The 57671-nt window shown below is 63.0% G+C and carries 37 protein-coding genes, 1 tRNA gene and 1 pseudogene (1 of these 39 running past the window's edge); 13 read left to right on the top strand and 26 right to left on the bottom strand.

Annotated features, from left to right (window positions below; translation table 11 throughout):
• The 3 genes from nifJ to B4N44_RS02150 form a co-directional block, all read left to right on the top strand.
• On the top strand, positions 1-3320 hold a 3320-nt coding region (nifJ, locus tag B4N44_RS02140), incomplete at its 5' end, for a pyruvate:ferredoxin (flavodoxin) oxidoreductase (RefSeq protein ID WP_296696451.1).
• Positions 3321-3482: 162 nt separating this feature from the next.
• Positions 3483-4499, top strand: a complete 1017-nt coding sequence (locus B4N44_RS02145; RefSeq protein ID WP_296696454.1) for a dihydroorotate dehydrogenase-like protein — start codon at positions 3483-3485, stop codon at positions 4497-4499.
• 181 nt (positions 4500-4680) lie between these two features.
• Entirely contained in the window at positions 4681-5472 is a 792-nt protein-coding gene (locus B4N44_RS02150) for a Uma2 family endonuclease (RefSeq protein WP_296696457.1), read from the top strand.
• A gap of 131 nt (positions 5473-5603) precedes the next feature.
• On the opposite strand, the gene B4N44_RS02155 is transcribed toward B4N44_RS02150, so the two are convergent.
• The 20 genes from B4N44_RS02155 to soxB all read right to left on the bottom strand — a co-directional run bounded on the left by B4N44_RS02155 (position 5604) and on the right by soxB (position 43788).
• Complete coding sequence (locus B4N44_RS02155) at positions 5604-8246, bottom strand: DNA phosphorothioation-associated putative methyltransferase (RefSeq protein ID WP_296696459.1); 2643 nt, start codon at positions 8244-8246, stop codon at positions 5604-5606.
• Between the two features lie 7 nt (positions 8247-8253).
• A complete protein-coding gene (locus B4N44_RS02160) occupies positions 8254-8853 on the bottom strand; it encodes a Uma2 family endonuclease (protein WP_296696462.1) in 600 nt (199 codons plus the stop codon).
• Positions 8854-9146: 293 nt separating this feature from the next.
• A complete protein-coding gene (locus B4N44_RS02165; RefSeq protein ID WP_296696465.1) occupies positions 9147-13634 on the bottom strand; it encodes a hypothetical protein in 4488 nt (1495 codons plus the stop codon).
• Positions 13635-13683: 49 nt separating this feature from the next.
• Positions 13684-14550: a hypothetical protein gene (locus B4N44_RS02170; RefSeq protein WP_296696470.1), complete on the bottom strand. Its 867-nt coding sequence runs from the start codon at positions 14548-14550 to the stop codon at positions 13684-13686.
• 46 nt (positions 14551-14596) lie between these two features.
• A complete protein-coding gene (locus tag B4N44_RS02175; protein ID WP_296696473.1) occupies positions 14597-16774 on the bottom strand; it encodes a DEAD/DEAH box helicase in 2178 nt (725 codons plus the stop codon).
• A 12-nt stretch (positions 16775-16786) separates the two neighbouring features.
• On the bottom strand, positions 16787-17998 hold the full coding sequence (locus tag B4N44_RS02180) for a BREX system ATP-binding domain-containing protein (protein WP_296696476.1): 1212 nt from the start codon (positions 17996-17998) through the stop codon (positions 16787-16789).
• 332 nt (positions 17999-18330) lie between these two features.
• Positions 18331-19641: a BREX system ATP-binding domain-containing protein gene (locus B4N44_RS02185; RefSeq protein ID WP_296696477.1), complete on the bottom strand. Its 1311-nt coding sequence runs from the start codon at positions 19639-19641 to the stop codon at positions 18331-18333.
• Positions 19634-20839, bottom strand: a complete 1206-nt coding sequence (locus B4N44_RS02190) for a BREX system ATP-binding domain-containing protein (RefSeq protein ID WP_296696479.1) — start codon at positions 20837-20839, stop codon at positions 19634-19636. Before B4N44_RS02190 ends, B4N44_RS02185 begins: the two co-directional genes overlap by 8 nt.
• Entirely contained in the window at positions 20839-21648 is an 810-nt protein-coding gene (locus B4N44_RS02195; RefSeq protein WP_296696482.1) for a hypothetical protein, read from the bottom strand. Before B4N44_RS02195 ends, B4N44_RS02190 begins: the two co-directional genes overlap by 1 nt.
• Positions 21649-21844: 196 nt before the next feature.
• Complete coding sequence (locus B4N44_RS02200) at positions 21845-22696, bottom strand: DUF4351 domain-containing protein (RefSeq protein ID WP_296696484.1); 852 nt, start codon at positions 22694-22696, stop codon at positions 21845-21847.
• Between the two features lie 51 nt (positions 22697-22747).
• On the bottom strand, positions 22748-28534 hold the full coding sequence (locus B4N44_RS02205) for an ATP-binding protein (protein WP_296696486.1): 5787 nt from the start codon (positions 28532-28534) through the stop codon (positions 22748-22750).
• Positions 28531-30141, bottom strand: coding sequence for a hypothetical protein (locus B4N44_RS02210; RefSeq protein ID WP_296696489.1), 1611 nt, complete (start codon positions 30139-30141; stop codon positions 28531-28533). Before B4N44_RS02210 ends, B4N44_RS02205 begins: the two co-directional genes overlap by 4 nt.
• Positions 30138-32564 (bottom strand): hypothetical protein, encoded by a 2427-nt coding sequence (locus B4N44_RS02215; RefSeq protein ID WP_296696490.1) that lies wholly within the window; start codon positions 32562-32564, stop codon positions 30138-30140. Before B4N44_RS02215 ends, B4N44_RS02210 begins: the two co-directional genes overlap by 4 nt.
• Positions 32543-33334: a phosphoadenosine phosphosulfate reductase family protein gene (locus B4N44_RS02220; RefSeq protein WP_296696494.1), complete on the bottom strand. Its 792-nt coding sequence runs from the start codon at positions 33332-33334 to the stop codon at positions 32543-32545. The genes B4N44_RS02215 and B4N44_RS02220 overlap by 22 nt, the downstream gene beginning before the upstream one ends.
• Complete coding sequence (locus tag B4N44_RS02225) at positions 33327-36782, bottom strand: hypothetical protein (protein ID WP_296696497.1); 3456 nt, start codon at positions 36780-36782, stop codon at positions 33327-33329. The genes B4N44_RS02220 and B4N44_RS02225 overlap by 8 nt, the downstream gene beginning before the upstream one ends.
• 104 nt (positions 36783-36886) lie before the next feature.
• Positions 36887-37789: a DUF4007 family protein gene (locus B4N44_RS02230; protein ID WP_296696499.1), complete on the bottom strand. Its 903-nt coding sequence runs from the start codon at positions 37787-37789 to the stop codon at positions 36887-36889.
• A 380-nt stretch (positions 37790-38169) separates the two neighbouring features.
• Positions 38170-39321: a cysteine desulfurase family protein gene (locus B4N44_RS02235; protein WP_296696502.1), complete on the bottom strand. Its 1152-nt coding sequence runs from the start codon at positions 39319-39321 to the stop codon at positions 38170-38172.
• A gap of 246 nt (positions 39322-39567) precedes the next feature.
• Entirely contained in the window at positions 39568-41301 is a 1734-nt protein-coding gene (locus tag B4N44_RS02240) for a cation acetate symporter (RefSeq protein WP_296696504.1), read from the bottom strand.
• A complete protein-coding gene (locus B4N44_RS02245; RefSeq protein ID WP_296696509.1) occupies positions 41298-41606 on the bottom strand; it encodes a DUF485 domain-containing protein in 309 nt (102 codons plus the stop codon). The genes B4N44_RS02240 and B4N44_RS02245 overlap by 4 nt, the downstream gene beginning before the upstream one ends.
• 403 nt (positions 41607-42009) lie before the next feature.
• A complete protein-coding gene (gene soxB, locus B4N44_RS02250) occupies positions 42010-43788 on the bottom strand; it encodes a thiosulfohydrolase SoxB (protein WP_296696512.1) in 1779 nt (592 codons plus the stop codon).
• A 337-nt stretch (positions 43789-44125) separates the two neighbouring features.
• Here soxB and soxX point away from each other — a divergent pair, with 337 nt between their 5' ends.
• From soxX to B4N44_RS02275, 5 genes are all read left to right on the top strand, one after another.
• Positions 44126-44506, top strand: a complete 381-nt coding sequence (soxX, locus tag B4N44_RS02255; protein ID WP_296696514.1) for a sulfur oxidation c-type cytochrome SoxX — start codon at positions 44126-44128, stop codon at positions 44504-44506.
• Between the two features lie 26 nt (positions 44507-44532).
• Positions 44533-45372, top strand: a complete 840-nt coding sequence (soxA, locus tag B4N44_RS02260) for a sulfur oxidation c-type cytochrome SoxA (protein ID WP_296696517.1) — start codon at positions 44533-44535, stop codon at positions 45370-45372.
• An 85-nt stretch (positions 45373-45457) separates the two neighbouring features.
• Positions 45458-46009 carry a hypothetical protein gene (locus tag B4N44_RS02265; protein WP_296696520.1) on the top strand — a complete coding sequence of 184 codons (552 nt, stop codon included), beginning with the start codon at positions 45458-45460 and terminating at the stop codon, positions 46007-46009.
• Positions 46010-46075: 66 nt separating this feature from the next.
• A complete protein-coding gene (locus B4N44_RS02270) occupies positions 46076-46750 on the top strand; it encodes a rhodanese-like domain-containing protein (RefSeq protein ID WP_296696523.1) in 675 nt (224 codons plus the stop codon).
• Between the two features lie 123 nt (positions 46751-46873).
• A tRNA-Leu gene (locus tag B4N44_RS02275) sits at positions 46874-46952 on the top strand.
• Between the two features lie 442 nt (positions 46953-47394).
• Here the strand turns inward: B4N44_RS02275 and traF are convergent.
• The 4 genes and pseudogenes from traF to B4N44_RS02295 form a co-directional block, all read right to left on the bottom strand.
• Positions 47395-47964, bottom strand: a complete 570-nt coding sequence (traF, locus tag B4N44_RS02280) for a conjugal transfer protein TraF (protein WP_296696526.1) — start codon at positions 47962-47964, stop codon at positions 47395-47397.
• An 89-nt stretch (positions 47965-48053) separates the two neighbouring features.
• Positions 48054-48188 (bottom strand): annotated as a pseudogene (locus B4N44_RS02285) (conjugal transfer protein TraF); the annotation flags it as partial.
• 623 nt (positions 48189-48811) lie between these two features.
• The gene (locus B4N44_RS02290) at positions 48812-49312 is read right to left on the bottom strand and encodes a GNAT family N-acetyltransferase (protein ID WP_414718110.1); all 501 of its coding nucleotides are present in this window, start codon (positions 49310-49312) and stop codon (positions 48812-48814) included.
• A gap of 26 nt (positions 49313-49338) precedes the next feature.
• The gene (locus B4N44_RS02295; protein WP_296696532.1) at positions 49339-49620 is read right to left on the bottom strand and encodes a DUF1778 domain-containing protein; all 282 of its coding nucleotides are present in this window, start codon (positions 49618-49620) and stop codon (positions 49339-49341) included.
• 205 nt (positions 49621-49825) lie between these two features.
• Here B4N44_RS02295 and B4N44_RS02300 point away from each other — a divergent pair, with 205 nt between their 5' ends.
• Entirely contained in the window at positions 49826-49945 is a 120-nt protein-coding gene (locus B4N44_RS02300; RefSeq protein ID WP_296696533.1) for a type IV conjugative transfer system protein TraL, read from the top strand.
• 139 nt (positions 49946-50084) lie between these two features.
• On the opposite strand, the gene B4N44_RS02305 is transcribed toward B4N44_RS02300, so the two are convergent.
• A complete protein-coding gene (locus B4N44_RS02305) occupies positions 50085-52571 on the bottom strand; it encodes a CHASE domain-containing protein (RefSeq protein ID WP_296696535.1) in 2487 nt (828 codons plus the stop codon).
• Positions 52572-52878: 307 nt separating this feature from the next.
• Between B4N44_RS02305 and B4N44_RS02310 the strand changes: the two genes are divergently transcribed.
• Genes B4N44_RS02310 through B4N44_RS02320 form a run of 3 tightly spaced genes read left to right on the top strand, consistent with a single transcriptional unit; the run spans position 52879 to position 55010 of the window.
• Positions 52879-53805 carry a diguanylate cyclase domain-containing protein gene (locus B4N44_RS02310; RefSeq protein WP_296696538.1) on the top strand — a complete coding sequence of 309 codons (927 nt, stop codon included), beginning with the start codon at positions 52879-52881 and terminating at the stop codon, positions 53803-53805.
• Positions 53806-53817: 12 nt separating this feature from the next.
• A complete protein-coding gene (locus tag B4N44_RS02315; protein WP_296696540.1) occupies positions 53818-53997 on the top strand; it encodes a hypothetical protein in 180 nt (59 codons plus the stop codon).
• A complete protein-coding gene (locus tag B4N44_RS02320; RefSeq protein ID WP_296696541.1) occupies positions 53994-55010 on the top strand; it encodes a hypothetical protein in 1017 nt (338 codons plus the stop codon). The genes B4N44_RS02315 and B4N44_RS02320 overlap by 4 nt, the downstream gene beginning before the upstream one ends.
• A gap of 124 nt (positions 55011-55134) precedes the next feature.
• Here B4N44_RS02320 and B4N44_RS02325 read toward each other — a convergent pair whose 3' ends face one another.
• A complete protein-coding gene (locus B4N44_RS02325) occupies positions 55135-57393 on the bottom strand; it encodes an ATP-dependent helicase (protein ID WP_296696544.1) in 2259 nt (752 codons plus the stop codon).
• Positions 57394-57564: 171 nt separating this feature from the next.
• On the opposite strand from B4N44_RS02325, the gene B4N44_RS02330 reads away from it, so the two are divergent.
• Positions 57565-57671, top strand: partial view of a VTT domain-containing protein gene (locus tag B4N44_RS02330; protein ID WP_349681056.1) — the start only. Its footprint extends 1006 nt past the window's final position; 107 of the gene's 1113 nt are visible here — the first part of the coding sequence; the start codon lies at positions 57565-57567; the stop codon falls past the right edge of the window.

A 57671-nucleotide genomic window follows, 5' to 3' on the forward strand; every position in this document is an offset into this window, starting at 1 on the left:
ACATGTACAAGATCGCCGGCGAGCTCAGCCCGACCGTCTTTCATGTCTCGGCGCGCTCGCTCGCGGCGCAGGGTCTGTCGATCTTCGGCGATCATTCCGATGTCATGGCCTGCCGCGCTACCGGTTACGCCATATTCTGCTCGGCCTCGGTGCAGGAGGCCATGGATTTTGCGCTCATCGCCCAAGCCGCGACCCTGGAAAGCCGCATCCCCTTCCTGCACTTCTTCGATGGGTTCAGAACCTCGCACGAGGTCACCAAGATCGAGCAGGTCTCGCACGAGACGATCCGTACCCTGATCGACGAGGAGCTGGTGTCTGCCTGCCGTGCGCGTGCACTCAACCCGGACCGTCCCGTGATCCGCGGCACCTCCCAGAATCCGGACGTCTATTTCCAGGGCCGCGAAACCGTCAACCCCTATTACGACTCTGTTCCAGGCATCGTGCAACGCACGATGGATCGCTTCGCTGCGCTCACGGGCCGTCAATACGGGCTCTTCGAGTATGTCGGCGCACCCGATGCGGAGCGCGTCATCCTGCTGATGGGCTCCGGGATCGGGGCGGCACAGGAGACGGTCGAGCATCTGGTGGACGAAGGCGAGAAGGTCGGCCTGATCAAGATCCGGCTCTATCGCCCCTTCGATGCAGGCGCCCTCCTCTCGGCTATTCCGGTCACCGCCACGCGACTGGCCGTGCTCGATCGCTGCAAGGAGCCGGGTGCCGACGGCGAGCCGCTCTATAAGGACGTCATCACCGCGCTTGCCCAAGCCTTTGCGGACGGCCGTGTCGCCACCATGCCGCGCGTGGTCGGCGGTCGCTATGGACTCTCGTCCAAAGAGTTCACCCCGTCCATGGTCAAGGGCGTCTTCGATGAATTGGCTGCGCCCAAGCCCAAGAACCCCTTCACGGTCGGCATCATCGACGACGTCGGCCACACCAGCCTGGCCTGGGATCCGGACTTCAAACCGGCGGCCATGGCAGGCGTCACGGCCTGCGTCTTCTTCGGCCTAGGCTCGGACGGCACCGTCTCGGCCAACAAGAACTCGATCAAGATCATCAGCGAAGAGACGCCCAACTTCGGCCAGGGCTACTTCGAGTACGACTCCAAGAAGGCCGGCGCGGTCACCATCAGTCACCTACGCTTCGGCCCGAAACCGATCAACAGCACCTATCTGATCGGCGAGAACGAGGCGAGCTTCGTCGCCTGTCATCAGCCGACCTTCCTGACGCGTTACGACATGCTCGACCACGCGCGTCCGGGTGCTGTATTCCTCTTGAACTCGAACACGCACCCCGATCGGATCTGGGACGAGCTGCCGCGCAAGATGCAGCAGGCGATCATCGACAAGGGGCTCGCCTTCTACGTCATCGACGCCTACGGAATCGCCGGCGCCACCGGCATGGGCCGGCGCATCAACACCATCATGCAGACCTGCTTCTTCGCCATCTCGGGCATCCTGCCCAAAGACGAGGCGATCGCCCACATCAAGCACGCCGTCAAGAAGACCTATGGTAAAAAGGGTCAGAGTCTGTTGGAGCGCAACTACCAGGCAATCGACGCTGCACTGGCCGGGCTCCATCAGGTCAGTGTCCCGACGCAGGCGACTAGTGCCTTCGAGCGACCGGCCGTGGTGCCGATCTCGGCACCCGACTTCGTGCGCAATGTGACCGCGACCCTGATCGCCGGAAAAGGCAACAGTCTACCGGTCAGCCTGATGCCGGCGGACGGCACCTGGCCGACCGGCACGACCCGCTACGAGAAGCGCAACATCGCTCTCGAGCTGCCGAAATGGGAGGACGATCTCTGCACCCATTGCGGCAAGTGCCCGCTGGTCTGTCCCCATGCGGCCATCCGCGCCAAGGTCTACCCGGCTGCGCTGACGGATGCAGCACCTGCGAGCTTTCAGCACGTTCAGATCAAGGGCAAGGACTTCCCGGCGGATCATCACATCACCTACCAGGTCGCCCCGGACGACTGCACCGGCTGCGGACTCTGCGTGGATGTCTGCCCGATCCGCGACCGCAAGGACCCCAACCGCAAGGCGCTCAACATGGTGCCGGCCGAGCAGACGCACGCCATCGAGCAGGCCAACTGGGACTTCTTCCTGACCCTACCGGAATACGATCGCACCAAGCTCGACGGCAGCAAGATCAAGCACGCCATGATGCTCGAGCCGCTCTTCGAGTTCTCCGGCGCCTGCGTGGGCTGCGGCGAGACGCCTTACATCAAGCTCGCCACCCAGTTGTTCGGCGACCGCATGCTGATCGGCAACGCTACGGGCTGCTCCTCGATCTACGGCGGCAACCTGCCGACGACGCCCTACACCACCAACCCCGAGGGCCGCGGACCGGCCTGGAATAACTCGCTGTTCGAGGACAACGCCGAGTTCGGTCTGGGCCTGCGGCTCGCCGTCGACAAACAGGCCGCCCATGCCCGCGAGATCATCACGCGGCTCGCACCCAAGATCGGCGAGGATCTGGCCGAGGGTCTGCTCACCGCCGACCAGTCCGACGAGGCCGGCATCTTCGAGCAACGCGAGCGCGTGCTCGCCTTGAAAGAGAAGCTCAAGGGCCTCTCTGACCTGGAGGCGCGCACCCTGGAAGGCATCTGCGACCAGATCGTCAAACGCAGCGTCTGGATCATCGGCGGCGACGGCTGGGCCTACGACATCGGCTACGGCGGCGTGGATCATGTGCTCGCCAGCGGGCGCAATGTGAACCTCTTGATCCTGGACACCGAGGTCTACTCCAACACCGGCGGCCAGACCTCCAAGTCGACCCCGATGGGCGCGGTCGCCAAGTTCTCCGCAGCCGGCAAGTCGACCTTCAAGAAGGATCTCGCCATGATGGCGATGGCCTACGAGAACGTCTATGTGGCCCAAGTCGCCTTCGGCGCCAAAGACGTGCAGACGGTCCGTGCCTTTATCGAGGCCGAGTCCTACGACGGCCCTTCGGTGATTATCTGCTACTCGCCCTGCATCGCCCACGGCGTGGACCTGTCCAAAAATCTGCGTCAGCAGGATCTGGCGGTCAACTCGGGTCATTGGGGCCTGTTCAGGTTCGACCCGCGCCGGCTCGCCGAGGGGGAAAACCCGCTGCACATCGACAGCAAGCCGCCGAGCATTCCGTATCGCGACTTCGTCTCGTCGGAAACCCGCTTCAGCGTTCTGACCCGCACCCATCCGGAGGCCGCCGAACGCTATCTGCAGCTCGCCCAGAAGCACGTCCAGACCCGCTTCGCACTCTATGAGCAGTTGGCGCACTTGGCCACGCAGAAGGCCCCCGCGGCGGCGCCGAAGGCGACCTCGCCCAAGGAGAGCTGACGCGCGAACGCAGCAGCGTCGGGGCGACGGACCCGATCCGACACGGGTGGCGCGTGTGCAGCAGCACCGCGCAGCCATCCGCCGGATCGGCCCACAGCAGGGGCCCCGACGCGCGCCCATTCGGCACCTTATTCGTCGTACACTTTTTCCGGAGCACTCGCTATGGATCTCACGACCAACTATCTCGGGCTCACGATCAAGAACCCGCTGGTCCCCTCGGCCTCGCCCCTATCCAAGAGCGTCGCCATCGCGCGTGAGCTCGAAGACCACGGTGCGGCGGCCATCATCATGTGGTCGCTCTTCGAAGAGGCCGTAACCGCGGAGACCGAGAGCATGGTGCGCTTTCTGCACCACCAGGAGATCGGCTTCGGCGAGGCCGAGAGCGGCTTTCTGCCCGTTCACCACGATTTCGAGGGGGCACTCGAGCGTTATCTGGACAATATCCGCAAGCTCAAGGAGTCACTGGATATTCCGGTCATCGCCAGTCTCAACGGCGTCACGCCCGGCGGCTGGATCAAGCACGCCACCGAGCTGCAACAGGCCGGTGCCGATGCCCTGGAGCTCAACGTCTACTATGTCGCCGGCGACGTGACCCAGACCGGGCTTCAGGTCGAGGAGCGCTACCTGGAGCTTCTGCGCGATCTGCGCGGGCATGTGCAGATCCCGATCAACATGAAGCTCTCCCCGACCTTCAGCTCCATCGGCAACTTCGTCGGCCAGGTCGCCGCCGCCGGCGCCAACGGTGTGGCCCTCTTCAATCGTTTCTACCAGCCCGACATCAACATCGACAGCCTGCGTCTGCAATCGAGCCTGCATCCCTCGACCTCCGCCGAGGCCCTGCTCGCCATGCGCTGGATCGCGATCCTCTACGGCCGTTTCGAAGGCCTCTCGCTCGGCGCGACCGGCGGTATTCACACCTCCGCAGACGCCATCAAGCTCCTGCTCGCAGGCGCCGACGTGGTGCACCTGTGCAGCGCGCTCCTCGGCAAGGGGCCGGCCTACACCGCGCAGATCCTGGCGGGCATCCATGACTGGATGGAGGAGCAGGGATTCGAGTCCGTGGAGGATTTCCGCGGCCGCGTCAGCGCCATCTCCGTCCCGAACCCAGCGGAGCTCGAGCGCGCCAACTACGTCAACATCTTGGACAGCTACAGCTTTTCGCCGGGCGTGATGGTTTAGCACCTTAATTTAAGAGACGCGTGACACCCGCTCAGCGGTGTCACGCATGCCTCGAGGCGCTCTGCGCCACGTACGACGATGGCCGGAGTCAGGAAAAGGCCAGACAAGGAACAAGGGGCGGCTGCGATTGGTCTATCCTTGAGCCTGAAGATCAAGAGATTCACCCTGCCCGGAGACGCAGATGCCGCACCGACCACGCACCGATCGACAGGGTCCGTTTCGCGTCGACCAACTCCGCGAGGGCGATCGCTACGAGCTCTCCAGCGGCCATCCGATCTATTGCGCACCCTCCGGCCGCGAGCATGCCGGAACGAATCTGATCGGCGCAGCGGCGCTGGAGACCGACCCGGATGTCGAGTGGGCCGGTGTCGATGCCGGTTTCACGCCGGATTCAGGGACGTTGCGCGCACCCGACGTCGCGATCGGTCGCGGAGGCGCGGAACGGGGTTGGATCCCCGGCGCGCCGCCATTGGCGGTCGAGTATGCCGCTCGCGGACAGGACGAGCAGGAGTTGCAGGACAAGATCGCCGAGCTGCTGCAGAGCGGCACCCAGCAGGTCTGGGTGGTGCGTCTGATCGGACCGCGACGGGTCGAGGTCTATCGCCCCGGCGAATCGATGCGACTGGTCGGTCCAGGCGAGATCCTGAGTGCGCCGGGTCTGCTGCGAAACCCGGTCCCGATCGAGGCGCTCTACGACCGCGATGCTGCACACCGCGCGACACTGCGCAATCTGCTGCAGCGCGAGGGTTACGAGAGTCTGGACGCCGTGCGCCAAGCAGGTGTGGTTGACGGCATCAATCAAGGGATCAGCCAAGGCATCGCCGAGTCGATCCTCGCCTTGCTCTCCGAGCGAGGGCTCGTCGTCGATCTCCCGATACGTGAGCGCATCCTGGCCGAGCACGATCCGGCGCAATTGAGACGTTGGCTCATCGCCGCGACTCAGGTCCAAGAGGCAACGAGGTTGTTCGATTAGCCCAGGTTCGGGAGCCAGTGTCGACACCCGGCTTTCCGGGATAGTCGACTTGCAGTCGACCCCGCTGGCCGCCAGGCGGGCGAAAGAAGATGGCGGAAGGCGGAAAGTCATCGATCCCTTGAAGAGGTCGACTATCCCGGGAGTGCGTCGAGAAACCGCTCGACCGCCACGCACTTGGGCACCAGACGACCGCTCGGACCCGGCAGCATCAAGACCACCTGACGGCTCTGCTCGGGTCCATAGCTCACATGGATCGGGTTCTCGTTGCCGTAGAAGTACAACCGATCGAAGGGCGTTTCGGCGACGACCCAACGCGCCACCTCCAACATATCCTCGTCCTCGACCAGAAAATCCACGGCGGCACCCAGACGCGAACAGATGGGATGACCCAGCCGATTGCGCTCGTGCGCGGCGTGCTGATCGCGCTTCGGATCGATGCGCCCGGGGATCGCCTTCGCAAGCGGTGCGGAGCAGAAGCCGTAGGTCAGGCGGATCATCCCGAAATAATCGATGACCGGATCCAGGACCCGCGTGGCCAGATCGCACAACGCCGTGTAGCTCTCGGGTTGCTCCGGGCGATTGGGCAGTCCTGTTGCGGCCTGCGTCTCGCCGCATTCGACCAATTGACGGTAGGTGAGAAAACACCCGCACGGCGCGTCCAGGTCCGGGATCCTCCGAGAACGCACCAGGGCGCCGTCCTCGATCGTCCAGCGCTGTTGCTCGAGCAGCGCATCGAAGGCTGCCGGCACCGGCCCATAGCCCGACACCGGCAGCAACCCCAGCGCATCCAGCGCCTCGTCGAACGCAAGCTGCTCCGGATAACCGTCGCACTCCTCGTTGATATAGCGTGATTTGCGATAGAGATACGGCGGCTCGAACGCCTCGCCATAGGCGAAATAATCGATGTCCTGCTCGCGCAGCTTGATCTTCACCCGTTCGATCATCCGCGGCAGCACCCTCCCATCGAAATCGTCGTACCGCATTAGACTCACCTTGCCCGAGCCGATGTGGATCTTCACTAGGTCCGCCTCGCGGATATCGCCGTAGAGCATCGACGCCGCGCCGACATAGACCCGCAAGAGCGCCGGGAGCTGCTCGACCAAACGACTGTGCAGTTGCAGCGAGGCGCCCGGATCGAGCCAGCCCAAGCCATGCTCGGCGGCCGATCGACAGGCGTCGGCGATCGCCTCGGTGTCGGCAATCCGAAAGAGCTGCGTGCGACCGGCCTCCAGCGCGGCCGGATAGTCGCCGAAGAAGGCCTTGATGTCGCGCTGCAACCCGGCGTCCAGATGCTTGTAGGCGCGCCGCCGACTGAACTGCTGAAGCGCGAAATAGACCTCCAAGTCGGCGATGCGCGCCTGCTCGGCCTCCGCCAACGCGGCCTGTGCACCATCCGGTCCCTTCTGATCGGCGAGGAAACGCAGCGCCTTGCCGAGACTCCCGAAGCCCTCGACCAAGGTCGGTAGGTCATCGACCTCGCTCTTCTCCGGCGTGCGTCCCAGACGCAGCCAGGTCTCCCAAAGGCGCTCCAGCGGCTCGCGATAGGCGTCATAGCGCTCCGCTGCACGATCGCGCCGCGCCGGTCGCTCGCGCGGCGTCGACGCGGGACGCATGCTCGGCACCCGGAGCGGATTGCGTCGACGGCTGTAACGCTCGACCAGAAAGCGCTGCTCCGCGTCCTTGTCGCGGAACAGATAAAGCACACCCGGCGCAACCGGGATCGGCTCCTCCTCCAGCGCCTGCTCGAGATACGCCTTGATCTCGGACTGGGTGTAATAGCGCTGGAAGGTCCCGCGCTGCGTCATCACACCGTCGCGAAACCGCTCCCCGCGCGGGTCGTTTTGGTTGGCGAGCATGACCGATACGACCAACAGACGCTCGGCGAGCGACCAGGCCCGCGTCAAGGCCACCAGCCGCTCGTCGACATCCTCGATCACGTTGATCACGAAACCGAGATTGACGATATCGGCCGATTCGAGCGGCTCGTCCGGCGCAAAATAAGGATCCCACCCGGAGGCGGTGAGCCCGTTTTCGCACAGGCCGCGCACGTCGTCGCCGCGCCCGCAGCCATAGTCGAACAGCCGATAGCGGCCATCCAGAAAGCCATGCCGCGCGAGCGTCTGCACCGGCGCGGAGAAACCGTAGCGGACCATCGCGGTACGGTGCCGCGCCGCCTCCCAATCCAGCGCGCCGCCGAGTCCGACGACGTCCGCAGACAAGGCCCCGCCCTCCCCCGCCTCGGTCGCGGCCAAGCCCCCCTCGGCCGCCTCGCCCTCGACACCCTCGAGATTGCCGATCGGGACCAGCGTGTGCCCCTCGATCCGATACCCGGCATCCGTGACCAACGCCTCCCACTGACGCCGATAACCGATGCGTTTAGGGTCGTCGAACAACCCGATCGCTTCGGCCTGCTCGGTCAAGGCGATATAGTCGACACGGCCTGGATGATCGCTCGGCAGCAATAGCTCTTTGCGATGCAGGATGGGCGGGTTCAGCGAGTCCTCGTAGGTGCGATAGCCCGTCTCGCCGGTGGTGCGATCCACACGCCAGCTCTCCTTCAACGCCGGGAAGGGGTTCTCGAAAAAATCCGGATAGTTCAGGAAGGCCACCTCCGAGCCGTCCTCGGCAACGCGCACGACATTGAATGCGGGCTCGACCGACGCCCGCAGTATCTCCAGGGCCGCGGCCACGCCGCTCGTCAACGCGGGCTCGGCGCGGTCCAGCAGCGTTCGATGCAGGTAACGCCGGCCAGCGACCGTCTTCCCGGAACCCATCGGTTCGTCAGTCCCCCGTGCTCAGCGTCGGATCCGTCTCGGGAGCCGGCCAGTGGATCTCCAGACCATCGATCACGCCGACAGGGGTCTGTCCTTCCAGACCCTGCACATCCGGCTTCCCGTAAACGCCGTCCGCACCGAGCCGATAGATGGTCAGCACCCGATCGACCGGGTGCAGCAGCCAGTATTCGCGCACGCCATGACGCTCGTAGAGTGCCCGCTTACGGACCTGATCATGAACCGCGCTCGACGGCGAGAGGATCTCGACGATCCAATCCGGCGCCCCGCGGCACCCCTTCACGTCGAGCTTGTGCGGATCGCAGATCACGGCGAGATCGGGCTGCACCACCGTGTCGACCCGAGCGTCGGACTCGTCGCGCTTGGGCAGACGCACGTCGAAGGGGGCGACATAGACCCGACAACCGCTGCCCGCGAGCTTGGGGTGGATCTGCGCAGCCAACTCGACGACAAACTCCTGATGCAGTCGCGTCGGCGCTGGCGCCATGGCGAAGGCCTCGCCGTCGATCAGCTCCCAGCGTTCGTCCTCGGGCCAGAGACAATAGTCTGCGTAGGTGAAAGAACCGGCCTTGAGTGCGGCTTGAGGCATGGCAGTTTCTCCGTTGAAACAGCATCGGTACAAGGCGACCTTGATCATAACGCCGGCCGGCAGGTTCGACGACTTCGACATGCACGAGAAGCCAGTCCTCTTCTCCCTCCAGACTGGTGACACGGATCAGTGAATCGGCCCAGCGACGACCGAGCTTGGCATCGCGCACCACTTTTTGCAGTTCCTTGTCGAGCAGGCTGTAGCCGTGCGTCCAGTCGATGCCGGCATGGGTGTCGGGGAAGAAGAATCCAGACTCGCGAGGGGTTTTCCCAGAGCATCGATCGTTCCAGCCGTCACCCGGAGGCCACTCTCCCGGCAATCCATTCAAACAGCGCTTGCAGACGTTCGGCCGACAGCCGCTCGATTCGCGCCATGATTTCATCCATGCTCATTTGATCGTAATGCGCGTTCAGCGCCTCGGCGAGCGGTGCAAGTACGGCATGCTCGTCCGGCAACAGCGTCTCGGGCGGGTTCTGCAGATCCTTCAAAAAGGCTTCCGTCCGATGCTTGTCGAGTGTCCCGATCTCCTCGATCTCTGGAAGGCCTCGGCGCCAGGTCTCGATGCGGGTCTGCCGCGCCTGCCCGTCGAGCGTCGCGATTCGCAGCGCCAGCATCTCAAGGAGTTGCTCGACCATTTCACGGTCTTCGATCGACAGATAGGCCGGCGCTACGTTGAGCTCCGACTCGATTCGAGCGCAGCCATCGCGGGCGAGTGTCGGGATCTTGTTCGCCAGCGCACGACGCGGACTGAGCCAGTCGGCGGAGCGTCGCCGCGCGGCATCGATGCGTTCGGCGCCGAGCGCCTGATACACCGAGGCCAGATCCCAGGCGGGATCGATCTCGCGCGCGGCAAGCTCCTCCGCCAGGGCCGCCGACTGGTGCTCGATCTGCTGAGCGAGGATCTCGGCTAGCCGCTCGGGGGACATGTCGCCGGTCTCCCATGTCCCGAGATCGGCTGCGATGCGTTGGAGCTGAAACGCCAGCTCGCTCACCTCGGATTCATCGCGCGTACCGATGAAGATCTCGCGCAGACGATTCACCCGCGCGAGCCCCTCCTGCAGCGCGCTCTCGCTCTTCGGTACGGCCGCAAAGAGCGCACCGAGTAGAGCCCGCTGGCGATCGAGCGCCTCACGCAGACGCTGCTGACGATCCTGGATCGCCTTCACGCGCGCGCGAATCTCCTCCTCGGTCAAGGCTGAGCGCGCGCTGTCGAGCGCATCGATCAAGGCGTCGCCCTTCGCGATCCCGTCGTGCAGTTCGCGCACGGGAGTCGACTCGGTGGGCGCGGGCTGACGCGGATAATCATCGCTCTCGTCCAAGGTCAGCTTGAAGTGCTGGCGTTTCTCGACCTGCATGATCGAGCGTTGCGCCTGCTCTTCGAGCGCGGCCGCCTCGGAGGTGAAGCCGAGCCGGGTCAGACTCTTGATCGCCCTCTCGATACGATGACGGAAGGTCGCCACTTCGGCCGCGTTGTGACAGCCTTGGCGCGGAATCCAATCGGCGAGCCGCTCGGACACCAGCTCGCGCACGATCGCCAACTGTTTTTCGCAGTCGACCATGAAGGACTCGGGCCAACAGTCAGACCCCTCGACCTCTTCGCGTCGCCGCAGCAGCAACAGCGCGTGGTGCAGCAGCTCACCGACATTGTTCTGACGTTCGGCGCGCTCGATGTTCTTCTCCCACTCGTCGAGCTCGACGCGGAAGTGATGCAGCTTCGTCTGTGCATTTGTGGATTTATCGCGCAGATACCGATAGGTGCCTTCCAACACCTCGGGCATCGGGTCGACGCGCTGCATCTGCTCGGCCTCGTGCGCAAGCGCGACCAGCGTCCGGTAGCTCGGCTCGGTTTCCCAGCGGTTCAGCAAGGCGCGCCAGCGTCCTTCGCCGTCCTCGGAGAGAAAGCGCAGAGAGGTCTTGCGAAGAACCGCAGGATCGAAGGCATGCTTACCACGCTGAGTCGGGAAGGCATCGCTCAGCCAGTCGGCCGACGCGATCATCTGTCCACTCTGCTCAAGGCGGCGCGGCGGGTGAATGCCGCCGATCAGCAGCCCCAGCATCAGGCCCGCCGAGGCGGTATTCAGTCCGTATGGCGGGGCAATCAGCGCTTGATAAGAGGTCCCGAGGGTACGGGTAGGGTCGTTCAGATGCGCCGCTTGTAGCTCGTCGAAGACCGCCTTAACCGCTGGGTTCACCGGATCCGTAAGCTTCCCCGTCGGCGCAAGTGCTCGCCAACTTCGGGCCAGCAGCTCTCCGACCCGATTCTGCAGCTTCTTCTGCTGAGCCTGTACCCAGGTTCCGTCGACCTGACGTGCGATCAGGCTTCGCGTGAGCTGAGCGGCATCCGCCGGGCCACCGCCGGCGGTGGTTGCAAAGCCGTCGAAGGGAAAGGGAATCGTGCGCGGATAGATCTGCGCGAAGATGCGCTCGCCGACCGCCTTCAATCGCCCGTCCGGGACGGTTTCGAATCCGGCGACCCAGTAGCTCCGCTCCTTAATCGCCTCCTGCACAGACGCCTTCAGGGCTGCGCGGCCCCGCTGCGTTTCCTCCGGTAAGAAGCGGCGAAAACGCTCGCGCTCCTCGCCCGATGCCTGCTCATCAAACAGATAAAGGCGCTTGAGCGCGTCCGCGATGACCTGCTTCGGATCCGCGATCCCCACAACCCAGATCGGTGCCGCGGACTGTTTGATCCGTATCAACTCGGCTTGGAAGGTGTTCGAAACCGTTTCGTCCACGGCGGCCGGGTCATCATCCGCGTGGATGTAGAGATAGATCACCCGTCCGCGCGCATCTTTCGGCGAAGCCGCTGCCTGCCAGTCCTGGAAGGCCGTTTTGACGACATTCGGCAGGGTGTGCAGGTTGGCGAGTTGGGCCTCGAAAAACCATTCCGAGGTCGCGATGTTCTGATTCAGCCCAAAGTCCGTCGCGATATTGCCGATCTCGGCGTCCTTCGCAGCACGCCCGACAAATAGATCGCGCACTGCCTCCGTGCCGATGGCGGTGGTACGTTGACGCACCCATTGCTGAAACTGGCCCCGCGTCGAGGCATCGGCGATCAGCTCGTATTGACCCAGATCGCCGTTCCACTCCAATGCACCCAGCTCGTCACCCAGCCGGCGTACAGCCGTGTGCAGGGTATCGGCATCCAATGCCGTCGCCTCGGACAAAAGTGCATCCGCCTGCTCTCGCGTCTGTTTCCCGACGCGGGTCTTCTCCAGGATCGCCACACCGGCCAGCGTCAACTCCTCGGCTGCGCCTAAGTGGCCCTGGAACTTCTCCAGCAGGACTTGCAGGGTCTCGGCGACCGTCGAGCCGGTCTCGTGCTCGGCGGCGATCATCTCCGGGAGCATGCTGCGCAGCACCAACTCACCGGCGCTGACCTGACGCAGACGTCCCCCGACGAGCACGTCCTCCTCGCCGATGCGGTCGATCACATCCTTGATGAAGGTCAGCGCCGAGCGCTGTTGCACGATGTCGCGCTGGCGCGTGAGAAACCAGGTCGCCAGCGGATGCAGTGGCCAGCAGCCTTTCGCGATGACCTGCTCGAAGCGCTCCGGGTCGCTCCACACCGGATACCGGCCGAATCCGGGCAAGGCACGGGACATCCGCTGCCAGCTCGTGTGTTGTGCCGTCTCCGCCCCCGCCCGACGCCAGACCTCCGTTAGACCAGCCTCGTCCTTACCGATCATGTGCGCGACGATGGTTTCGAGATTCGTCGAGAGATACAGTTTCTCTGCAGCATCGAAGCGTGTGATGTAGCGTTGCAGCTGCCGCAGATCCGCACTGCCGAAACGCTTCAGATAGGCCTTCAACTCGTATTGGATCAGGCCGACAAAACGGACCCGATTGCTATTGTCCTGAACACCTTGGAAGATCTGCTGAAGTGCCGTGTCGCCCGCGAGCTGCGGCTTCTCGGCCGCGTACTCGAGATAGCGTCCGAATTCGTCGAAAAGGATCAGAACGCTCGAAAAGGCCCCGTCAGGTCCGCAATAGATCTCGCAGAGCGTATTGATCAACTCTTGGGCCGATTCCTGCCCGACCACAGGGATGGCGGCGCCGTTCGCGTCCGTATAAAGGGTGTCGACCTGCGTGTAGATGGCCTCGTCGTTGTTGCGCAGACGCGTCCGGATCTCATCGCGACTCAGACCGGGACAATGACGTGCGAAGGCCTCGGCACGGATGTCGAAATTACGCTCGACGAATTGCTCGGCAGTTTGAAAACGCGGCGACAGATCACGAATCGCGCCCGGATCTACGCCATAGCGATCGAGCTGGGCAAAGACCGCTTGAATCAGCGCGTTGCCCAAATGGAAACCGGCCATGCCGTCCAGACAGAGCACCAGAACCGGCTTGCGCAGCTGCGCGACCCGCTCGGTCACCCTCCGCCCGATCTCGGCGTCGGCTTGGGTCAGGTTCGCGACGATACGCCCGGCGGTTGCACCATCCGGCTCACCGAGCAAACAGGCTATCGCCGTCGCGAGGTGGGACTTGCCTGTGCCGTAGCCCGCAACGGCCAAGGCATAGGGATTGTGGTCTTCACCGCGCAGCCCGCCGACGATCGAATCCAGCAGATCGGCAACGACGCTCGCCGTATCTTTCAGCCGATAGCCGCGCTCGATGCCGTCCAGCTCGGCTTCGGCCGCACCGTGATAGCGCGGGCCGTGAAAGACAAAGGCACTCGCCGCCTGCTGCGCTTGCGGCCAGCGATCCTGCACCCAGCGCAGCTGCACCGCACCTTCGAAGAACCGCTCATCATTGAACCGAACCAGACTTCCGATCTTCACTCTCTTCTCCCTTATGAAATCCGTATCAGAGCGATAGACTACCGCTCAGCTAGACCAATTCAGTATAGAGGCGATCGATTACCTGCCCCGTCTTCACCAGCCTAAGCAACACCACGCTCCCAGTGTAGCGGTCAAGCTGCGCGAGGTGTTGGTCCGCAAGCCAGTCGAGCCACACCGCCGCCTGCGCACCATCCCAACCCAACAAAGACAGCAGGCGTGTTTCGCGCGCGAGCTCATCGAAGCTCATCTGCTCGACGTCGCTGAAGGCTTCGTCCCAGATCAACCACAGAAAGACCGCATAGGCCGGAAAGAAGGCGATCTCCGCCGGGGCGGACTCGCGCCTGAAGAGCAGCTCACCCGCGGCGTTCTCCGAGGTACTCAAGATTGCAGCGTCGGCGAAGCTCGTACCTTCGCTGTACATGCGCGTCGCCAGACCCGCCAGCGGCTTCAGATACTGCTTCGCGCCATGTCGTTCGGTGAGTAGATTCAAATAGGCGTTCAGATCGAAACGCTCGCCCAAGCGAAATCGTCCCTCCGCAAACATGACGAACCAGGGATCGGCAACGCCCGTCGCCGGAGCCGCGCGACCAAGCCGGCGGGACAGAAGCAGATGCGCGAGCCACATCGTCAGCGGCTCGCTTAGAAAGGCGTCCTCCCGCGAGACCATCTCGCCGAGCGGTGTACGCGCAAGCTTCCAGACGCCTGTCGATTTCTCGGCGCTCAACAGCCCCATGCCCCGCGTGAAATGGATCATCGGCTCGACCTTACCGGTTTGCTTCCCGTTCGGAATCCCGGTCTCGGCACTGATCTCCTCGACGCTGCCGGAGCCGCCACGCCCGGCGAATGCCAGTAGCTGGCCCAAAAGACGCCGATCCGGCAGGAAGGTTTGCGGGAAGTTGAGGGGAAGTGGCTTCATGCTGATAATCTCCTTTTGAAACAAAGCATCGCAATCAAGGGCGCGTTCAATATGTCCTTTTCAAGCGCCTGGACTCGAGCCATCTCGCGAACTGCTCGACACCGAACAAGTCGATGACGACCTCGCGCCGGACATCGTCGGGCAAGTTGGTATACCAAGGTCCGGGGTAAAGCAGGCGCGCAAGAGGATCGGCCATGCTTGCCACAAGGTCACGAATCGTTTCAACCCGGCGGACCGCATCGGCCAGCCGTTCGGGTTCGGGTGGGTTGCTGATGGCGAGCCCGTCAAAGCCCGCGACGGCACGCCGATCCGGAAACAACTTGAGCAGAACCCGCTCGTACGCACTGCCCCCGCAGTGCCACCAGAGCGTCTCTCCATCGACTTCGATCAGAGGCGCATCCTCCGGGGCATAGCCAAGCCCTGACAGGACATGGCGCGCAAAGGCGCGGCGGGTCGGTGCGCGTCGCGAGCCGTACCGAAAGGTTTCCGCCGGACCGCCGGATCGAGCCGACTTGAGCAGGATTTCGCTCGAGTCTCCGACAAGCGTCCAGCGCTGGCCGCCGAAGTCGATCGTTCCGGACATGCCGTCTAAACCCTGCACGTGCGCGATGACCTCGCCGGTCGATGCATCTACGACCGGCCGTCCGGTACGATCTGCATCGAGATTGCCGTGAAAATCGCCCATACCGGAACCGAAGCGGTTACTCCAATCGTCGCCGAGACTCAACGTGTCTCGTGTCGCCACCAAGTGCTCGCCTCGGCAGAGGTGATCGAGGATGCGCTCGGGCTTTCCGGAATCGCATGCCGTGTCGGGCCAGACCGATCGCGCCAGATCGATCAAGTCACTCCGAGAACGACGTCCTTTCGGATGCTGCGCGATGAAGCTGGCGCACTGCTGCACATAAACCGACCAGCGCCGAACCTCATGCCCTTCATCGAGCATGCCCGCTCGCGCATTGGCGAGCAAACTACCGAACGCGGCTTGCTCGATCCGGTCGCGCGCAATCGGAAGAATGCGGGTGATCCCGGACCGACGCCCGGCCCGTCCGATACGCTGCAGCAAAGCGCCCGTGTTCGGCGGTGGACCGACGAGCACCACCACGTCGACATTGCCGATATCGACTCCGACCTCAAGTGTAGTCGTGGCAACCAGCACGGCGTCGCGCGCGGCGCCGAACTGCGTTTCGGCGCGCTCGCGGGCCACGCGCTCCAAGCTGCCGTGATGCGCAAGAACCTGCATGGCGCGTCGCTTCGTCAGAGCAGCGCCCAACGCAACCGAGAGCTCGTCGCACAGCCGACGGGTGGGCACAAACACCAGGAGCTTGCGACAGATCTCGCCCGTGTCATCCGACCTGCGCAAGACCTGCCAGATCAGGTCGACCAAGGCTGCCGAGGCTGTCTTGCCGGGGATAATGGCGATGCGATCGCGAATCTGCGAAGCAGTGGATCCAGGCTCGAGCGTCCTCCAAACGTCGTCATCCGGCTCGAAGATCTGCATGGTTCTCGAGCCCGGTACGGAGAGCGCCCGCGCATCGGCACCGAGCAACCGGCGCGCGAGCCGATCGGGTGCGGAGACCGTGGCACTCCCGCCGCAAACCTGTAGTGCGCTCGTCGACGTCAACCCCTGTTGGACCGCAAATCGGCGTAGGCGCCCTAATCGCTCCAGCAGCCAGATCAGTTGATCCCCGCGCGCGGTGTCGTCGAAGAGATGCACCTCGTCGATGAAGACCGCTTCCACGCTTGCAAGCAGATGATCGACGGTTCGACCCTCATGCTTCACGCTGTCGCGAACCAACATCGAATCGAACGATTCAGGCGTGGTGATCAAGACAGCCGGCCTGCGCTGCTTGTCGCGATGGTCGCTGGTCTGACGCCCGCAGTCCCAGCCGAGATCCGCGAGCGGGGGCGAAAGGCGGCTGAAGAGGTCGTTGACCAGGGCGCGTGTCGGGGCAACGACAAGGAGGCGAATACGTGGTTTCGACGCTGTCGGCAGCAGACGCAGCCTCGCGACCAAAGGCGCGCACAAGGCTTCAGTCTTGCCCGATGCCGTCGCGGCGGCCACAAGCAGGCTGTGTCCGGCCATGATGGGCTCGATCGCCCGGCGCTGAATCTCGGTCAATGCGTGAAAGCGCCGCCCGAAGAAGGCACGGCCGACCGGACCCAATCGCTCCACCAGGATGCGATCGGACGGCACCGGGGCTGGCCTCTCGGAATCCTTCAACATGGCTGCAGCGCCTCAACGCCCCTGAACGCAGAGCAGGTCCAGGGATTCCAGAGCGCTCCGCAGGAAGTAGCGAGGTACCGGATTCGGTTGTCTCCGATAGGTCTCGATCAAACGGTCGGCCAGTTCCCGGGCCGATGTCCAAGTGCGTCCGGTCAGCGCATCGGGATACGCCTGACCATACAAGGTCAGCACCTTCGTGAGGAGCTCGCGCAGCCCCTCGTCGCTCGGACTGGGTGCGATGATGTGCTGATCGAGGGCCCCCACCGTCTCCGGGATATTGGTAGAGGCATCATGCTCGGGATCGACGTCCGGACCGGCAGGGGCCGAGGCGAAGGCCAACACCAAGGGCAAGCGTTGGCTGCGCAGGCGACTCAACGCCTCCAGCAGCTCACGGCGTCGCTCGCGCAGTCGGGCCTGCTGTTGTCCGCGCCGGGCCGTCGTTGCGTACTCGACATCCAACTCGTCCAGAATGACAACAAGACCTCGCACCCCGGTTACTGCGCAGAGCTGCGTCCAATTAAACAGCAGATCGGTGAAACGCGCCGCGCGCTCGGCAACCGAGCGCGCCCGCAATGCCGGCAGCCGGATGCCCCGGTGACCCAGAGACTCCAGACGGAACCCGGCAGTGCTTGCCGGCATGGCGAGCGCCAGATAATCCTCGATGACCTGCATGGTATCGAACTCATCGAAGGCCGTGCTCGGGAGCTGATCGAAGACAGAGGCAAGGGTCGTTGCACCCAGGTGGCCAAGACGCTCGAGATCGCCATTTCTGCGCGCAACGGCAAGATGGCTCGCCAACCCCCCGGCAAGATGGTCACCCGGAAAGCGGATCGCAGCTGTCACGGCTTCAAGCAACTGCATGGGATCGCTCAAGGTCACGCCGACGCCATCCATCACGACGTTGGAGACGGCGAAGCGGCGACGCACTGCGGTCGCCGTCAACAGGGTCAGTAGATGCGTTTTCCCCTGCCCCCAGGTGCCCTCGACCATCATGAAGACTGGATGGTGGGCCTGCGCCTGCTCCAGGCTCCTCTCGAACCGGCTTGCCTCCGCAGCGAGGCCTACGCTGAGATGATCGACATGCGATTCCAAGACCTGACCCAGACGCAGTGCCACGATGGCCCTGCGTGCGTCGATCGTCTCGGGCGTCAGCGCGGACCGCGTCGCTACCGCGGCGACCGGTGCGCAGCCGCGCGGAAGGGGACTTTCGGCCCGACGCGGCATGCCTTCGCCGTTCGACAATGGCGCAGAGGTGCGCGAGTCCTTTGGGTTTGGCTTCGCGGGGTGCGATCGTGTCGCACGCGCCGGCGGTAACTTGGCAGGCTGCGTGCGCTGTGCTCCCGCGGGGCCAGGAGCGGATGCCGGCGCGGACTTCGGCATCGTCGGCGCAACCGGAACAGGTAACGGCAGACCATCAGGCCTAATGCCTGTCAGTAGAGACAGGGGAATCAGATCCATCATGTAGCCGAAATCCACCATTGCGGTTGGACCTTCCGGATACAGACGCACAATCGAGCCACGCCCGAAATCCCGATGGAATACGGTATCCCCGACGTTCAAGGTTCGTCGTCCTGCTGCGCATCGGCCGATCTCAGGTCGTTGAAATGGCCTTGATAGCGCGAAGCGAGCTCGGTTTCCGAAACAAGGCGTTCGCCCTCGCGGCACTGAAAGTCCAGAAGCGAGACCCAGCTCTTCACATAAAGCCGCCTGGCGTCGACCTCGAGATTGCGCTCCGAGGCAACCTGTGCCAGCACGGCCGCGTTCTGACTCTGAAGCGTGCGGTCGAACTGCACCCCGAGCGCCTGCTCGCCCACGCCGATCAAGCGCACCCCGATGGCCGCTAGCAAATCCTCCTGACGATCCAATCGGTCGAGCGGCAGTTGCGCTGCAAAATCGTTGCCCTCGTCGAAACCGGCGCCGACGACCGCAAGCCTCTGCTGCAGGGCCGGATAGCGTCCAAGCTCATTGAGGATGTCCGGCACGGCCGAGAAGATTCCGAACATCGGCACGCCCCCGGGCACGCCGTTCGGGAGATCAACCAGCACGCGCATTGCGGAGAGGACGCGCAGCAGCGCCCTGCCTCGCGCGGTAAACAAGGTCTCGACCTCGTCGAAGAGCAAGACCACACCATGGGCGCCGGCCTCGCGTGCGAACCGAATCATCGACAGCAGCAAATTTCGGCCAAGCTCGCCTTTCGCTGCCCCGGTCGGGGTTCCAAGCCGAAGGGCCAGGCGCTCGTCTTTCGACAAGGTGTCAACATCGCCTTGCAACCAGCGCAGCGCAGCGTCGCCTGCCACGGCCATATCGGGATCCCATTCGGCCCTTAGCGCCTCGAACATCACGCGCCCGAATGCGTTTTCCGGATGTTGCCCCTCGCGAACCTGGCGCAGCCAAACCGCAAAGGCGGCATCCGGGTTGGATACCTGATGCTCTTTCATCTGCAAACGCTTGCGGCTGACGATGCGTTTCAGAAGCGAACGCATTCCGGTGAAGGCCTCATCGCCTGGAAGCTGCAACTGACGGGCGAACACCCGATAGAGATCCAGAGGACTATCCAGGCTGCTTCCCGGACCACAGGCGATGTAGGCGACCGCAAAGTTTTCATCGAGTGCCCGAGTCCCCAGCGACATCAAGAAATGGGTCTTGCCCCCGCCATAGGGCGCGAGGGCCAGCTTGAAATGAGCGTGTTGACGGCATAGACCCCGCAAATACAACGCAGACAGCCGATCAAGCCAGCCATCGATACCGACCGAATAGGCCGGAATCACCTGACGCGCACTGCCGAGCTCAGTCGGCGCTTTCCCTTCCGTCCCGAGGACGGCCCAGAGCTGAAGTGCTTCGCTTCTCTCAAGTAGACTCTCAGACACGGCACTTCACCTCTCTCGCGACCGCCGCAGCGGCAAATTTCACGAACTCACGCACCGACCCTTCGAAAATCGATTCGGCATAGGTCCGGGCCTCTCGGCCGAACTGCTCCTGCAGGCTCGGAATCCGTTCAACGGGCATTCCGGCTTGACGACCGATCTCGATGATCCCCGAGCCGAGCTGCAGGAAGAAATCCGTTTCCTGCGGAGATGGTTCGGTCAGCTCGTCCAGGCTGACCCAGACGGCTCGCGGATTGCCGAGCGGCGCACCGTCGGCATTCCGGAGATCGACGTGCACCCGCTCGATGCGTTGACTCAATGCCTCCAAGCGTTCGCGCGCCAACTCGATAAAATCCTCAACGACAGCGTAATGGATCGAGACGCCCCGGAAAGCGCCGACGGCCATGTGGTCGACGAAGTTTCTCAGGTTTGCGAGATGTCCCTGTTGAACAATCGAGAAGCGCGAACCGAAGGAATGTCCCCGCTCGGTCTCGTCGAACAACAACACCAATCCGGGATAGCCGAGCGCCCACGGCAGCGACAAGAGCGATCGTAGCCAGACCGCAGCGTTACGTCGTCCGAGCTTGCCGATCGGCTTCGGAAGATGTGGATGATCCCGATAGAGCGCCCCCAGTCGAACTGCGTAACCCGAATCGGCGCGCAGCAGCGAAGCCAGGGCCTCGCCGAGAGGCGAAAAGGCCCCCGCCGAGGTTTCGGTCCGCGCGAAGGCGTAGACGAGATTGCGATAGTCCGGGCTCAGACCGGGATGCGTGCGCACGGCATGCAACCGGTCTTCGACGTCATCACTCTGCATCAGACCTTGCCTGATCACGCCGCTTAGGCCCTTCGCGCGCACAGGATCACCGTTCGTCGCGGGCGCGATCATGGCGTCGGCGATCATCCGATAGGTGTCCTGCATGGACTTGAACGGCGACTGCCCCATGCGGCAATCCACATACGCGGTCACATAGCCGCTGCGACGCGCAACTTCGCCGATCGTCTGCAGAAAATGGGTTTTCCCTCGGCCATACTGGCCGTAAATAAACTGCAGCTCGCATCCGCCGCCGGCCAAAAACGGCAGTGTTTCGCGGCTCAGGTGATCGGTGTATCCATCCAAGCCCACGGCCAAATCGAAAGCCGACGGGGCGTCCGGTGGCGTCCCGACGCTCGCGAGATGGGCCAAAATCTCGATCGGCTCCATTAGCCTTCGCGCTTCTCGATCCAGAGAACGGCGATGCGATGATTCGTCCCGTCTTGCGCATCGAGATTCGGCAGCATCAGGGTCTTGCCTTGACTGATCGTCGCCATATTCGGGGTTTGCGTGCGCAGCAGCTCATCACCGCAGCGCCATCCGTCGCGACCGAAGCGAGCCAGCTCATACAGGAACTGAGTCAGCGGATAGTCCTTGAACGTCCGACCCTCCGGCTTATTCAAGAAGGCTTCGGAGCGAGCCTGTCGGGCGAGAACAACGAAAGGATAGAGGGCTCGGACGGCAACGCGCCCGTCTTCAGCATGCCCCATCGTCTTCGCCAATCGCAGCGCATCCTTCAACGTCTGGAAAAAGACCTCGCGCGGCATGACATCGCATTCAAGTCCGTTCGCCTGTTCTCGAATCAGCTCGAAGAGCGCTGCCCCATTCGCCTCGCTCAGAGTCTCGAACCGTTCGCTTCCCAGCGCCAATAGGACCAACCGCCCCTTGTAGGAGATCTTGAAGGGGCCGACATGATCGTAGTCAGAAAAGCGCTTGTGCGGAAACTCATGTTCCCGTGCGGCCTTCAATAGGTCCTCGCGCCGCGACGCCAATGCCTTCTCGAGACGAAGCCGGACGCCTTCCGCCTCTTCTTTCAGATCTTTCGCCAGGGACACGAGATCGAGATGAGCACATGCCTTGATTGCCTCCTCGAATGCATCGGCGAGATCTCCGACCGGCAGTGCCTGCTCGGACGACAGCGGCTTGAGCGCGCGCGATAAGGCGTCCACCGTCTTCTTCCGTGCTGCGAAACTGATCAATCAAAACCTCCGCGCAGAGCGTTCTGCTCTGGATCTTGTGAACAAGGCGGCCTTGATCGTTATCCCGACCAGCAGCGCGCACCCCATGCGTCGTCAGGGCTTCCAGCCCTGATCATGTCAGGCCAAGATGGCCTGACGACGCACTTCTCGCGCCGTGGTGACTGGAGTTACGAACAAGGCCGACTCAGGACAGAACTCAATGTTCTCCCGTCAACCCGAACACATCCTCCAAACATTGCGCGTCCAGAATCAGCAGCGCCCATTGTTCCAACTGATCAGGGCGCGCGCTGCGGATCAGCGCTTCGATCTCGGGCGGTACCTGGCCGAAACGTTGCTGGACTAAGACATGCAGCAGCTTGGCTTGGCCTTCGCCGATGCCCTGCTTGATGCCCTGTTCGGTGCCTTGCTCGATACCTTGCTCGATGCCTTTTTGCTGTGCCATCCGCTCGATGCTGCTCAAGTAATGCATGTGCTTTTCCTCGTCGAATTGCTGGACTTCGGACCACAACTGCTGCTCCAGTCCCTCGGGCAGCGTCAGGACCCAGTCGATCTCGAGCTCCGTTCGGCGTGTCCGATAGGCGGCTAAGCTGACCAAGGGAAACCGCAGACTCATGCGGCAACCCCAACGCGCATAGCCAAACTCGCCGTGGTTGCTTCGACTCGGTTCGCCCAGCACCGCCAGACTCACCACCGGCTTGGCATAACGATCGTAGAGCCGGTAATTGTAGACAAACATGCGTTGAGCGAAATCCGCTTGGTTGCGCCCCTGGACTTCGACATGCACGAGAAGCCAGTCCTCTTCTCCCTCCAGACTGGTGACACGGATCAGCGAATCGGCCCAGCAACGACCGAGCTTGGCATCGCGCACCACTTTTTGCAGTTCCTTGTCGAGCAGGCTGTAACCGTGCGTCCAGTCGATACCGGCATGGGCGTCGGGGAAGAAGAAGGCCAGAAAATCCGGAAAATAGCGTTCCAGGACCGTCTTCCACGGGGAGTCGTAATCAGCCACGACGGCATGCTTGTAGCTACTCAGGGCCGGATCGCTCATGACATGGCCGCTTGCGGAAGCTTCATCCGTGTAGGGTTCGTTTGCATCGCCTCAGGCACCTTTCGCAAACGCCCGCTCCTCCAGCGCCGTCACATTCACCAACAGGGGCTTCGTTTGAAGCCCACCGCTTGAGGTCAGCACCCCGCCCAGCGACCAACATTGACCTTTGGTCAGCTTGGCGAGGCGTTGGCTCCATTCGGCTTTGGAATCGCCGGTGGCTTGACTCAGTAGAACGGCGAAACGGTCGATCTCGGTGTCGGCGGGCTTGAAGAAGAGCTTATGGCCGGCCTGGAAGAGGCGATCGCGTTGCTCTTGGTTGAATTGGCTCGTGGTCTGCGTGGCGAGAATCAGGGAGAGGCCGAATTTTCGGCCCTCGCGCAGCATTTTGTCGATGGGTGAATCGCTGCGGTGATCGAGGTTCTGGATCTCGTCGAGCACCACAGGAATAGGTCGATACTGACTCCCGGTGCTGGTCGCGTAGTCGTAGAGATCCCAGAGTGTGAACTCGGTGACGAGTCGTTGGATATCGCGGGCCAGCCCTTTGAGTTGAAGCACATGGACCCAGGCGTCGGGCGAGGCGAGCATCTCGGCCCAGGCCGAGTCTGCACCCTCGCGGAACGGCTCGGATTTGATCAAGGGTTCCAGCTTATTGGCCAGACTCTCGCCGTATTGACCATCGCCGCGCAGTCCGTCCAAGAGCTTGGGCAACGAGAAGGTGCTGGAGCCGGTGATGCCGGCGTCGATGACGCGCACCAGCGCGGACTGTTGTTGATCGCCCATGGTCTCGAAGACCGAGGTGAAGATGCTCGAAACCCGCGTGGCGACGTCATAGGGCTTCTCGTCGACGGCCGGTAACGCAGGGTCGATGACCTGGCGTTGACGTCGAAAGGGGTTCAGCGGCAGCTTCTCGGTGAAGACGAAATGGTTAAGCGGCTTGGCGATCGCCGTAAAGCGCTCTTCGACCTGATTCGGCAGGAAACCGTCGGTGTAATCGACGATGAGCGAGCGCAATCCCTGGGCGGCCATCTCGGCGAGCAGGCACTGAATGCCGTATGTCTTGCCCGATCCGGAGGCGCCGAAGGCCAGCAGGTGACGGTTCTGAAGGCGCTTATCCCCGTAATGCCAATAGACCGGCTCACCGTTGCTCCGGGTGCCGATCAGGATCTTCTCCGGAACCGGGTCGGCCGCAGGCGGTGGGCTCTTGAGGATTGGATCGACCTTGACCGTAACCGTCGATGTCGCCTGATTCGACATCACGGCCGGCCCGGCCGGCGCCGGTGATCCCTCACCTGGCGGGGTGGCCACCATCCGCTCGGGATCCCAGCCCCCGTCGTTCGACGTGCCCTGGACGGGCACCGTTGCCTCGCGGCCGTATCGCACCGGGTCGACCGGCGGCACCTTCACTCTGGGTTTCAAGGGCTCCATGCGCCGGACCACATGCCCCTTCCCCGACTCCTTCGGGTTCCCGGGATTAGTCGTCAGCGCGGGTTCAGTCTCCCCTTCACCGGTCTTCCGCCCGAACAGCGGCCAGCGCATGATCCGCCGAACGACACCACTCGAGGCATCGGGAACCACTTCCGCAGCATCGGATCCATCGGGCGTGATGATCGGTGCGTCGTCGGCCTTCTCGCCCGACGCAGCAACCCCCGTGTCCTCGTCGCGCGAGACCGGCGGAATCACACTCCGCCGCACCACCCGAATCGGCGTCTCGGTCACGGACGTATCCGCGGCTTCTGCTGCGGGCGACGCTACCGAGACCCCTGCGCGCTCGAAGGACGTCCGATCCGCAGCCTCGACCTTCGCCGCATCAGACCGGACCCCGACCGGCTCCGTCTCTTCATCTGCGCGCCTGACCGTCGAGCGAATGGCAATCCTCTGCTCGCCCAAGGCCACCGAGCCCTGCGGTGCGTCCTCCGCGAACAGTGCAGTCAGGCCCTCGTGGCCGAGCGCCACATGCCAGAGCGCGAAATCGTTCGGTACGGTGAACGGCGCCGCAACCACGCCCGACTGCAGCGCCATCGGGGTCAGCACGGGCTGCGGACCGGCTTCGTTGGTCCAGAAGGTGAAAATGGCGCCCTGCCAGGACATCTCGTAATAGCCCTCGGCCAGGTTCTCCAAGGCTCGATCGAGCTTGCGCCATTCGATCTCCGAGAGTTGCACGACCGCCCGCGAGGTGACCGCGCGTTGCAGTTGCGCCCACCAGTAGCGCCGATCGAAGCTCACCCGCCTCAGATCATTGCGATTGGGCGCCAGCAGCGGCATCAGGTGCGCGAGCCCCTCCTGGACCTGGTCGCTCGCCTTGATCAGATGCGCGGGGTTCTGTTGCGCGAACTTGCACTCGATCACCACCGCATGCAGCAACGGCAGATCGTTCTCGCGCGGGATCAGGGACAACTGCAACAGATCCGGACGGTGGGTGACATCGCTCCCCGCAAACCAGTGCAGCAGCGAATCGACCGGCAGCAGTTGCGACATGGCCGCGTCCGGCACCGCCAGGGCGCGCCGGATCGCGGCGAAGCCGACCACCTCGCGCACACGCTCGCTGTCGCCCACCACCGCGCGCAGCGCCGAGAGACCGATCACCTCCTCGGCCTCGTTCACCACCTTCGCCGCCATGCCGTCCAGCGCGGCCGTGTTCTGATAGGGCATCAGGCCGGCCAACTGACCCCGCACCAGACCGGCGAGCTGCGCCAAGGTGTCCTGCTGTGTGGAGATCGAGAGATTCAGCTCGCCGTAGTCGCCCAGCCCGGAGGTAAAGCCGACGATCTTGCGCCGCTCGTCCCCCTCTCCGGTGCGCAGAAGGCGCTTGTCCACGAAGGGATCGATGCAGGCGACCCATTGCGCCTTGGCATGCAGCGCCTCCACGACATCCCGCCATGGTGAGTAGTCGATCTGCCCGAAGATCAGATGATCCTTGTGCGGATTCAGATCATGGCGCAGACGCGCCGAGAGATCCGCATGGCGTGTCTGGATCTGCAGGCGCCGATTGCTCAGCAGGCTCTGCCGACGCCAGGGGTCGCCGGCCTGGATAGGACGGGGATATTCGCAGATCGGAAACTGCCCGATATTGCTGGCGTTGAAATCGAACTGGAACGGCAACGCCGGCTCGGCCTTGCCGGTCAGGTCGCCTTCGAGAAAATGAAACAGGAAGGCGATGTCGTAGAGCCGACGCTCCTGCGTCAGCAGGTCGACCATCCGCCCCCGATCCGGCGCGAACCGATGACCGACCGACAACACCAGGGGCCGCCCGCTCTCGCGGTGCGCCTCGGCGAGCTGATGGCGCCAGGCCGAAAGCCGACTCTCCATCGCCATCGGCGAGGACGAGGTCGAATAGACCATCACCTCGCAGTGAAAGGCCGGCCAATCGCGCGGAGTGCTCTTCAGATAGGCGCGCAGGAAGCGATCCACCCCGGAGAGGATGGTGCCCAGCTCCTCGACATGCAGGGCCAGGATGCGCATCCCGTCCTCGGCGAACGGATAAAGCTGGCGATAATCCTCCAGCACCCGCACCACCACCTCGCTTTCCTCGGTTGGGCGGGTGATCTCGGAGACATCATCGTCGTCGTCGCTCTCCTCCTCGCGCAGCAGGGTCTGCACCGCCAGGCTCTTCTCGCCGTCGCGCTCCGGCCCGAGATGATGCAGCAGGCCGAACGATTTGATCTCCGCCGAAAGTCGTCCGGTCTGATCCACCACCAGACCGGCCAGCGGCCGATGAATCTCGGCCAGCTTCAGCAATTGGTTGAAGGCGGACTTGCCGTCGTGACCGAGCGCCAGCTCGGCCGCCGCTTCCGGAAAGCCGTCGCACAGAAAGCGTTGGCGTGCGAAGGTCAGCTCCAGCACCGACGGGCTGATCCCCCAGACGATGGCCGAGCGCAGAAAGCCATCATTCGGGACCATCTCCTCGTCGACCAGCAGGAAGGCTTTGTAGAAACGTCGCAGCAGCTCGCTGCTGCCGCTCAGCGACGGATCGAGCACCTGCTCGGCCAGCGCAAGGTACGACTGCATGACAGGCAAAAAATCATGCGAAATAGCCTGGTAGTAGCCCTGCTCCAGGTAGCGTTTCAGCCAGTCGCGATAGGCACCGGAGAGGGTCAGCACGGCCTGCCACAGCGACGGATCAACGCGATTTCGAGAAACCCCTTCGAGGAGATCGACCAGGCTCAGCTCGTTGAGCGCCTGGCTCACCAGACGATTCGCCTCGTCCTCGTCGGCGGCGTAGTAGAGCGCCGTCATCACCACCGAGGGGATGCAAAACGCCGGCAGGATGCGATGCGGATTCGGCGCTTCGTCCCAACGCTCCAGCACGGTCTTCGCGCAGAGGCGCCGCACCCGTTCCGGCTGGGTCGGCCCGATGGACCAGTGGAAGGGCCGCGCCATATCGCCCTCCCCCTCCTCGGTCTCCAAGATCACCTTAAAGTGCAGATGCGGCCGGCCACGGTTAGCCCCGTAGCTGATGCCGTCCAGGTCAAGCTCCATGCAGATCGGGATCACCCGCCCCCAATCCTCGCGCGCCGCCCCGAGCTGATCTCCATCGATCGGTAAGCGCCACTCGACCCGCTCCAGCACCTCGACGATGCCGCCGAGACAGCCCTGCAAAAGCTCCTTCGCCAAGATCTCGCTCCCGAGACCGGCGTCCTCGTCCGCCTGCAGATCATGCCGAAAGGCCACCAGCTCGATCCGCACCGAGGCGAGCGTCTCGGCCAATGCGCTGCTGCCCCGACGTTTCTGAAACTCCAGCAGGGTCAGCCAGACCGCCTGCAGGAAGGCATCGAGACTTTGGCCGTTGAGATTGACCGGTTTCTTGGGTGTACTGCCCGTCCCCTCCTTAGTCTTCGTCTTCAGCATCCGCAGCACGGGGCCGATGTCGGTTTGCAGCAACCGTTCCCGCGCCTTGGCATCCGCCTCGTGGATGAAGGCGCACAGAGTCTCGGAAAACGCCTTCGGGCTGTCGTAAAGCGATAGACCGTCCAGCGTCGTCGGCAGCTCAAGCCGATCCTCGTCGAGAGCCTCCTGGATCTTCTTCCAAGCCTTCTTCTGCTCCGCGGCTGTTTTGAACCGCTGATGCGAAATAAAGGTCGCAGCATCCTTCAGCAGCCCGGCGTTCTTGCGATCCGACTTCACGTCGAAAAACGGTGGGATTTCCCAGAAGGGTAATTTCGCATAGAAACGCTCGACGACATCGGAGAGCGCATAAAGGTCTTGGCCGTCGCCGATGACCTCGTTTTGAAGGAAGCCGGATAGGCGTTCTAGTTGCCGTGGCCGTGTCTGAAACAAGTCTTGCAAAATGGAATCGAAGCGGTCGATCTCCGTCTGACTCGCCGAAAGTCCGTAATGGCTATTGATGCGCTCGATCCAGGACGCGAAGCCGGCTTCCATGCGCTGCCATAAGCGACGCTCGTCAACGACGTGGAAGTTGGCCAACCCACCTTGATCCGATGCATGGTTGAGACCGAGCAACACGACGACTAAACCCGCTGTATCAGAGCTGCGAGTCCGATTCCGGTACCAGGTCAGACGATCTTCCAAATCGATCCAACCGTGCTCTTCAGTCGCGCCCGGTGCGCCATGTGCGGCCATCTCCTGATCCAGCACGCTTTGACTGTACTCCCGACGCCAATCATTCCAGAGGCCGGCTGCGACCTTGAAATGGCACTCGATCCGTGCGTGCTGAGACCACTGAACGCGATGTTTCTCAAGTGCGGCGAAGAGGTCGAATGTATTGACAGGAGCAAGACTTTGAATGATGAATCTTGCTTCTCTCGGCCCATCGGATTCGGATAGTACTCGATCCCACTCGACCCATAGATACTCCGCCAGACTGTCAACGAAGAGATTCATCCTCTGGCCTCGCGGATTCCGTCAGGATTATGGACAATTGAAACAGCGTCGGAAAGCTCAATGAGGAAGCCCCCTTGTTGCAGCGTTTCCTCGACCCACCCGGTACTGACGTCGACCCCATAACTTTTTTGATGACCGACAGCGCCGGACCATTTGAGAGCTTCTGCCAAAGGATGACCACCGAGCACGATGCCGTAGTGTGCAAATACACGCTCATAAAACTTGTCGAGCGGTAGATGTTCTCCGGGGCGCACAAGAGCTGCAACAAGAAACCGAACCAAACGTGGATTCAGTGAAAATCGCTGACCAGGACCTTTAATCGGTATCATCAGACCGATTTCTTTTGCGATCTTCCGAAATATTTGAAACCCGTGCTTATCAGCTTCGGTGATACTCCCGCCTTTCCCTCCAAGCTGCTTGTTCCTTAAAACCCTGTAGAGCAAAGCTTCAATTTTAGTGACAGACGCCTGAGACATCTGTCTAATCGGGGATCCGGAAGATCCCTCCGGATCGCTCGCAACCCAGGTATAGTTGCCACAAAATCCAAAAGTGTCACCCTCACCTTGATCAACCCGTCTCGCTTGAAAGCAAAGACTTCTCAGAACCTGAACGCAACACAGTGTCTGAAGCAGATCGAGCTTTTCGAGAGAACTCAGACTGAGGGCACAGATGTTGTCAATTTCAACGGCAAACAGAAGGGCCTCGGTGCGACTCACCAATGGTGCCCAACCAAGGGATGCAACCTTGCCATCTTCCTTAAGAGTCAGAGATGAAAGCCGTGCCTCGATCATCGAAACCAAGTCATTCAGGGGCCGGATTGCGTCCTCGAGAATCGCACGGAGACCGAGTTGAACACGCTTCTTCCGTTCGCTGATACTGAAGTCGCCAATATGTCGATACTCGACCCGTTGCATCAACTTCAACAACTCCGGGGCAGCCGGATCGGAGAACAGGTTTGCGAGCTGCAAAAACAACAACTCGCCACCTCTCGCCATAAAATTATGGCGATCCGTTGCAAAGTGTTTCTTTGCATCTTCCCAATCAGTTAATTCAGCATCCTTTTTCGCATCTGACTGAAGCCAATCAAGCTCGCGTCCGAGTAGTGCTTTCGATGCGGGCAAAAAGCTATAGGTTACCCAGGTCCGGTTCTTTGCGACGCCGACGAACCCGCCGAGCAAACTCTGAATCAATCGGATAGTTTCCTCCTTTTGATCCGAGCTGCCTTCAACTGCATCTCGAAGATTTTGAATAGCCGTAAAATAGGCTTCGCGATGTACCGGATGCCTTGTTTCAAGTTTGGATGTCGGAAAAAATGCAAATAACTTCAACGCGATGCGATCCATCGGCCAATAACCGTAGGAACCACCTTGCTCGGCTAGAATTTCGAAACAGTAGTCACCCGCACCATCCTTGAGCTTTGGCGAAGCAAATACCAACAAGAACTCCGCAAGATATTCTACAGGCGTTTGATCTTTGTAGAACCTCCTTCCGTATAGTCGAATTGCCGAGTTTGTCTTATCGGCACTTGAACCGTTGATGTTGGCGTTCTTGGGAAAAGGCCGAACATACTCATTGATCGCGTCTGTTGTCGGCGATGTCGTCATCATTGATCGACCTCCAATACCTGCCGGTTGTTGTCCAGAAGATATCGATGCGCATGAACCTGCCCATCGATTCCGGCGCGAAGCAATTGTATCCGAAACGAATCAGAGCTGTCGCCGAGCACCCTGAGTAGTTCGGCGCGGAACCACTCCAACTGCGCTAAATGAATCCGAGCGAGCTCACTCCCCAGATCACCGGAAACACGGTTCTCGATGAAATCGAGCAGAGGTAAAGTCAAGGGCAGCTTGACAACACCATTGCGAAACTGGAGAAGAGGAAGGCGGCGGGATACATCGTAGGCAAGGTCGAAGTCCTGAAACGAAAGCGTCGCCATCACAAACTGCGTTGGCTGGATGACGGCGCGATCAGGTCGGCGTAACGTCAGGTATAGGCGTTCTTGATCATGACGGAACTGCCCGGCGCTGAAGCCCGAGAAGATCTCCAGAAGTACCCTCAAGCAAGCGCGGCAAAGTCGGCTGCGTTCTCCGTAGCTGATGATCAGCTCTTGCTGAGACGACCACAGATCAAAATCGCGGAGTCGAGGTGACTGCAGGAATGTCGCCCAGAATGTCTCGGCTGCCGCCTTCCCGCTCGGGATCGGTTGACCGAAAATATAGAGCATGCGTCTTTGCGCAAATCGCCATTGAACCCCCGGGGATTCCTGACCCCGCAGCCGCCAGCGTCCACTCAGAGGCTTCAACCACTCGGGAAGGGTCGCCCAACCATTACCGTTCGATGAAAGCAATTCTCGTTCGAAATCAACAGCAATCGGGCCGCCGAAAACTTGGCGTCGAAGCAACTGAACAGCCGTAAGACCGCCGGCTTCTTGAACAGGTTTGCCGTTTCGGTATCCGAAGAATCCTTCGCTGAACAGAATCCCTTCCAACCCGCCGGTGCCCTTATCGATGCCTTCCGAAGGCGATTCCAGAACCAGGTTCTTCGCTTCCTTGCAGGTCATCCCGCCTGTCATCGCAAACGCGAGCTGCGCGATCATCTGCCGCAATGTCAGCCGCTGCTCGTACGCGTTGAGCCGTTGATAGATCCACCGAACGCGTTCTTCGGCGCCCCCTTCGGTCGCTTTCAGCGCACGCTGGTTCAGAAGCAAAGGACACGCCGACTGGGCCTCGCACGCGTTGCACTTCGCCCAGCCGGTGTGATTGATCATTCGAGTTAGGACACGGGCTCCTAGTGACACATTGTCCAAGCGAGCCATATTCAGAATCAACAGATCCTTCGGGAACATCCTCAGAATGTGCGACTCGATATCGTCCTTAACGTAGGGCCGGTTGAGATAGGCAAGGATCCTGCTCTCGATGTCCGGCAACGCCTGCCTTCGCTCCGAGAACTCTCGTAAAGTATTGAGTAAAGGACCGGTATTGCTGACGATCAGCCATGATCCGGGCTCGCCAAAGCTCATTTCGAGCTTCTGCAAACGCACGGCAGCACTCAGTTCGCTCATGTCTTTCAGGACATGGATCAACCGACCGCCGTTTGCCGGATCTGCAACAGCTTCAACTTCCTTTAGGGCGGCTGTCAGCGGCGCTACTGGAGAAAGCCCCGACAATCTTTTGAAGACATCTAGCGCGACGGTAGACTTGCCGTCGCCTGCATGTCCCGTGAGCACGACAACGTGATCCGTGCCTGCGGTCAAGACGTCGCAAATTGCATCGACGATCTCGAAGGGCTCATAAATCTCGAAGAAATACTCGTTGAGCGCCTGAGATTCGGCCAGCGCATTCGCCCCGGAAGCACCGACATTATGTAATGAATTAAGGTACGAAATGAGTCCGTTTTGATGCATGTGCGCTGCTCCTTGAGTCTCGCGCGGCGCCCTTATGGACAATGAGGCGAGGTTTGGTTTTCGATTCTGCTCTTTCCCCTCGCTTTCGGAATCGCCGACCCGGAAAGTCTCGGAGTCACAAGTCATTTCCCACGAAGTCGGCAAGCCGACGGCTGCGAAAAGGCTAGCATGTTGAGAGACGTCAAAAAAACGCGATATCAGGTCTGTTGCAATCCGAAAGGCGAACGATCGATCCTGCGTCAACGCAGCGAAGACGTCAGCCGTGAATCCACCATGTATATCGCGCTGGAATAGTTGTGACTTCCACAAATGGCCAACGCTCGTTCTCTTGAGACTTGCGCTATCTTCGATCTCCCATAGACCATCGCCCTCCAATCGGCCGAATGGGTAATGGGTATTTGAATGCTCAAGCGCATATGGGTAAAATCGAGCGAACAAAGAACTGAGGTCGCGATCGTATACACTGAAGCGCTCCATTCGTTCCTCGCCATTCCAGCATCGACCAAGTGCCAGCAATAGGAGCAGCGGCTTGTGCAAATGGGGTGCGCCGCCGCGCCCGACCTGGACACGGACCTTGCTGAATAACTCTTGGATACGATTCATCACTACAAAGTGCAGATCAGACACGCATCATCAGGGTCATCATCTGAATCCGACAACTGATCGATCAGTTTCTTCGGACGCGCTGGACTCTTTTTCTTTTCAGGTGCGAGCTGAGCGCGGCTGACGATTTCGTCCAATGTACCGGCTTGGTTCCAGGTGTAGATTTTCCCTGACTCGACTTCGCTTTTTTCGTATTCTTTCGCGCGCTCGTAAAGCTCGGGATGATTCTTTTGAAGCCCTACCCACTCTTCATGACGTTGAAAAAAACAGAAGTAACATCCGGATCGGCTTCGCCAACTGTAGTATTTCGGAAGGCCCAGGCCGGATTCCTCCAAGATTTGAGTGATGTCTTCCTTGTTCAGCCCATCTTCCTTGAAGGGGAAGCATGTCTTGATATTTGGCTTGGTCGAAAGGTATCCAGCGCGCGCGGGCTCGTCGGCACGAATGGCGATATAGGAGATGACATCGTCGTCTCCGACATAGTTTTCAAAAGGAAGCAGCTTCAGGTTGATCGTGCACCAGCGCTGTCGCGGCGAGGGTAAATAGTTGTTGTGGAGCTTGAGATAATAGTCAAAATCGCGTCGCGCATTCAGCTTGGCAATCGGCTTCCCCAAATAATCCTCCAACAGATCGATATACTCCAAGGTCTCTGGAAGCTCCGCCCCGGTATCCGCAAAGAAGTATTCCATCTCGGGAATGCGATCGCGCAGATAGATGGCGAGGGCGGAGCTGTCCTTGCCGCCGGAGAGACCGAGAAGATGGCGGACCGGCTTGGCGGGTTTCTCGTCATTCATGGGTGGCTTCTCCTGTTGGTTCGGTCCGGGCGAATCGCTCCCAGAGCATGGCGAGGACGGCGAGTCGATCGCTTTCGGGGACGTCGGCAAGTGTCGCGGCGATGCGTTCGGCACGGGCGGTGGCGGATTTTCGCTGTGCATCCGAGAGATGGATGACGCGGCTGATCTCGCCATGCCGGCTGTCGACGCTCTTCATCAGCAGGGGATCGCCGTTGCGTCCGTCGGCATCGGGATCGTGGTTGTTGACCTTGCCGAGTCGGAGTCGTTCGAGATCCTGTAACTGGTTGCCGAGATCGCGCAGACGCAACTCGGCGAGTCGACGGGTTTCCTCGTGCCACTTGGTCGGGGGCATCTTGCCGAGCAGGGTTGCAACGGATTCGAGCCACGCCTGGTCGGAGTCGTGTACGGTATCGCAGAGACGGCGGATCAGGGCACCGAGGCCCATGCGGTCGGGGGTGAGGCGATCCAGCCCCTGATAGCGCTCGGTCACGGCGGCGCGCAGGGCTGCGAGATCCGTCACCGGCGCAGCGATCAGCACCCGAGCCAGCTCGGCCTGCCAGTGTTCGAGCAGGGTCGGATAGGCCTCGTTCAGTTCTTTAAAGACATCACGCAATCGCGCGATGAATGGCTCGACCCGTGCCGGATCGGCCGTCGCAAAGTCGCCGATGGCGATGCCGCAGGCACGCGGGAGTGCATCGAACAGTAAGGCGCCGGGGCTGCGTGCACCCTGAAAGGCGTCGCGCACCTGCGCCGCCTCGGGGCTTAGAGTCTTGCAGCGCTGGGTGTATTCGGGCAAGCCGGAGATGAAGCGCACCAGCGGGCGCACGATATCGAGCAGTGTTGCGTCCTCGCGAACACGTCCGACAATGTCTTTGATGTAGCGATCGAAGATCTCGCCGCGCAGTCCGCCGAGGTCGAAGCGTTCCAGGGCAAAGAGCTCGGGGCGTCGACACAGCAGCTCGGCTTGCTCGACGGTCAGCGCTTCGCAGAAGGCGCCTTCCTGGTAGAAGGCGACCTCGCGGCGGTTCGCCAGCAGATAGGCAATGATCAAGACGGGCAGAGGGCCGAGCTTGGCACCAAAAGGCGGACGCTGCAGTCGGGCATAGATCTCGGGCAAACCGACCTGACGGTCGCCGGCCGCCCCGAGGATCTTGTCGATTTCTTCCCAAAGGGGTTTTAGACGACAGGGATCCGGGTCCGATGGGACATGGAGTGCGTAAACCGTCTCGCTGTCGACGCGACGATGCAGACCGCTTTGCTTGAGCAGCGAAAGATAAAGGCTCTTCTCTGCCGGTGTCTTCTCGATGCCGAGATCGGGTCGGTCGGGCGCTTCGAGCATGGCGAGGATCAGGCGCTTGCGGCCGAGATTGGCGCTCGGCGAGGTACGATCGCGGTTGATGAGCTCGTTGCGCAGGCGCGGCGACTTCGGGTAGCAGATGTCCTGCACCCAGGCCGAGAGCTGCATTTGGAGATCGCGACGGTCTTTCACCGGACGCTCTTGGGCCGGACGTTCCCTACCCTTCCAATACCAGCGCAGCGCCTCGGGTTCGTCGAGCAGCGCGCGGATGAGCTGCAGGGTCTCAAGCTCGGCGTTGTTGAGCCAGGCGCGGTGCTCGCGCTGCGCGACAGGGTCGTGGTGGAGCGCCGCATGACGCGTCGGCAGATCCTGCAAGGCCATCCATTGCGCGACCGACTCATGCAGGCGCTCGGTGAAGTGGCACACCGCAACGACGCTTCTGAAGGGCGCGCCCTCGAGGGTCGGCTGCTCTTGTGCCTCGGCGAGGTAAAGCCAGAGGTCGAGCGCGTCCAGGGCGGCCGGATCGGTGTCGATGGATTTCGGCGGCCAACGGTCCGCGGCGGTAAAGCGCGGCGTAAAGGCGCGCACCGTGCCGCTTTCGATGGTGGCCCGCCGCGCGACAACCGGACGCAGCGGGGCAATCGCGTTCAGGGTGTCGACCAGCGAAAGCTGCGCCTGCTCGGCGGTGGCCTCGCGCAGGGCGGCGGCGAGATCGAAATCGCTGCCTTGCCAGACGCGCCACTCTTGGCTGTAGCTGCGGAAATGGATGGTGGAAACGGCTTGAAGACGTCGCAGCAGATCGGGTGTGGTCTCGTCGAACAGCAGACGCAACAGCGGCTCGCTGGCCTTGAGCCCGCGCTGCGCGCCGATGAGATTGAGCAGGCCGATGGTCTTGAGTAGATCCACGGCGGGGTCGTCCGGGGCGCTGTCAAAGCGCTCCAGCGCGGTGATGACCTCGACCCAACGGTGATAGGTCAAGGGGTCGGAGACGCTGCCGGATTGGTTGAGGATGAAATAGTCGTAGAGCTCCCAGGGGCCGATCCAATCGCCCATGCGTAAGCGCCCGAGGCGCTCGCGCAGGCCGAACGGCTCGGCGCTGCCGAGATAGGAGAAGAGCGTCCGCTCGTTCTGCGCGACCTTCTGACAGAGTGTCGGGAGGATGAGGAGCGTGATGGGATGCAGCGGGTAGCAGCGCTCGAAGAGTGCGCGGGCCTGCGTGGTGTCCAGACCGACGGGGAGCGCACCGTGCCGTTCGAGTGCATCCGTGATCCGGTCGAGCTGTGCACACAGGCTCTGCGGCAGGGGCGCGGTGCGCTCGAAGGCGGCGCCGACGATGTGCAGCGATTGCTCCGCCGGCTCGATGAAGGCGATGGACTCGAAACGGCCCTGAACCTTTTGCCATTCGTCGCGCAACTGCTTGCCGAGCCGCTGGCTGTAGTATTCGAACGCCTGATGCAGCATGACGAGCAAATACAGCGGGGCAACGCTTGCGGCTTGTGCGTGCTCGGCGAGCAATTGCAGCAGATGGATCTCGCGATGCTGCGGGTGATAGGACTCGTATTCGAGAAATTTGCCGAGCTCGTCGATCTCGATCAAGACGCCTGTTCCGCCGGCATGCGCCCATGCGCGCTGCACGCGTCCGATCAGGTGCAGGACATGGTCCATCGGCGTGCCGGGCTGGGCCGCGGCGAGGGCGTCGTCGATCAAGGCGGCGGGCAGGCCGGCCTGTTCGACGGCAAGCGCGAGGCCGAGCATCAACTGTCGAACGAGCGAGTCCGGGATGCCGTTAATGGCGACCCGCAGGAAACCGCGTCCGTTCGGTCGGGCGGTGCGAAAACGAGCAGCGAGTTTGGGATCGGCGGTCTCGAGCACGCCCATCGCAGCGGAATGCTGCTCGGCTGCGGGTTCCGACAAGACGGCGGCGGCGAAAAGGCCGAACACCGATTTCCCGGTCCCATAGGGTCCGATCAGCGCTACGGCACGCTGATGCGTGCCTGCGGAAAGGCCATCCGCCATGCGTCCCAGTGCCTGGATGGCGCGCGATGTCGGAACATAGGCGCGGATCAGATCCGGCGCGTCGGCATCGCGCGTCAGGTTGATCGAGCGCGTGTAGGCGGTGCCGATCTGGATAACACGATCCAATATGGTCACGTCGCGGTCCTTCTGGGGGTTGTTGTCTCGCTGGTGGGATGCGGGTGTCTGATTCCATGATATCTCGGACGGCGCCTTTGTCGGTCTCGATCATCTCGGCGTCCTCATGCGGCGACCCGCCCGCGGTAGTGCCGAGAGAGGATGTCGATCGGGTCGATGACCTCGCCGCGTCGGTAAAGCTGGTGCACGCCGGCGGTGTCGCGCAGCTCGTAGCTGCGGGGATCCTGCTCGATGACACGCGCGAGACCGGTCATGAGGCCGTCCTCGGTCAGGCGGAACACTGCACCGGGTGCGGCCCAGCCCTCGGTGCTGTAGAGGACGACGCGCATCGGCAGGGCCGGCTGCTGCGGCTGCGCGGCGAAGCGTTGGGCGAGCGCAAACTGCAGGGCAACCGGCGGCAGCGCCGGGCGTGTACCGCGCAGGCTGCGATAACCGGCGTCGGGGTCGCTCTCGACAAGCCCGAGCTGTGCGAAGGGCGAGTCGAGATGCTCGTCGGTGCGCCCCTCCTCCGCGGCATACATGCGCAGCAGGGTGGAGATGTCGGATTTTAGTGTGCTCGCCGATCGCGGTGCCTTCAGCTCCTGCTCGGTGAACTCGCCGAGGGCGCGCAGGGCGTCGGCATCGCGAAAACGCGGCATGGGAAAACGGTTGAAGAACCAGAAGAAGCCGGTCGCGGACTCGGCGTTGGAGGCGATCAGCCAGTGGAGGATCCAGAGTGTCGCGTCGTCCTCAAGATAGGGGTCGCCGCGTGTGCCGAGCAGGGTGGTGCCGAGGCGTGTCGCCTTGCCGCGTCCGCTGTCGAAGCTGACCAACCCGGTGACCTGCAACCAGTAGTGGATGGCGTTGACCATGTTGCGCCCGACACCGAGTCGGATCATGGCGTCTTCGGGCCGTGAGAAGATCTCGGGATCGTCCGCCAGCGCCTCGAAGCCTTTCGGCAGCCAGCCGTAACGCAGCGGGAAGGTCTCGTGGCGCCCGAAGGTCGCCTTGGCGCGGTTGAGCTTCATGGGGAGGGTTTCATGAGGCAGGTCAACATCAGTGTTGCGAAGCGTCTACTACGCAGGGTCCGTGTCATCATGAGTGGGCTCCGAGCCCTTTTGAACTGGAAGATACACGAACCCGGATGCGACGCCAAGGGACAGCAAACCTATAGACGCTCGTGACATCCGCTCCGCGGTGCCACGAGCCGGTTTGTGCTCGTGGGCCTTGATCGTTATCCCGGCCGGCAGCGCGCGTGCCATGCGTCGTCAGGGCTTCCAGCCCTGATTCTCTCAGGCCAGGATGGCCTGACGACGCAGTGAGCCTCCCGTGTGGGCGGAATGATGATCACAGTCTGTTCGTGTCTTCGTAAGCGATTCCGGAGGGTGATCGGTCCCAAGGGCGCCGGTCAATCCGCCAAGAGTCGAATCCGGGTGATGGCTTGTCGGACGGCGTCGGCGGCTTGGTCGATCTCGGCCTCGGTATGGTCGCGGCCGAAACTGATGCGGACGGCTCCGTAAAGCGCCCACTCCTCGACCTCCATCGCGCGTAGGACGTGCGAGGGCTCGACGGCGCCGGAGGAGCAGGCGGATCCGGAGCCGATCGCGATCTCTTCGGCGAGTTGATTGATGAGTGCGTCGCTCGGCACACCCTCGAAGGAGAGGTTGAGGATGTAGGGCGATGTCCGGGACGGGTCGCCGTTGACGTGGACGCGGAGATCCTCGTCGAGACGCTGCAGGAATCGCTGCTTGAGTGCGATCACGCGTCGGAGATCCTGATCGCGGCGTACCGCCACGCGGGTGAGCGCGCTGCTCAGGCCAACGATCTGATGGGTCGCGAGTGTCCCGGGGCGCAGTCCGTATTCCTGGCTTCCGCCGTCCATCAGGGGGCGAAGTCGCACATGCCGGCGGTTGCGCACGAGAAGACAGCCGACGCCTTTCGGGCCATGGAACTTGTGTGCGGAGAGCGACAGGAGGTCGATCGGGATCCGCGTGAGGTCGATCGCGAATTTACCCGCGCCTTGCGCCGCATCGACATGGAAAAGGACGCCGGCCTCCGCGACCGCGGCGGCGACCTCGGCGATCGGCTGCATGACGCCGGTCTCGTTGTTGGTGTGCATCAGCGAGACCAACAGGGTCTCGGGGCGCAGGGCCGCGACGATGGACTCGGGCGTGATCCAGCCGCCGCGGCTCGGCTTCACGTAGGTGGTTTCCACGCCGTCGGACTCCAAAGCCCGACAGCAGGCGAGCACGGCCTTATGCTCGATCGCTGAGGTGACCAGGTGGCGCCCCTGCGCACGGTATCCCAAGGCGATGCCGCGCAGCGCGAGGTTGTTCGCCTCGGTCGCACCGGCCGTGAAGATGACCTCGTCGGCGTCGCATCCGAGTTCGGCGGCAATCGCCGCGCGCGCGGCCTGCACATGTTGCGCCGCATCTCGGCCTTGCGGGTGAGTTGTCGAGGAGGGATTGCCGGGGACGTTGCGCAGGACGTCGATCATGTCCTCGATGACGTCGGGATCGACCGCAGTGGTTGCGGCGGTATCGAAGTAGAGCGGCTGCATGGCGTTTGGCTGATGGCGTGTTGGTGTCGACGTCGACAGGTCGCCGTTCGGTGCAGCCAAGTAGGCCTTAGGTGGGGTCGAGACGCAAGCCGCCGGATGTCCGTTGATCTGCGCTCGGCAAATCAACGGACATCCGGCGGCTTGTGAAGACCCCGCGGCGCAGAGAGGATGGGTTTCGCTTTGCTCCAACCACACTAGGCTTGATGTGGATGGGTTGCGGTGTGCGCTACCCATCCACATCGCGGCTTAGTGGCTTGCCGCACCCTCGGCACCGATGCCGGTTTCGCAACGGATCCGCTGGGCTGCATAGGCCGCACGATCGATCTTGGAGCGCTCGGAGCTGTCGAGGATCGAGAATAGCCAGATGCAGAAGAAGGCGATCGGGATCGAGATGATCGCCGGGTTGTCGAGCGGGATCAGCCCGACCGGAACCGCAACGCCCTCTGCATTGACCGCCGTGAAGCCGAGCACGTCGCCCCACACCGCCTTGGAGACGATCGTGAGACCGACCGCGCTGAAGAGTCCGGCGAAACCGCCGATCATCGCACCGCGCGTCGTCATCTTGCTCCAGAAGATCGAGGCCACCAGCACCGGGAAGTTGGCGCTCGCCGCGATCGCAAAGGCCAAGCCGACCATGAAGGCGACGTTCTGGGATTCGAATGCGATGCCCAGAGCGATCGCGAGCACGCCAAGGGCCAGAGTCGCGATGCGCGAGACGCGGATCTCGGTCGTCTCGTTGCTGCGACCGCGCGCGATCACGTTGGCGTAGAGGTCATGGGAGATCGCCGATGCCCCGGCGAGTGTCAGACCCGCGACGACGGCGAGGATGGTCGCGAAGGCAACCGCCGAGATGAAGCCGAGGAAGAGGTTTCCGCCGACCGCTTCGGCCAGGTTGATGGCGACCATATTGGTGCCGCCCGACAGCCCGGTAATCAACTGATCCTTGATCACGGAGCCGTCTGCCGCAAGCGCCTCGGGCTTGAAGAACTGCGGGTTCTGCGACAGCAGCACGATCGCTGCGAAGCCGATGATGAAGGTCAAGATGTAGAAGTAACCGATGAAGCCCGTGGCGTAGAAGACCGATTTACGGGCCTCTTTGGCATTCGGGACGGTGAAGAACCGCATGAGGATATGCGGCAGACCGGCGGTACCGAACATGAGGGCCAGACCCAGCGAGATGGCGTTGACCGGATCCTTGACCAAAGAGCCCGGGCCCATGATGGCGTCGCCCACCGGGCTGATTTCCACGGCCTGTCTGAACATCTCCTCGGGGGAGAAGTTGAACACGGCGAGCGCGGCACCGGCCATGAAGGTCGCACCCGAGAGCAACAAAACGGCCTTGATGATCTGCACCCAAGTGGTCGCGGTCATGCCGCCGAAGATGACGTAGGTCATCATCAGGAGCCCGACGGACACGACGGCGATCCAGTACTCCAAACCGAACAGCAACTGAATCAGCTTGCCCGCACCGACCATCTGAGCGATCAGGTAGAAGGCGACCACGACCAGCGAGGAGACGGCCGCCATCGTGCGGATCTCGGTCTGACCGAAGCGATACGAGGTGACGTCGGCGAAGGTGAACTTGCCCAGGTTGCGGATCTGCTCGGCCATGAGGAACATGATCACCGGCCAGCCGACCAGGAAGCCGATGGAATAGATCAGTCCGTCGTAGCCGGTCGCGAAGACCAAGCCGGAGATACCCAGGAAGGAGGCCGCCGACATGAAGTCGCCGGCGATGGCCAAGCCGTTCTGCATGCCGGTAATGCCGCCACCGGCGGTGTAGAAGTCACTCGCGCTGCGTGTCCGCTTGGATGCCCAGTAGGTGATGCCCAGGGTCGCGCCGACGAAGATCATGAACATCACGATGGCCGTCACGTTCACGCTGCTCTGAACGACGGTGCCCGTCAGTGCGGGTGCGGCGGCGATTCCGAAGGGGACCAAGAGGGCAACAAACACGCCCCACATTCCGAGACGTGTCATTGGAAAGCCTCCTGGATCTCTTTGGTGAGACGATCGAACTGCCCGTTCGCACGAGCAACGTAGATCCCCGTCAGGATGAAGGCACCCAAGATGATCAGGATGCCGACCGGCATGCCGACGGTCATAGTCCAGCCTTCGGCCACCGGAATGGCCAGCCATGCCGGCTCGAAGGCGATGACGAGGATGAACCCGTAGTAAATGATCAGAATGGCGGCGGTCAGGGTCCAAGCGAAGCGCTTGCGCGCGCGGATCAGCTCTCGATAACGCGGATGTGCCGCGATGGCATCGACCGTGTGTTGCTTCATAGGGGTACCTTTAGGAGGCGGTGGTTTTTGATCGTCCGACGCTCGCCGATCAGACACCATCGATCGGTATCGGAAAACGGCACATGAGACCCGGACCTACGGCACCCGGGAGGTCTCGGCCGACAGGGGCGCAGCGTCCCCGGCGGGATGATTCGATCAGGCGATCGCCGGGCTCGGGGAGCGCGCGATTGTGTTGGCGCGGCGGGGTTGCGTCAATGATCCATGTATTCTTTCTATCTATCCGAAGAATTGATAAATCCGACGGCGCGCAGAGTGCTTCGGTACAGCGCCGTCGATGACGCGGATGGCCTCGGGGCCGGACGGGATCCGGCCCGAGACGAACCCCCGAATGGGCGGTCCGCCGCAGGCCGGAGGCGAGCGACGCGCAGCGTCGGCTCCGGGTCTACATGAACGGATAATCCGCGATGCCCGGATTGCCCGCTACGTTCTTGAGTTTCGGCGTGTTGAGCTTCTCGAGCTTGACCGTCTTGATGTCGCGCAGATAGGTCGCGACCGTGTCCCAGATCGGCTCGCCCGGCGATTGACTGCCGACCGTCGCCCAACCGGCAACCACGTAGTTCTTGTCGGCCTCGATCTTGGTGCCGTCGTCGAGCGCCATGTCCAGGATACGCTCGCCCATGGAGGCGGTCGGATCGCAGACATAGTCCAGCCCGCCGACCCGCACCATGTCACCGCCCTGCTGGACATAGGGATCCGGGTTGAAGAGGTTGTCGCAGACGTCTTCGAGGATCAGCTTGATCTCCGCGCCGGTCATCTCGCGCCGATAGGTCTCGGGATAGGTGATGCAGGTCTGATCCATGACATGGTCCATGGTGATCTTCTGGCCCGGCAGCACGGTCGTACCCCATCGGAAGCCCGGCGAGAGGCTGATCTGGGCGTCGTTGACCTTGCGCAGCGCGTCGCAGATGACCTGATCGAAGGTGCCGTTGAAATTGCCGCGGCGAAACAGCGTTTCCTCGGCAGTCGCCAGCTCTTCTTCCAGTTGGGCCTTGTAGGGTGCACGCACGCCCGTGATGTACTCGACCATCTCGGCGTTCGGGGCCAGCAGATTGGAAAACACCGGCAGCAGGCGATAGCGGAAATCCTGCAGCTTGCCGTCCTTCACCTCCATGTCCATGACGCCCAGATACTTGCCGTTGGATCCGGCGTTCGTCACCAGGGTCTTGCCGGAGGCGTTCTCGACGATGGTCGGCGCCGGCATCCCGTCGTGCGTATGACCGCCGAAGATGACGTCGATCCCGGTCACGCGCGAGGCCATCTTCAGGTCCACGTCCATACCGTTGTGCGACAGCACGACCACCAGATCGGGTTTCTCGTCCTCGCGGACCTGATCGACGATCTCCTGCATCCGCCCGTCCTCGATACCGAAGGTCCAGTCCGGCATGAAGCGTTGCGGGTTGGCGATCGGCGTGTAGGGGAATGCCTGCCCGACCACGGCGACCTTCACGCCGCCGACCTCTTTGATGGTGTAGGGTTTGAAGGCCAAGCCCATGTCCTCGTCGAAGCCGGCGAAATCCGCGAAGCGGTAGTCGAAGAGCGCCTCTTCTCGGACCTTGACGTTCTGAGCGACGAAGTCGCCCTTGAACTCGCCGATATTCTTGATGACCTCCTCGTCGAGGTAGGTGAATTCCCAATGGCCGGTCATGACGTCGACGCCGAGCAGATTACAGGCGCCGACCATATCCATGCCGCGGGTCCAGTAGGCGGTCCCCGAACCCTGCCAGGTGTCGCCGCCGTCGAGCAATAGGCTGTTGCCGTCGCCGCGCTCGCTGCGGACGCGCTCCACCAGGGTCTTGAGATGGGCAAAGCCACCGACCGCGCCGTATTTTTCGGCACCGGCGTCGAAATCGAGGAAGGTGAATGCGTGTGACTCGATGCCGCCGGGATCGACCCCGAAGTGCTTCAGAAACGCCTCGCCCACGACGTGCGGTGCCTGCCCGAAAGCCGGACCGATGCCGAGGTTGACGTTCGGCTCGCGGAAATAGACCGGGTTCAACTGCGCGTGCGTGTCGGTGATGTGCAGGAGGGTGACGTTGCCGAACTTCGGCACCTCGTAGAGATCGGCCGGCATCCGCTTTGCGGCGAAAACCGACGCGGGGAACATCCCGGCAGCACCGGCCATTCCCATGAGTCGCATGAATTCACGTCTTGATAGTGACATTGGTTTTTAGTCCTCCGTTTAGCTGCAAGTGCGCCCCCCGTGACCGGGACCGACGGCGTGGTGAAACCCGACTAGTATGCCCGGTCAAGGGTCGCGAATGCCATCGCCGAGCCCTCCGCGGGTCAGATTATCGCTTCTGTACGAGTCGTTCCGCGTCGCACCTTGGGAGTCGGACATTTTCAATTCGACGTGTTAGGATTCGTCCGACAGAAGATCGCGGCGTCAACGAACGACCGTGGAAAGACCGCGCGACGACGCGGAGATCAGACAAGAAATCAGGGTCCGGAGCAACTCCGAGCCCACGTCGTTACAGCAGAGACCTCAGGAGGCTACACGCATGCTGTCCCTACGCCCGATCAGAGCGAGCGCGATCGCTCTTGGCCTTGGATTATCCACACTTGCCGTCGTCGCCGCGGCAGTCGATATGCCTGAACTGGACCTCAACGGAGATGCCGCGGCCGGCAAGGCCGTGGCCGAAGACCGCGGCAAAGGCAACTGTTTAGCCTGTCATATGATCGTCGGTGCCGAAAGCCCCGGAGCCATCGGCCCGGCCTTGATCGCCATGCAGACCCGTTATCCGAGCAAGGAAGCCCTCGCCCGCCAGATCTGGGACGCGACCGTCAAGGCGCCCGAGGCCGCCATGCCGCCGTTCGGCAAGCACGAGATCCTGAGCAACCAGGAATTCGCCGACGTCGTCGAGTATATCTGGACACTCTAAGAGCGACCTTCGGAGGCAAACAAATAATGTCTAAGTTATTGCTGTCGTTCACCGCTGTCGGACTCGCCTGCTCGCTCTGCGTCCCGGCGCTCGCCTCGACACCCGAGGAAGACAAGGCCGTCTTCCAAGCCTATTTCACCGAACGCTTCCCGACTGTTCCGTTGCAGGACTTTGCCAACGGCGTCTACTCGGTGGACCCGGTCGGGCGCGAAAACTGGGAGGCGATCGAGGAATTCCCGCCCTACGAGAACGCACTCACGGCCGGCGAGGAAATGTGGAACACGCCGTTCGCAAACGGCAAAACCTACGCGGATTGCTTCCCGGATGGTCCGGCCATCGTCGGCAAGTACCCCTATTGGGACAAAGACCGCGGTATGGTCATCACCTTGCCGCTCGCCATCAACGAGTGCCTCGAAGCCAACGGCGAGAAGCCGCTCGATTACGCGAAGGGTCCGATGGCGGACATCACGGCTTACATGGCGTATGAATCGCGCGGCCAGGTGACGAACGTGGAGATTCCCGCCGACGACCCCCGCGCCGTCGCGGCCTTCGAGGCGGGCAAGGAGTTCTACTTCGCACGACGCGGTCAGTTCAACTTCTCCTGCAGTCATTGCCACTTCGGCAACTCGGGCACGACGCTGCGCACCGAGATGCTCAGCCCGGCCTTCGGCCACACCACGCACTGGCCGGTCTATCGCTCCAAGTGGGGCGAGATGGGCACGCTGCATCGCCGGTATAAAGGCTGCAACGAGCAGGTGCGCGCGGCACCCTTCCCGCTTCAGGGCGAGGAGTATCGCAACCTCGAGTTCTTCATGACCTACGTGAACAACGGCTTGGAGCTCAATGGGCCCGGCGCACGCAAGTAACGCACGCCAATAACGCCGCCAGAGGCACCGGGCGCGCCCACGTGGCGCGCCCTCTTGCACAGCGCACGAGAGGAGTCCCAACACGATGTCGATTCGCAGTGTAATCAGAACGATCTTCATCGGCGGCCTGTTGGTCGCCCTGCCCGCGACCAGCGCATGGGCGACCCACAGATCCGAAGCCGAGCAGGCGATCGAAGAGGCCAAGGCCGCACACGCCGCTGCGCAAACAGCCGGCGTCGCTTCCGATGAGAGCGCCTCGATGATCAAAGAGGCCGAGGCGATCATGCCCGAGCGCCAGTTCACGAAGGCCCGCGAGCTGGCCCTCAAGGCGATGAAGCAGGACACCTTCGCCGTCGAGCAGGCGCAAGGCGGCACCGTCGATGCCGGCGCGGCGAAACAAGCCGAAGAGGCCATCGCCGCAGCGGAGGCCGCGCGCAAGAAGGCAAGCTCGGTCCGGGGCGAGTGGCGCGACACCGGGAAGCTCATCAAAGAGGCGCAGGAGCTCGCCAATTCGGGCGATTTTGCCGGTGCGATCGCTCGTGCCGAGAAGGCACGGCGTCAAGGCGAAATGGGCTACGAGCAAGCCATTCGCGAGCAAGGGGCGACCTTCCCCACCTACGTGAAGAAACCGCAGTGACGGGATGACCGGGTCGCACAGACCCGTGACGGCCGACCCTCTCAAATCGGATTAAGGAGACCATCGATGCTGAAACAGACCACCACTGCAACACTTCTGATCGTGCTCGCAAGCGCCTTGCCCGCCACCCTGCTCGCTGCCGACAACCGGATCTCGGCGGACATCGAGAGCATGGATGTCATGCACAACGGCCAGACCGTGACCATTCAACGCGGTCACGACCGTGACGCGATCCTTCCCGCGATGTTCCAGAAGACCGATCGCGGCTGCCCGCCCTTCTGCGTGCAACCGATCGTCGCCCTCCCAGGCGTCGGCACCATCGGCGAGCTGGAAATGCTCGACTATCTGAACCGCAAGTCCAAGGGTGACGACAGCATCCTCGTCGTCGACTCGCGCGCCCCCGACTGGGTGATGCGCGGGACCATCCCGGGCGCGATGAATATCCCCTGGAACAAGATCAGCTCGGATGCCGCCGGAACCTTCGAAACACCCGAGCAAGCCGATTCCTTCCGGCAGATCCTCGCGGACGAGTTCGACGGCCGCTTCGACGCCGAGAAGAACGCCTGGGACTTCACCAGCGCCAAGACCCTCATCCTCTTCTGCAACGGCATCTGGTGCGGGCAGTCTACCGAGAATATCAAGACCTTGGTCGGTCTCGGCTACCCGGTGCACAAGCTCAAGTGGTATCGCGGCGGCATGCAGGACTGGGTCAGCGTCGGCCTGACGACCGTCAAGCCCTGAACGGCATCGCCGGTCCGCACTCGGGGGCTACCGCCGACATCTCGCGAAAGGCGCCTTCGGGCGCCTTTCGTCGTTGTCTTCAAAGTTAACCCTCTCGTCGGATCCGCAGTAGAATAGCGGCGCGCGCGGGTGGCGGAACTGGTAGACGCACTGGATTTAGGTTCCAGCGNNCGTGGGGGTTCGAGTCCCCCCTCGCGCACCAATACCTTCAAAGGCTTGGGTCATCCGATCCCCGCCAATTCGGTAGCCTCGTCCGGAGCGTGACTAAAACGCAACCTATCGAGCCTGCCGACGGTCGTCCTCAGATGTTCCGGGGCGAGGTGGGCGTAACGTTCGGTCATCATGATTGGTCTTGCTTACGCTTTCTAGGCATGTGCTTCTCTCCCGCACAGCCTGCCCCGCGCGGTTTGGATTATTACTCGGAGCGTTCTCCCCGTCTACGAACTGCCGTAGGCTGGCCGCATTGACCCGCACCGCACGGCCGATCCTGATGCGCGAAAGCACGCAGTTCGGGTCGTCGAGAAGTGAGATTGACCATGCTGTCGAATATGACGCTCGACTCTGGGTGGCGATACCGGCCGCCTCGGCGGCGGGTGTCGNNGCCGTCACGGCGATCAGGACAAGGGTCGGTGCGAATCGAATCTTCATCGGGGGGCCTGGCTGGAGTCGGGTCGGGTGTCGGATCGGGTGTCGGGAAGAACGGTGGCGCGCAGTGCCTCGAGCAAGGCGCTCGGGTCCTCGGGGAGTGCGGCGAGTGTCGCGGCCGCGCTGCGGGCATCGGCGGGACCCGATCGGATGCGGTTCGCCTCGGCTTCTGTGACCCAGCCGGCCTGGACCGCGGCGAGGACGATGCGATCCCGCAGCTGGGCGAGCGAGAGCAGTCCCTGGGCGATCGGGGCCACCGCGCCCTGGTCCGGGCGGGCGAGGAACATCGCCGNNAGCGAGACAGCCAGCACCGCGAAGCCGTAGCGCTGCGCGAGGGCCTCCAGGAGCGGTGCCTGGGCATCGCAATAGGGACAGTCCGAGCGGAAGAAGAACCAGAGCGCGGTCTCCCCGGCGAGGCGTTCGAGCAGCGCATCGCCGGCGGCGCTCGCCTGTTTGTCGGCCAGGTTCGCCCCGAAGTTGGCGGTGGGACGGCGGGTGATCTCGTCGAGGACGGGATCGCCCTGCACCACGCGTTCGGACACCCGAGCGAAGCGCGAGGACTGGTCCATCGCGATGCGCTGCAGGTGCAGTTAGACCGCCAGTTCTCGGGGGACGGATCGTCGATGGCGCGGTCGCGGTAGGTGTCCAGGTGCTCGCGGAACCATTGGGCGGACAGCGGCGCCGGTCCGGGGGACACCTCCGCGACGGGCTCGGACGGCGCCCGCTCCGACGGCTCCGGGTCGAACGCACGCGGTGGCTCGGCGCTCGGCGGCGGCACGACCGGCACCGGCACCGGCGGCTCCCGGTACCAGAACCAGCCCTCGGCATCGCGTGCGTAGAAGCCGCCCCCCCGGGTGACGCCGGAGTCGGCCCGGCCGTCAGCGCGACCAGGAGGCCCGCGGCGAAGGCGTCAGCGCGAGGCTACTTCGATACCCACCTGCCGCACTGGCAGGAGCATGCCGGCCCCTACCTCAACAAGGCGCGCGAGGTCTGCTCGCCTTCTACCGCGAGCGCGTGCGCGGCGAGCATCCCTCGACCGTCATCGACGGACTCGGGGGCCTGCTCGAGCACGAGGCCGTGCACTTCGGCAAGATGGTCGCGAGCCTCATGCCGGTGATCGTGATGCTCACCTCCGGACACCTGGAGGGCCTGCTCTCCCCCGACGAGACGGACCCGAACGATCCGCGCCGAGCGGCCTCGATCGGGGAGATCATCGCCCGGCGCGAGGTCCTCTACGTGGGTCTCGACAGTCTCTCCGACCCCAAAGGCCGCTTGCCGATCCTCGGCGAGCCCCTGCCGAGCGGTGACGACACGGATGCCACACCGTCGCGATCCGATCGGTCGACTTGCGCTGTCGGCCCTGTCGCGGGCCGACGTCCAGACGCTGCGCACCCTGGAGCGCAACCACTGCGCATGTTACGACCGGGCAAGGCCCGTCTCCGACAGACGTTTTGCAATCTCGCTGATCGGGATGAAGAGGCGGTTGGATTGGCTTGTAAGGCGATGAAACCCCAGACGAGCATAGAACGCGGCAGCGTGATCGTCCTTTGCATCCACGACAAGCGCATAGATCGCCGGTTCTGCCCGGACGGCGCGGGCAACGGCATCGACGACAAGGACTGCACCCAGACCCTGTTGTTGATGACGACGGTCAACGGCCAAGCGCCCGATCAGTCCGGCAGGAAGTGATGGGTAACGCGGCAAACGTTTGGTCAGGCTCTCGGGCAAGTCGACCAGCGGGATGCCCGCCGCCGCAAAGGTGTAGTAACCGACAATCTGGTTATCGGCATTCAGCATCACAAAGCAGTTGCTCACGCGACGCCGGACGTCCTGCGCGACGCGTTCTCTGAAATACCGATCCAGTGCGTCGACTCCGCTGCAAAAGGACCCGCGATCCTGCGCTCCGAGAAGCTCGATACGGAATCCGTCTCCGGGCACGAGCGTTACGCGCTCAAGCGAAGGTAGCGTGCGACGGCGCGCTCCATCGAGGGCGTGAGCGGTTCCGGGTTCAGCAACGCCTCCGCGAACCTGTGCTGATCCTCGACGGACAGTCGGATGATGCAGGCCTCCTCGATGGCGCGATGGGCCGCGTCCCGAGCGGCGTCGACGACAAAATCGCTGACACTGCGTCCCTGGAGCTCGGCGGCGCGTTTGACCACGGCTAGTACCTCGGGCGATACCCGGGCCTCGAAGCGGGCGGTGCGGATCGTTTCTCTCGGCATCATGGTGTCCTCGGTTTCTCGTATTAGTGTACGTAACTAAGCCGTACGTTGTAAACCACCAAGGTCACGACGCCGCGTCGCCGTGACGGCGATCGCGACGCCGTTCCACCTGCGGCAAAGCGCGCGTTTGTGGCGAGTTTGCGCCATCGCCGGCCGGAAAGACGTGACGCACCATGCGCTCACGTGAGGACCGCGCCACAGGCACCCGATGGAGACCCTCGACTTTCCCCACCACATCGACGAACCGCCCACGCTGCTGCTCTGGCGCATGGACGATCTGATGCCGCTGGTGCTGGCGCTCGTCGTCCGATCTGCGCCAATTCGGTGACCTCGTCTCCACTTCGCAAGAAGCGCGTTGTTGGCCAAGCCGATCCTGTTGTGCCGTCGGCCGTTCTGGCCGTACACCACGGGGGATCCGGCGGCAGCTTGGGAGCGTCGACACCGGAGCGCTCGGCCAGCGCTCGATTTCACCCTGCTCCGCCCGCCCCGATCCTCTCCAGTGCGACCGCGAAGGCCTCGAGATCGTAGTTGTAGGCCCAGCTGGCCAGGACCTTGTCCAGGGCGGGGTCTCGGCCCTGGATCTGGCGCAAGCGCCCGGTGATGTCTGCAAAATCACCGATGTCCAAGGCCTCCCGCAGCCCGGTACGCCAGTCGGCGGGGCAGGCTGCCAGACGGCTGGTGACCTCCTCGATCGTCAGGCGCCCGGGTGACTCCTCGGAAGACGGATGGATGCCGCGCCGGAACCGCAGTCCAGCCTGACGCTCCAGAATGGCGAAGAGCTCGGCGGCGACGAGGGGCTTATGGGCGAATTCGTCGCAGCCGTTCGCGAGGAAATGATCCCGCTCCTCGTCGAATGCACTGGCGGTCAGCGCGACGATGGCCGTCCGGACTGCGTCCGGCCGTTCAAGCATCCTGTCCTTGATCCAGCGGGTCGCCTCCTCTCCGGACAGGTGTGGCATACGCATATCCATGAAGATCAGGTGGGGCTGCCAGGTCTCCCAGACATCGATTGCCTCTCGGCCATCGGCCGCCTCGCGAAATTCCAGGACCGGGGGCTTGGGGTTCAGACCCTCGAGGAGTGCCCGCAAGGGTGCCCGATTGTCGGCCAGGTCATCGACGATGAGGACCCGGCAGGTAGGCTGTCCGGGTTCCAAACCGAGGATCGGGATGCCTGCGGAAAAGTCCGCGGTCGCCTCCAGATCGGCCCGGGGCAGCGTCAGGGTAAAACTGAAGCGACTGCCCTCGCCATAGACGCTGGTCGCGATCAGCTCGCCGCCCATGAGCTGCACATACTCGTGGCTTAGGGCCAGCCCGAGACCGGTCCCCTCCTGAAGCCGCTGACCCGAGACCGTCTGGCTGAAGGGTTGGAAGAGCCGTGCGAGCTCATCCGGTCCCATGCCGACCCCCGTGTCGAGAACGCTGAAACGGATCAGCGCCTCCTTCTCCGGATCGCCTCCCGTCACCCGTTCCACCCGCAGACGGACGCGTCCCGTGTCGGTGAATTTGACCGCGTTGCTCAGCAGGTTGAGCAGGACTTGGCGCAGACGCTGCTTGTCTGCGACCACGCCCCGGGGGAGGGCATCGGCCTCGACGATCAGCTCGAGTCCCTTCTCCCGGGCACGCAGCACGAAGAAGGCCTCGATCTCGTCGAGCAAGGGTCTCAGATCGAAAGGGGCGGGCTGCAAGGTCAGGCGTCCGGCCTCGATCTTGGCCATGTCGAGGATGTCGTTGATCAGGGTCAGCAGATGCGCGCCGCTGCGCTGGATCACGGTCAGGCTCTCGCGCTGGCTCGCCTGCAGGAGCTGGTCCCGCTCCAGGACCTGACTGAAACCGAGGATGGCATTCAGTGGTGTGCGGATCTCGTGGCTCATGTTGGCCAGGAATAAGGACTTGGCCCGGTTGGCTTCCTCGGCCTGGTCTTTGGCGCGCAGCAGAGCGGCCTCGGACTGGCGTGCTCGCCGGATATCCGCCAGGAGCATGAAGGCCATGAGGGTCAGCAACAGGCTGAACAGAAGGCCGCCGACCAGCAGCGCATGGGATGATCCGAGATTCAGGCTCCGGGCGAAGCTGGGCAGCGTCTGGAAGCGGATCAACCAGGGCTGACCATAGGCATCCAGGGCGATACGGCTGCTGAAGACAGGGGTGAAGCCCGCCGGTACCGACCTGTTCTCGGCCTGGAGGCTGCTGAACATCAAGGCATCCGGGTCCTCCCGATCCGCGGCGTAGAGGTCGAAGGCAATGTCCCGGGGCATCTGGCCGAAGATGCCGACCAAGAAGTCCTTGACGCGGATGGGGCTATAGGCGAAGCCGAGGAGGGCTTGACGGCGCTCCCTGATGGTGGCCGTCGGCAGACCCTGGCGGTAGACGGGGACATAGATGAGAAAGCCGTTCTGGGTGTCCTGCTCGGTCTCCTGCACCAAAACCACCTTGGCCGTGACATGGGCCTCGCCGCTGTCCCGGGCCCCTGACATCGCGGCCTGGCGGACCGGCTCCGAGAACATGTCGTAGCCGAAGGCGCGCTGATTCCTCCAATCGAAGGGCTCCAAATAGATGATGGCGGTATAGGCTGGCCGCTCGCCGGCGGGGCGCAGATCATAGTCCGGAAAGCCCTGGGCGCGGATCTCCTGGACGTGCTCCGGGACCTGCTCCGGCGTGAGCCATCGGGTGAAGCCCACGCCCTGGATGCCGGGATAGTTCTCAGCGAGGTCGAGTGTGGCGACATAACGCCGCCATGCGTCGCGGCTGACATCGCCGACGGCATTGAAGAGACCGGCGGCGCCCTGCAGCATCTGCTCGTTGGCGTGCATGCGCTGGAAGATGCGCTCGGCGATGTCGCGCGTACTGTTCTCATAGAGGGCGCGGGCACGCTCCTGCAGACCATCGTCATAGAGCCGCCAGAAGATGAGCGTCATGGTCAGTGACAGTCCCAGCACCAGATAAGGCAGCGTGGCCATGAAGCGACCGAGTGGACGGCCGGTGCCGATGCCGGGAGATGGTGGACCCACTGGCGGGGGCTTGCGGATTGAAGGGTGCCTGGGAATCATGGGTTTGTGATTCGGAAAGACCACCGGGGCAAGACGGCATCTCGCACCACTGCCACAATGCAGTCGCGGCCGTGCCCGTCACGCCGGGGCGTTCGGGGCACTTCCCTGTTATCATTTTTGCCGAACATGCGACTCACAGATATCGCTTTTGGGGTGAACGCAGCCCGCGCCCGGGAACCATCTTCACCTCCTCCGGAGGCCGAAACCGCGAGTGACCATGCGCATCTTGATCGTTGACGACGTCCCGGACAATATCCGGGTGCTGAGCCGCATCCTCGGCGATGAGGGCTATCGGATCTCCATGGCCAATAATGGCCGCCAAGCCCTGCGGGTGGCGTCCGCCAGCGTCCCGGACCTCATCCTGCTCGATGTCATGATGCCGGAGCTGGATGGGTATGCCACCCTGTCAGCCCTCAAGGCCGACCATCAACTGGCCTCGATCCCGGTCATCTTCATCACGGCCTTGGCCGATGCAGTGGAGGAGACACGCGGGCTGAACCTGGGTGCGGTGGACTATATCACCAAGCCCTTCAACGAGGCCGTCGTCCGCGCGCGGGTCAAGACGCATCTGGAGCTCAAGCGCCAGCGTGATCTGCTGGAGCAACTGTCCAACCTGGACGGCCTGACCGGCATCCCCAACCGCCGCACCTTGGATGCACGCCTGGCCCGGGAATGGCGCCGTGAGACTCGCTGCGGCGTGACCCTGGCCGCGATCATGATCGACGTGGACCACTTCAAGGCCTTCAACGACAGCCAGGGCCATCAGGCCGGTGACGACTGTCTGCGCCGCGTCGCGACCACCCTGTCCGCGAATCTCAAGCGCGCGGGGGACTTCGTCGCACGCTATGGCGGCGAGGAGTTCGTTTGCCTGCTGCCCGGGGTGAGCCGGGAGGGCCTGGCCTTGATCGCCGAACAGTTGCGGGCGGCGGTGGAGGCCTTGCACATCCCCCATGGGGCCTCTGCCACCAGCCCCTGGGTCACCATCAGCCTCGGTGGGGCCCTGTGCCAGCCCGCGCCGGACCAGCCCCCGAGCAGCCTCATCGATGCGGCGGATGCGCAGCTCTACGCCGCAAAGACACTCGGTCGGAATCGGGTCTGCCTATCGAGCGAATCACATCCTGTCATCGAAGCGTTCGGCCACTGAAGGGACGACCCGATGTTGCTCAGCCACTGCGAACCCCATACCAGGTTGGCCGGTCTCCGGCCGGCGATCCTGCTCCTGCTCGCCGGAATGCTCTACAGTCCCTGGGCTGTGGTCGGCGCGGAGGGCGCTGCACCCCCTCCGGTGGATGCCTGTGCGCTGCTGACCAAGGCGGATGTCGAGGCGGTCTATTGAACATTGGACAAAACACGCTGAATTGGCTGCGCACCGAGCTGTTCCAGGTCGAGGATGCCTGGTCGCAGGAAACCGCGCGCGGGTTCCGCTGGTGGCCGCATCGGCAGGCGCAGACACTGGAGGTCATCGGCCGGGAGGCCGGGCCGGACGACGCGCCGGCGGCTCTGGTGCTGGTGCGCACCGAGCTGCTGCACGATCTGGATCTCGACGAGGAGGTCTTGGCGGTGCTGCAGGCGGTCACGCTGCGCACGGCGGGCATGGCCGGCCCGGTCTATGACCCGGCGCGCCGTACACTGGATCTCTGCACGCTGGTACGGGTGAACGCGGACAACGACGGCTGGATGCGGCGTCTGATCGGCCTGGCCGCCATGCTGCAGATCCGCGACGCCGATCGGGGCGCCTCGGCCATCGCCGAGGCGGTTGGTGCGGCGCCCGCGCAGAGTGGCCATCCCGAGCGGGGATTGCGCGCGGAGCTCGATGACCTGATCGCCGAGGCCCTGGAGTTGCTCGCTACCGAGGGCCGGGCGCCGTCGCGGTGGCCGGGTGAGGATCTGGCGCAGTTCGTCGATGCTTATCTGGATTATCCCCCTGCCCTTACGGGATCCGGGGACGCGACGGGCTTCACGGCGGAGTTTCCCCACGGCAAGCGCGCCTCCTCGCTCTGCGAGGTCGCGACGGATCAGACCCACCCCTGGTATGGCCACGGCCTGGCGTTGCGGCAACGCTTCCCCGTGTCGGTGACATCGGACGTGGAGGGGCGGCACCTGGCGCTTGAGCTGAACGCTCGCGCCCTGAGCGAAGTTCCGATGGGCTACGGGTTCGGCAGTTTCGGTTACGAGGAGGGGGCGCTTGCGTTCCAGGCGTTCTTTCCGAACACGGCCTATCAGCCCGGATTGGTGACGAATCTCTATCTGTCGTGCGCCGAGCGGGCGCGGATGCTGTCGGTGCTGCTGACCGGGGTGGATTGGACGGACGAGTCGTTCGATCCGGGGCGATCCGGGGCGAGCCGTTGAGGGCTGACTGGTGTGATGGCGATAGCCCCGCGTCGCGGCCATGGCGTCCCGGGAGTGATGCGATGACCAGCGACGATCCCCACGACCTGGACCGCTTCGTCTCGGCGCAGGAGAGGGATTTGGATCATTCGATCCGCTCCAGAGCGACGATGCCGAGTTTGATCGAGCGACGCTTTCCGGCGAAGTCGATATCGAGGACGTCCTTCTCGCGCACGCGGACGATGCGCCCCTCGCCGAACACCCGATGGCGGATCCGATCGTTGACCGCCCACCGCGGCGAGCCATCCCCGCTCGACGACGCGGTGTGCGCTTCGGGCACGGCATAGCGATCGGGGATGCCGACCGCCTCCAGATAGCGATTCAGCAAGGCGCTCGCTTCGGCTGGCGCATCGGGAAGTTCGGTCTGCGGATCGGTTCGCGAGATCCGTTTGGACACGGCACCCCCGACCGACACCGCGGTTCGCAGTCGCGCTTCGAAGACAAACCGGCTGGCCCGCGTGCGCGAGATCCCGGGGCCTTGCGACGCGCGGCCTTGCCATGCCGCATCGAAGCGCGCGTCGGGCGGGATGACGAGGACCAGCTGCTCCTTGGCGCGGGTGAAGGCCACGTAAGCCAGGCGTCGTTCCTCTTCGGGATCGGATCGATCCGACGGGAACTGGCCTTCCTCGAGTCCGGCGGCGATGACCAGCGGCCACTCCAACCCCTTCGCTTGGTGAATCGTGGAGAGCAGGATCAGGTCGCGTTCGGCCGCCTCGCGCCGGCGCACCGGGCGCAGCGCGTCCAAATGCGCGAGAAAGCCGCCGATCGACGCACGCTTACGCAATGCCGCTCCGAGCAGGGTCCGATAGGCGATCTCCTTCTCGGATGCCGCATCGCTGCTCGCGGAGCGCGCGAAGGAGTCGGTCAGATCGGTCCGTAAGGCGTACAGCCGCAGTGCCTCGGCGGCAGGCAGCCCGCTCCAGCTCGGTGCCTCGCTCCAGAGGTCGGCGCGAGCGCGAATTTTGGCCGCCTGGTAAGGCTTGCGCGTCTGAGTCGCCACCTCGAGCAACCGCGTGCGCGCCCGCTCGGGCTGTCGGACGATCGCATCGGCGAGATTGGCGATGGTCTTGGCCGGGAGCCACAGCGTGGGGGTCGTCAGCATCGCACCGATGATCTCGGGCGCGCGCGCATCCGCGAAGAGCGAACCCTCGGCCAGACGCAGCCAGCCGAGAAGCCCGACGACGTCGCGGTCGGTCAAGAGGTCGCCCTTCGGCTTGAAGTAGGGAATCCCGCGATCCATGAGCGCGAGCTCGAGCCCCAAGGTCTGCGCCCAGAGTCGCGCGAGGACGGCACACTCGCCCGGACGGCGACCGTTGCCACGCCAGCGTTCGATGACGTCGACGACCGCGGACTGATCGCCCGCGGACTCGGCGCGAATCACGTCGATCCCGGTGTCCGGCGTGGAAAGCGCCGACACGCAGAGTGTCGCCACCCGATTGCGGTTGTGCGCAATCAGCATGCCGGCCGCGAGCGAGACCCGATGCCCGAAGCGAAAGGTCTTCGACAAGGTGTAACGAGTGGCACCGGGAAAAAAGCGCTCGAACTCCTCGCCCATGAGCTCCGGACGGGATCCGCGCCAGGCGTAGATGCATTGGGAGTCGTCGCCGACGGCGTTCAAGGTCGCGCGGGTCCCGATCAACCGGACGAGCAGCTCGACCTGGATGCGACTGACATCCTGAAATTCGTCCACGACCACCACGTCGAGTTTGTTGGTCACCAGCGCGAGCGCGCCGGGATGTGTCATCATGAGCGTCGCGGGCTCGGACAGGAGGTCTGCGAAGAAGCGCAGACCGGCCCGCTTGCGGGCGGTCTCGAAGCGATCGAAGGCGCGGATGAAATAGCCGTAATGGCCCGGAATCCGGAAGGCTTTGAAGGCGTCGCGCGGCGTGCGGATGTCCGACTTCACCAGACCGATAAAGATGCGAAAGGCTTCCAGGTCGTCTTGGCTCGGGTAGTCCTCGACATGCTCCTCCTTGATCGCCGCCAAGGCCGCCTCGCGCGCGAGCCGCTTCTCGACAGACTCGTTCTCCTCCAAGCGCAGGCGCGCCAGGAGCCCGTGTCGCTCGAAGAGTGCGATCAGGCTCAGCCCGAGGCTGTGGAAGGTCGAGACCTTCGGGGTTTGAAACGACGCCGGCAAGGCAGAGGCCAGGCGCTCTTTGATCTCGCGTGCGGCGGCCTTGTTGAAGGCCAGGACACGGATACGCTCGGACGAAACCCCCTGCTCGAGGAGAAAGCGCACCCGCCCGATCAGCATCTGCGTCTTGCCCGAACCTGCGACCGCAAAGGTGAGCGAGTGGCCGCCGGCGTGCTCGATGGCCCGGAGTTGTTCGTCGGTGTAGCGCATGCAGTCGCAAGGGTTCCGTCGGAGATCACGCCGATAGGATATCCCAGCCGCGTCCCCGCGGGGTTCCGACCCGGGCATTCTTCGACCGGCCGGCATTCCGCCCTGCCCTGTCCGGCGCTTAACCCACTCGAGCACAGGTTATCCTATTCAACCACTGGGTTGATCCTTTTCATGGAAACTGCCAGCATCTCCGCCGATCTGCAGATGACCCGAACCGCTGCAGACAACTGTCCCCGTTCGAATTCGAAAGGAGATGCCGCGTGGCAGGACGCCGCCGA

The organism is Thiocapsa sp. UBA6158, from assembly GCF_002423035.1.
In the GTDB taxonomy this organism is placed as follows: Bacteria; Pseudomonadota; Gammaproteobacteria; order Chromatiales; family Chromatiaceae; genus Thiocapsa.

What these genes read in the sequence shown, in the direction of transcription:
- B4N44_RS02145 (WP_296696454.1), top strand. Translation starts at nt 3,483, where the DNA reads ATGGATCTCACGACCAACTATCTCGGGCTCACGATCAAGAACCCGCTG.
- B4N44_RS02150 (WP_296696457.1), top strand. Translation starts at nt 4,681, where the DNA reads ATGCCGCACCGACCACGCACCGATCGACAGGGTCCGTTTCGCGTCGAC.
- B4N44_RS02155 (WP_296696459.1), bottom strand. Translation starts at nt 8,246, where the DNA reads ATGGGTTCCGGGAAGACGGTCGCTGGCCGGCGTTACCTGCATCGAACG.
- B4N44_RS02160 (WP_296696462.1), bottom strand. Translation starts at nt 8,853, where the DNA reads ATGCCTCAAGCCGCACTCAAGGCCGGTTCTTTCACCTACGCAGACTAT.
- B4N44_RS02170 (WP_296696470.1), bottom strand. Translation starts at nt 14,550, where the DNA reads ATGAAGCCACTTCCCCTCAACTTCCCGCAAACCTTCCTGCCGGATCGG.
- B4N44_RS02175 (WP_296696473.1), bottom strand. Translation starts at nt 16,774, where the DNA reads ATGTTGAAGGATTCCGAGAGGCCAGCCCCGGTGCCGTCCGATCGCATC.
- B4N44_RS02180 (WP_296696476.1), bottom strand. Translation starts at nt 17,998, where the DNA reads ATGCCGCGTCGGGCCGAAAGTCCCCTTCCGCGCGGCTGCGCACCGGTC.
- B4N44_RS02190 (WP_296696479.1), bottom strand. Translation starts at nt 20,839, where the DNA reads ATGGAGCCGATCGAGATTTTGGCCCATCTCGCGAGCGTCGGGACGCCA.
- B4N44_RS02200 (WP_296696484.1), bottom strand. Translation starts at nt 22,696, where the DNA reads ATGAGCGATCCGGCCCTGAGTAGCTACAAGCATGCCGTCGTGGCTGAT.
- B4N44_RS02205 (WP_296696486.1), bottom strand. Translation starts at nt 28,534, where the DNA reads ATGAATCTCTTCGTTGACAGTCTGGCGGAGTATCTATGGGTCGAGTGG.
- B4N44_RS02210 (WP_296696489.1), bottom strand. Translation starts at nt 30,141, where the DNA reads ATGATGACGACATCGCCGACAACAGACGCGATCAATGAGTATGTTCGG.
- B4N44_RS02220 (WP_296696494.1), bottom strand. Translation starts at nt 33,334, where the DNA reads ATGAATGACGAGAAACCCGCCAAGCCGGTCCGCCATCTTCTCGGTCTC.
- B4N44_RS02230 (WP_296696499.1), bottom strand. Translation starts at nt 37,789, where the DNA reads ATGAAGCTCAACCGCGCCAAGGCGACCTTCGGGCGCCACGAGACCTTC.
- B4N44_RS02235 (WP_296696502.1), bottom strand. Translation starts at nt 39,321, where the DNA reads ATGCAGCCGCTCTACTTCGATACCGCCGCAACCACTGCGGTCGATCCC.
- B4N44_RS02240 (WP_296696504.1), bottom strand. Translation starts at nt 41,301, where the DNA reads ATGACACGTCTCGGAATGTGGGGCGTGTTTGTTGCCCTCTTGGTCCCC.
- B4N44_RS02245 (WP_296696509.1), bottom strand. Translation starts at nt 41,606, where the DNA reads ATGAAGCAACACACGGTCGATGCCATCGCGGCACATCCGCGTTATCGA.
- soxB (WP_296696512.1), bottom strand. Translation starts at nt 43,788, where the DNA reads ATGTCACTATCAAGACGTGAATTCATGCGACTCATGGGAATGGCCGGT.
- soxX (WP_296696514.1), top strand. Translation starts at nt 44,126, where the DNA reads ATGCTGTCCCTACGCCCGATCAGAGCGAGCGCGATCGCTCTTGGCCTT.
- soxA (WP_296696517.1), top strand. Translation starts at nt 44,533, where the DNA reads ATGTCTAAGTTATTGCTGTCGTTCACCGCTGTCGGACTCGCCTGCTCG.
- B4N44_RS02265 (WP_296696520.1), top strand. Translation starts at nt 45,458, where the DNA reads ATGTCGATTCGCAGTGTAATCAGAACGATCTTCATCGGCGGCCTGTTG.
- B4N44_RS02270 (WP_296696523.1), top strand. Translation starts at nt 46,076, where the DNA reads ATGCTGAAACAGACCACCACTGCAACACTTCTGATCGTGCTCGCAAGC.
- B4N44_RS02295 (WP_296696532.1), bottom strand. Translation starts at nt 49,620, where the DNA reads ATGATGCCGAGAGAAACGATCCGCACCGCCCGCTTCGAGGCCCGGGTA.
- B4N44_RS02300 (WP_296696533.1), top strand. Translation starts at nt 49,826, where the DNA reads ATGGAGACCCTCGACTTTCCCCACCACATCGACGAACCGCCCACGCTG.
- B4N44_RS02305 (WP_296696535.1), bottom strand. Translation starts at nt 52,571, where the DNA reads ATGGCCACGCTGCCTTATCTGGTGCTGGGACTGTCACTGACCATGACG.
- B4N44_RS02310 (WP_296696538.1), top strand. Translation starts at nt 52,879, where the DNA reads ATGCGCATCTTGATCGTTGACGACGTCCCGGACAATATCCGGGTGCTG.
- B4N44_RS02315 (WP_296696540.1), top strand. Translation starts at nt 53,818, where the DNA reads ATGTTGCTCAGCCACTGCGAACCCCATACCAGGTTGGCCGGTCTCCGG.
- B4N44_RS02325 (WP_296696544.1), bottom strand. Translation starts at nt 57,393, where the DNA reads ATGCGCTACACCGACGAACAACTCCGGGCCATCGAGCACGCCGGCGGC.